Source organism: Streptomyces chlorus (genome assembly GCF_042655885.1).
Lineage (GTDB): Bacteria > Actinomycetota > Actinomycetes > Streptomycetales > Streptomycetaceae > Streptomyces > Streptomyces chlorus.
On sequence record NZ_JBHSOA010000001.1, the window covers coordinates 1 to 55,728 of the forward strand.

Sequence of the window (55,728 nt, forward strand, 5' to 3'; positions counted from 1 at the left end):
AACCGGTCGGTGATCATGCGCTGAGCCTTCACTAACGGGTGACCCGCGAAGTGCGGGCCTAGAGGGAAGCCCCGGACGGTGTCGTGATCTTGGCAGAGAGCACACCGCTCGGGGCTCTTGCGTAGTGGAGCAGCAACCCGAAGCTACTCGCAGTAAAACTGCGAGTCAACATAATCTCTGTGACTAGCAGGAAATCTCTGGCTCTGCGATGCTGGGAGACGACTTAGAGGAGGAAGTGATGAGTAATTTCGGGCTGTTTGTCCGCTTCACGCTCAAGGACGGCGCTGCCGAGGGCTTCGATGCACTGGTTCGCGAGACCACGGCCGGGATCAAGACCAAGGAGCCGGGCACTCTCGTCTACGCCTGCCACACGGTCGAAGGCGAGCCGAATCAGCGGATCTTCTTCGAGCTGTACGCCGATCACGCCGCGTTCGAGGAGCACGAGCGCCAGGAGCACACCCGGCACTTCCTGTCCGAGCGCGACAAGTACGTCGCGAAGACCGAGGTCGACCGCATGACCCCGTACACCGGGAAGTACCCCACCGGGGCCGACAGTGACTGACACGGACGAGCGCACCACCGGACAGCGCATCAAGGAGCTTCGCCGGGCCGCCGGCATGTCTCAGAGCGACTTGGCCATTGCCATGGAGCGCTCGGAGAGCTGGGTCTCTCAGGTCGAGCGCGGTGTACAGCCCGTGGAGCGGCTGTCCGTTCTCCAGGCTCTGGCGGATGCCCTCGGAGTCTCGGTCCGCGACGTGCGCCCAGACGCAGGAGCACCCGTCGAAGAGCCCCAGGAAGCGCAAGCTCCGGTGAGCAATGACCTTGACGCCCTACGTGTGGCCCTGACGGGACATCCCGCCCTCAGCAGCCTTTTCGACGAGCCCGACCTCAAAGCCACAGCGTCTGCAGACGAGCTGCGAACACAGGTCGATGAAGTGTGGGACCTCGCTCACGCATCGAAGTACGCGGCTCTGAGCGAGCGGCTGTCCGTCTTGCTCCCGAGCATCGAAGCGGCCGTTCGCCATGCGCCCGCCAGCAGCCGTGTGGAGCTCCACGGGATCAGGGCACGCGCCTATCAGGCAGTAGCAGCTGCATTCGTTCGTCAGGACGAGGCGGACGCGGCATGGATTGCCGCGGACCGGGCCCTCCAGGCGGCCGAGTTGGCGGGTAAGCCGCTGGAAGTCGTCGCCAGCCTCTTCCGAATGGCACACGCCTTCATCCGTCAGCAGCGAACCGAGCAGGCCGAGCACGCCGCTTCGTCGGCAGTAGCGGTACTGACCCCCCGTGCCGAGTCGCAGAGTTGCCCGCCGGAGGAACTGTCGCTCTTGGGTGCCATGCATCTCGTACTCGCCGTGATCAACGCGAGGGAGGGGCACCGTGCGGAGACCCACCGGCACATTGGCCAGGCTCGGGAGATCGCCGCGCGTCTCGGTGAGGACCGCAATGACTTCGACACCGAGTTCGGCCCGACCAACGTAGAGCTTCACGCAGTAGCGACGGCCGTCGACCTCGGAGACGCCGGTCTTGCCCTGGACGTCGCCAACGGCGTCGATGCGAGCGGGCTCTCCTCGGAGCGACAGTCCCGTTTCCTGCTTGATGTGGCGCGAGCCCACGCGCAGCGGCGACACGTCGGCGAGGCTGTAGCCGCACTCTTGGACGCTGAGAGGTTGGCACCGGAGCAGATCCACAGCCATCACTCCGCCCGCACGGTGGTCCGTGATCTCGTGCAGCTCTCCGGGAACCGGATTCCCAAGCCGTTGGCGCAGCTCGCAGAGCGTATGGCCATCAACTGAGGCCCAGCCTGTTACGGGTTTCTCTACCTCATCAAGCCCCGGCTGCGCTCCGCTCCGCCGGGCGCGCTCCCGGCTCCGCTCCGGGCGCCGCTCCTGCCTTCGGCCCGCTCCGCCCGCGCTGCGCCGACGCGCGCCCACATGTGGATAGGGCCGGAGGCCATGAGGCGATCACCGTACAGAGCGGTCCGGGGTTAAGACGATGCCTCCGGCGGGGGATCGGCCGGCACCGGGATGGAGGGGGCGCCGTTGCCGAGTGCGGGCACGTTGTGGCGTGCGCGGGGTGCTCCCATCCCGTCCACCGCCGACCCAGGCAGAGCCGAGCAGACGCGGCCCAGGGCGTCCAGGTCGTTCGTACAGTGGCGCGCTCCACCTGGACGCCCTGAACCACGCCCGCTCCACAGTGTGTGGGTCGACGGCGGACGGGATGAGAGCTGGGGCGAGTGGTGGGAATCTCTGGTTCGGCAGGCTCGCGCTATCCCATGGCAGAAGAGAACAGTGCTGCCCCGCCCCCGAGGACGACCAGCTGCACGACGCCAGGAATACGCCATCCCAGGGCGAGGAGGCCACCGCCTGTGAGCACTGCGCCGCCTCCCAGGAGCCACGATGCCTGCGACGCCACCTGTGACGCACTCGACGGACTGGCACTATCGCTTTCGTAGCTGTCGGCCCATCCCGCTATCCCATAGCCGTACACCATCCAAGCGATGACCATGAGGTCGATGACGAGTAGCGCCACGCTGGCCCCGATCTGTTGGCCGGTTGACGGCTCATTCGCCTGTCTCATACCCACTGCCGTCCCGTCTTCAGGTGAAGATCTCCTAAGTGCACGCGGCCAGCATGCTGTTATAACGGGCACTGCACATGAGCACAGGTACTCAGATGCACCGTTCTCACGGAGCACCGAGCCGGATCTGTCAAGGCTGCCACCCCGCGCTGACATCAGCGCCTGACACCAACAAACGCGAACAGCAGTGAACCAGGCCGGACCGCAGTGGACGATCAGGCGAGGCGCAGCGCGCGTTGACCGATGTTGCCAACACCCCATGATCGACCTGATAAGGATGAGGCCAGACTTCAAAGGATCATCCGTAGCACTAGGGCGCCGTCCATAGCATGTGGACGGCGCCTTGCTGATGGCCGAGCCGTTAAGGCTCAACCAGTTGTGCTGCCACAAGGCCGCAGGTCAAAGACCCGCCCCTTCACTTCTGAGCGGCACTTGAGCTCCACGGCCCCCTCGCGCGGGTAGGTTCTGCACACGCCGTCCGAGACCTGGGCGGCGTGTGGGGGGCGAATCGGGGGCAGTCATGGAGTTCATGTTCTATGCCGTACCAGCGTTCATCGCCGCGGTGGTGGTCGCGATGGCGGTCAAGGTGATCAGGCGCTTTCTGGAGCTGAGGCAGGCGTGGTCGAGCGGTCTGACAGCGGAGGCGCGCTGTCTGCGCACCTACACCACAACGAGACGCCACAGTGACAGCAGCCAGGCCACGACCACGCTGCACCATGTCTACGAGTTCACGCCCTCCGCGGGCCGTCCCGTCCGGTTCGAGGAGGAGAACGGCCCCGCGACGACCATCGAGGGGGACTTCGTCACCGTGCACTACTCGGCCGACCGGCCTCATAAGGCGACGGCCCACGTGCCGAGCCCCGTCAAGAGCGCAGCGAGCATGATCGCCCTGCTCTTCTTCTTCGGCATCGTGCTCGCTTTCTGTGTCTTCTTCGTGCTGACGGCGAATGACCTGTTCGGGTCGAACCTCCCCTAGCGGGGAGTCCCGGGCCGTCTCGGGGCCGTTTGAGGGTGCTCAACGACGACCAACGTTGACAACCACTGACAGCTAAATCGCAGGTCGCAGCGTTGATCGATTACACGGCCGCAGGTCAGAGACCGGACCCTTCACTTCTTCGGCTACTGATCGCGCTCGATGGAGCTTGACCCGGCCATTGAGGCTCCGCCGACCGCGTGCGCCCCTTAAGGTCGCAGCCATGACGAGCCCCCTGGCGCCTGACGATCACATTGGCGATCGCGAGGCCTTCAGCGCCTTCCTGGCGCGCCTTCGTGCAGACCACGCAATCAACAGCCAGCAGTGGGAGAACGCGACGCTGGACAGGTTCCTGGAAGCCCTGGAAGCCTGGGTCGCTGCATCTCCGGGGTGGCACCGGAACTTCGGGCACGACCTGCCACCCGAAGGTGACTGGACGTTCTTCGCCCGTGCCCTGGCTGCCGCTCGGATCTACGAATAGCCCTGGCGGACACCGTGCCCCTTGCATGCCCGACCGAGCAGCGACCAGCGGGGAACACCGGGGAACGGCGGTGAGCATCCCAGGAACGCGCAGCTCACCGTCTCTCCAGGTCAGCGCCCACCCGCGTACGCGATCTTCCAAACTAGCTACGCGGGTTCGATTCCCGTCGCCCGCTCCACACGGTTCAGGGCCGGCCGGAGGTTTCCTTCCTCCGCCCGGCCCTGAACGCGTTCTCAGAAGCTGATCGAGTTGACCATGTCCGCTATCGAGTCGAGGAAGCGGGTGATCGACGGGGCCATGCCGCTGGAGGCGAGGAAGAAGCCGAAGAGGATCGCGACGATCGCGGGTCCGGCCTTGATGGACCCGCCTCTGATCAGTACTACAAGGATGATCGCCAACAGCAGCACCACAGACAGTGAAATGGCCACAACTGATCACACCCTTGGTCGGTCCGCTCGTCCGGTCCGGGCGACGCATCCCCGCGCACCCCGCCAGAATCATCGTGCCACCAACAGGGCCACCCTATGCGGCTCATGACGCATCATCCGTCTCACATCGGCCACGTTTCGCGTGCGCGCGCTCGCCCGCGCGAGGGGACGGACGGGTGCCGGGCGGGCCCCGCGCGGAGCCAAAGATGCGACCTCGCACGGTAATTCGACTCGCCACCCACGGATGAAATACGAACGGGCCGGTGCCGTATCCACACAACACCTCCGCGACTATTTCCCATTGACGCCCCACATGTCCCAACGGGCCTCCCGGAGCGGCCTCGAAGAGGAAGGAAGCGGGCATCCCTTCAGGATTCAATGGCGAGGCATATGCCCTGTTCATGCGGGACGAATCGGTCCATAAACGGCGTACAGGATGCTTCGGAGTCGTGCCCGCGCGGTGCGTTGGGCGTGTGTCGGTCATCACGCCGGCATAGCCGTCGGCATTCATGGATCGCGGGTATCCGGAATGGACAGACGGAATAACGTGGGGGTTTTACGCCTCCCCACAGCGAGCGCTAGGGTGCCTCAAATGTTCTACGCTGCCTCGTCCCCCAGAAGCGCAGCGAGTGCGTCGCTCCCCTCCCCGAGTTCCTGGCGGGTGGCCCTGTGACGGACTCGCCGCGATCGAACGGCCATCACAGAACGCCGCTTCCCCCGGCCCCGTCGCCGGGAACCGACGCGTCGACGACCGATACGCCGAGGAGCGGGGCGTCGGGCTCCGGCAAGCGGCGGGACGCGTTCTTCGACAACGCCAAGTACCTGGCGATCGTGCTGGTGGCCGTAGGCCACTTCTGGGAGCCCATCAAGGGTGACAGCCGGTTCCTGGAGGCCGCGTACACCGTCGTGTACGCGTTCCACATGCCGGCCTTCATCATCATCTCCGGCTTCTTCTCGCGCAGCTTCGACATGCGCCCCGACCGGCTGCGGCGGCTGATCACCGGCATCGCCGTGCCGTACATCGTCTTCGAGACGGCCTACCCGCTCTTCAAGCGGGTCGTCGACAGCGACCCGCAGCAGGAGATCAGCCTTCTCGACCCCTGGTATCTGACCTGGTTCCTGTGCGCGCTGTTCGTCTGGCGGCTGACCACGCCGATCTGGAAGGCGGTGCGCCACCCGCTGCCGCTGGCGCTCGGCCTCGCCATGCTGGCGAGCGCTTCCCCGCAGATCGGCGACGACCTCGATCTGCAGCGTGTCCTGCAGTTCCTGCCGTACTTCGTGCTCGGTCTGTGCATGCGGCCCGAGCACTTCCACCTGGTGCGCCGCCGGTCGGTGCGGATCCTGTCGGTGCCCGTGTTCGTCTCCGCGTTCGCACTCGCCTGGTCGGCGGGACCGGGGGTGATCACCGGGTGGCTCTACCACCGTGACTCCGCGCAGGAGCTGGGCGCGCCGTGGTGGGCCGGCCCGGTAATGATGCTGGTGCTGTTCGGCTGCTCCCTGCTGCTGACGGCCTGCTTCTTCGCCTGGGTGCCGGGCCGCCACACGTGGTTCACGGCACTCGGCGCGGGCACGCTGTACGGCTATCTGCTGCACGGCTTCGTGATGAGGGCCGGTGACTACCGGGGCTGGTTCGAGCCCTCGGTGCTGCATGGGCCGGCCGGCGCGGTCGCCGTGACCCTGTTCGCGGCGGCCCTGGTGACGTTCCTGTGCTCCAGGCCGGTGCAGCGGCTCTTCCGGTTCGCGATGGAGCCGAGGATGGAGTGGGCCTTCAAGCGTGACGCGGCCGAACCGGCCCGCGAGCGCGAGCAACGGGAGAAGCGGGCGAGGCAGGAGGCCGGGGAGACGCGGGAGGCTCAGGAGGCCCGGGAGGTTCAGGAGCAGGTCTCCGCCTAGCCGGCCGCATCGCGACGCGGCCGGGTCGGCCAGGCCGGTCAGGCCGGGCGCTCGCCCGCCACGAGGCCGAGGAGCGTGCGCATCCGCGTGTACTTCTCGGTCAGTCGTGTGCGGGTCGCCTCGTCGAGTACCGCCAGCCGCGCCGGATCGGCGTTGTGCGCCAGGTCCGCCTCCTTCACCAGCAGCGCGCCCGGGGTCGCGAGGACGCGGGCCGCGTACGCCTCGGGCGGCTCCCCGGACCGCTTGGTGACCGCGAGGACGATGTCCCTGGTACGCCGGGTCAGTGCCGCTTCCCGGAGCCACTCCTGAGACAGCTTGCCGTCCTCGACGGCGTCGTGCAGCCAGGCCGCCGCGATCTGCTCCTCGTCGCCGCCGCGTGCCCGGACGCCCTCGGCGACGGCCCGGAGGTGCTCGGCGTACGGCACGCCCGCTTTGTCTCTCTGGCCTTCGTGCACGGCACGGGCGGTGGCCTCGACCTGGGCCGTTGTCAGTAGGTTGCATGGTGTCCCGGTCACCCTTCCAGTGTCCCCCCATCTGCGGGGCCGCACGGACCGGGAGGGGGCAGGAGAGTGGCGGCGGTCAGGAGAGTGGCGGCGAGCCGCTGGACCGGGCGCCGGGTACGGGTACGGCCACGGGCTCGGGCACGGCCACGGCCACAGGCACAGGCGCGGGCACGGCCACGGGCTCGGGCTCGGGTACGGCCACGGGCTCGGGCACGGCCACGGCCACGGCCACAGGCACAGGCACAGGCACAGGCACAGGCGCGGGCACGGCCACGGGCTCGGGCTCGGGTACGGCCACGGGCTCGGGCACGGCCACGGGCTCGGGCTCGGGTACGGCCACGGGCTCGGGCACGGCCACGGGCTCGGGCACAGGCACAGGCACAGGCACAGGCGCGGGCACGGCCACGGGCACGGGCTCGGGTACGGCCACGGGCACGGGCACAGGTGCGGGTGCGGGCGCGGGTGCGGGCACGGTCCCGTCCGGTCAGCGGGTCGCGGCGGCGGTGGGGCCCTCGCGGCAGATCAGCAGGAGCGCCCGGTCGTCGTTGACGTCCTTGGCGACCGCTTCGATGAGGTGCCAGGCCGCTCCGTGGAAGCCGCCGGCGACATAGCGGTCGGCCTCGCCGGTGAGGCGGTCGATGCCTTCGACGATGTCCCGGTCCGACGTCTCCACCAGGCCGTCGGTGAACAGCATCAGCACGTCGCCGGCGCGCAGCGAGCCTTTCACCGGGTCGAACTGGGCGCCGTCGTACACACCGAGGAGCGGGCCGTCGCCCGTCTTCTCCTCCCATTTGCCGCTGCCCGCCCTGAGTTGGAGGCCGGGCGGGTGCCCGGCGGAGTACAGCTCGTAGTCGCCGGAGTCCAGGTCGAGGACGAGGTGGATGGAGGTGGCGAAGCCCTCCTCCCATTCCTGGCGGAGCAGGTAGCCGTTGGCGGCCGGCAGGAAGGCGTGCGGCGGGAGGCTGCCGAGCAGGCCGCCGAAGGCGCCGGACAGCAGCAGGGCGCGCGATCCGGCGTCCATGCCCTTGCCGGACACGTCGGTCAGGACGACTTCCAGCGTGCGCCCGCCGTTGGTGCGGGCGGCGACCACGAAGTCGCCCGAGAAGGACTGGCCTCCCGCGGGGCGCAGGGACATCTCCCGGTGCCATCCGCTTGGCAGGGCCGGCAACTGGCTCTGGACGCGGATGCGTTCACGCAGGTCGAACAGCATGGTGCCGCCGCGCCGCCAGGGCACGCCCACCCGGCTGCGGAACTGGGCGACGACCAGGCCGAAGAAGCCTCCGGCGGCCACGACGAGGACGACGCCGGGGGTGACCCGGGAGGCGCCCTCGGTGTACGGGCCGAGTTGGACGGCCTCGACGATCAGCGCGGTCGCCGCCACCGCGTACAGGCCGAGCAGGCTCGCCGGGCGCAGCAGCAGCCCGCCGGCGACGATCGGCAGGACCAGCGCGGACGGCGCGAACCACACGGAGTTGGCGAGGGTCGCCACCGCGATGAGCGGGATCGTCAGCAGCAGTCCGGCGAGGGCTATCCAGTCGGAGCCGTCCCCGCGGAAGTAGTCGACGGCAGCCCGGCGCACGCCGACGCGGGCCCGGTGCCATTGCTTCTTCACCCGGGCCGTCAGCGTGTCGGCTTCTGCGCGCCTCTCTCGTCCTGCTGCCATTAGTTCGGGACCCTATCCATCGGACCGGCCACTTGGCACGGGAGGTCCTGGTTGTCCCTCATTGGGGAACCTACTTCACAGTCAACTTCACCGGGCGACGTCGCGGGGGCGTCCGGCGGAAATTCTCCAGGGTCTGTCCGGCGGATCAAGTCGGGGGTGACCGGCGGCGTCTTTCCGGCTGAGTCGAGCGGGGCTGGTGCGTGCAGCCGCGAGGCGAGGAGGGAGTCGACGCGATGGGGGTCCCTCCCGCTCGAGCTCGGTCGAGAGTGGGGGATCGGCGAGTGACGACAACCCCGTTGGGGGCACCCCCTGCTCGAAGATCCGGGGGAGGGCGTGCCGGCCCTCACGTCTCCGGCATGATCCGCCGGACAGGCCCTAGCGGTGTTGGCAGGCGGGGCACCAGAAGAGGTTGCGGGCGGCGAGATCGGCGGTGCGGATCTCGCCGCCGCAGATGTGGCAGGGCCGATGGGCCCGGCGGTAGACGTACACCTCGCCGCCGTGGTCGTCGACGCGCGGCGGGCGGCCCATCGCCTCCGGGGTGTGTTCCGGACGGACGGTGTCGATGCGGTTGTTGCGGACGCCCTCGCGCATCAGCCCGACCAGGTCGGTCCAGATCGCGTCCCACTCGGCGGGGGCGAGGTCCCGGCCCGCTCGGTAGGGGGCGATGCGGTGCCGGAAAAGAACCTCGGCGCGGTAGACGTTTCCGACGCCGGCGATGACCTTCTGGTCCATGAGGAGCGCGGCGATCGTCGTACGGCTTCGGCTGATCCTGCGGTACGCGGCGTCCGGTTCCGCGTCCGGGCGCAGGGGGTCGGGGCCGAGACGGTCGTGTATCGCCCGCTTCTCGGCGCCGGTGATCAGGGCGCAGGTGGTGGGTCCGCGGAGATCGGCGTACGCGGTGGGGTGCGCGAGGCGCAGGCGGACGGTGTCCGTGGGCGGGGGCGCGGGGGCCGGGCCCAGGGCGACCTTGCCGAAGAGGCCGAGGTGGATGTGGACCCAGTCGGTGTGCTCGGGGTCGGGGTCGCGGAAGCCGAGGAAGAGGTGCTTGCCGTGGGCGTCGGCGGTGTGCAGGGGGATGCGGTCCAGGAGGGCGGCGGCGTCACTGAACTTGCCCTGGGGGCTGGTGACTCGCAGGGGGCTGCCGTCGGCGAAGGCGGCGGCGTAGTCCTCGGCCAGCCGGTGGATGGTGTGTCCCTCCGGCATGGTTCCGGTCCCTTCCCTCTCTGCTCTCGCTGCCTTCCGAGTGCCCTGTGACTGCCGGAGCCGACCGCGTCCTTCGGCCCCGCCGTGGGAGCTGTCGCTCCCCGGCGGGTCGTGTACAGGCCGGTCGCCGGTTACTGCTGGGGGTGGTGGGGCGGGATCGGGGGGAGGTCGCCGGTGGTCTCGTAGTCCGCGAGCATGTCGATGCGGCGGCTGTGGCGCTCGTCGCCCGAGAACGGGGTGCCGAGGAAGATCTCGACGAACTTCGTCGCCTCGTCCGTGGTGTGCATGCGCGCACCCACCGCGACCACGTTGGCGTCGTTGTGCGTGCGGCCCAGCGCCGCGGTCTCCTCGCTCCACGCCAGGGCCGCCCGTACGCCCTTCACCTTGTTCGCGGCGATCTGCTCGCCGTTGCCGGAGCCGCCGATCACGATGCCGAGGCTGCCGGGGTCGGCGGCGGTCCGCTCGGCCGCGCGGAGGCAGAAGGGCGGGTAGTCGTCCTGGGCGTCGTAGATGTGGGGCCCGCAGTCGACGGGCTCGTGACCCGCGTCCTTGAGCCACGCGGCGAGGTGGTTCTTGAGTTCGTATCCGGCATGGTCGGAACCGAGGTACACGCGCATGCTCCGAGTGTGACACGGCGGATCGCGCGCAGGCGCGTCGGGGGCAGGGGGCACGGCAGCGCGGGGGCCCGGGAACGCGTCGGCACCACCAACCCGTCGCCGAACGCCCCGGCCACTCCTCTGCTCCTCGGTACCGACAACCAGCCGGTGAACCCGGGTGCGGACGAGTTACCCAGGACCGGCCCCGCGCGGGAGCTGCTGCCGCTGGGCACGACGGGGGCCGCGCCCCTCGCGGCCGGGACGGCCGGGCTGTGGTGGTCGTCGCGGCGGCCACGGTGGCAGGAGGGCTGACCGGACCCACCGGCGGGGCCGCCCGGTGAGCCCACCGGGCGGCCCCGAAAACGCGGAAGGAGGCCGGCCGGGCGCTGGAAACGCGCCCGTCCGGCCTCCTTCTTTCGCTACGAATCGGCGCGAAGGGACCCGATCGTCACCGCTTGTTGACGAACCGCCAGGCGGTGGGCAGTACACCCATGGCCAGCGCCGCCTTCAGGGCGTCACCGATGAGGAACGGGGTGAGGCCGGCCGCGATCGCGGCGGAGGCGGACATGCCGGTGGCCAGCGCCAGGTAGGGCACGCCGACGGCGTAGATGACCGCCGAGCCGAGCAGCATGGTGCCCGCCGTCCGCCAGACGGAGCGGTCGGCGCCGCGGCGGGCGAGGGAGCCCACGACGACCGCGGCCAGCAGCATGCCCAGGACGTAGCCGAACGACGGCATCCCGATGCCGGACGTGCCCTCGGCGAACCACGGCACACCGGCGGCGCCCGCCATCGCGTACAGCGCGAGGGCGAACAGACCGCGCCGGGCGCCGAGGGCGGTGCCGACGAGCAGCGCGGCGAAGGTCTGACCGGTCACCGGGACCGGGGAGCCCGGGACGGGGACGGCGAGCTGGGCGGCGATGCCGGTGAGCGCGGCACCTCCGACCACGAGGGCCACATCCCGTACGCGGGACGCCGGGACGAGGTCGGCGAGGACCAGACCGACTCGGGTCCCGCCTTGCCGGGGCAGAGCGGATGTGGCGGCTGCGGTGCTCATGGGGACTCCGCGGGGGTGAGGACGGTACGGGACACGGCGACGCTATCCCAGCGCCCTCGCGCCGATCACCGTCAGCGCTCGACAAAGGCTCCCCCGCGCTCATGGTGGACTCCGGACAAAGAACGCCCGCCAACCGGGGTACGGCGTGACGCCGGTCACTGCGGTGACGTGGCCTCTCCTACAAGGCCCGGCTCGACAGCGCCTGTAGGGTCCCTACAAAACGGTCGGTCGAGGCCCTCGCCGCCGACTCGTGTTGTACGCCGCTGCCGGCCCGCCGCGTACATCGTCCCCCGCCCCGCCTCGTACATCGTCCCCCGCCCCGCCTCGTACGCCGTGGCCGCCCCGCCTCGCCCGTCGGCCGCCGTCTCGCAGCTGCGGCTGCGCCGCGTCCTGGAGCGCGAGGCCCCCAGAAGCTGGTCGTCCGGATGTGGGCGTTCCCGGCACTGACGTGGATCGCGCCGGCCGGGATGGCCGCCGTCTTCGTCCTGATGGCCCGGGAACCGGACACGCGCGGACAGCTGTACTCGACCGGCGGCATGACCGTGGTCCTGGCGGCCGTCGGCTACGCCTGGCAGCGGCCCCGGGCACGCACGCGAACCGAGGACTGACATCCATAGGAGCATCCCCTTCGTCTCCTCCCGCCGCTCCCACAGCGAGGGCCCCCGCGCGGGCGACGAGTCCGCACGGCCCTTTTCCGTGCCGCTGTGCGCACCGGGCACGCAAAGAGGCCCTTCTGCTGCTAGCGTGCAGTTGCAAGTTACCCGCAATAGACATCCTGCCCCGTGATCGTCTTCTCACCGTTCACCCGGCAGGCGGAAAGACGGAAGCCCCCGCGAGGACTCGACTCGCAGGGGCTTCCGGTATGTGGTATTCCGGGTCAAAGTGCCCCATGACGACACTCAGGACCAAGAGGTACCCCTGCTCGACCTGCGACGCGGAGCAACTGCATCGTCAGCTGACCGGGGCGGAACAGGAACAGCTCAAGGAACGGCTGGGCCGCGCGGGGGTGAGCGAGTTCTGGATCTGCGAGAACGTGCTGGCCCCGGACACCGGCAGGCAGTGCCGCAACCTGCGCACGGGGTGGGTCATGAAGCCGTTCCCCAAGCCCATCCGCCTGCCCGAACCGGAGTGACAGGCACGAAGCGACGAGCCCGGAGTCACTCCGGGCCCCCGGAGCGGGCGGCCCCGGGGTGTCCCGTCACAAGTTGCTGAAGTCAGGGCTCTTCGTCCGCGTGCGCTTGAGCTCGTAGAAGCCGGGGACGGAGGCCACGGCGAGGGTGCCGTCCCAGAGGCGGGCGGCCTCCTCGCCCTTGGGGGTGGGGGTGACGACCGGGCCGAAGAAGGCGATCTGCTCGCCGTCGGCGCCGGGCACGGCGATGACCGGGGTGCCGACGTCCTGGCCGACCTTGTCGATGCCCTCCTTGTGGGAGGCGCGCAGCTGGGGCTCGTAGGGGGTGGAGTCCCAGTGCTCCATGAGGGAGTCGGGCAGACCGACCTCCTTCAGGGCGGCGGCGACGACCTCCTTCTCCGGACCCTCACCCTGGTTGTGGATGCGAGTGCCGAGCTCGGTGTAGAGGTCGCCGAGCACCTCGGCGCCGTGCTCCTCCTGGGCCGCGATGACGACGCGGACGGGGCCCCACGCCTTGGTCGCGAGCATCTCGCGGTACTTCTCGGGCAGCTCGTCGAGCCGGTTCTCGTTGAGGACCGCGAGGCTCATCAGATGCCAGTGGACCTTGATGTCCCGCACCTTCTCCACCTCCAGCACCCAGCGGGAGGTCATCCAGGCCCAGGGGCACAGCGGGTCGAACCAGAAGTCGACGGGAGTGGCGTTGGACGTGGGCGGCATGTCGCTCCTCGGGAGGGAAGTACGGGGGAAAGTACGAGCCAAGTGTTGCCTTGGGGCAACACCGGCACCCTTCCCGGTCATTCCCGCCGGGCCTTCCAGCCGGTCCTCCCGCCGCGCGATCCCGTCGCGCGATCCCGGCTGCCCGCGTCAGGGGCGCATGGCAGGATCGGTGCTGTACAGCACTGTCGATGTCGACCACGCATGAGGAGTCCGCCCGTGCCCGGTGAGAACCTGACCCGCGACGAGGCCCGGGAGCGGGCCGCACTGTTGTCGGTGGACGGGTACGAGGTGTCCCTCGACCTGCGCACCGCGACCGGCGCGACCGGCGGGGAGGGTGGGGGCGGCACTGAGGGGCCGCGTACCTTCCGCTCGGTGACGACCGTCCGGTTCCGCTGCACGGAGCCCGGCGCGAGCAGCTTCGCGGACCTGATCGCGCCGAGCGTGACGGCCGTCTCGCTCAACGGGCGGGACCTCGATCCCGGAGAGGTGTTCGACGGCTCCCGGCTGCTGCTGGAGGACCTGGCCGCCGACAACGAGCTGATCGTCGACGCCCGGTGCGCGTACTCCCGTACCGGCGAGGGCATGCACCGCTTCGTCGACCCCGAGGACGGCGAGGTGTACCTCTACACCCAGTACGAGCCGGCCGACGCCCGCCGGGTCTTCGCCAACTTCGAGCAGCCCGACCTCAAGGCGCCCTACCGCTTCGAGGTGCGGGCCCCCGAGGGCTGGACGGTGTGGAGCAACGGCGTCGGTGAACTCACCGACGGTGTGTGGCGGTTCGCGGAGACCAAGCCGATCTCGACCTACATCACCTGTGTGGTCGCCGGGCCGTACCACTACGTCACGGACACCTACAAGCGTGAACTGCCCGACGGCACACGGCTGGAGATCCCGCTCGGCGCGATGTGCCGCAAGGCTCTGGCGCCGCACTTCGACGCCGACGACGTGTTCCTGGTGACCAAGCAGGGCCTGGACTTCTTCCACGACCACGTCGACTACCCGTACCCCTTCGGGAAGTACGACCAGGCGTTCGTGCCCGAGTACAACCTGGGCGCGATGGAGAACCCCGGACTCGTCACCTTCCGCGAGGAGTTCATCTTCCGCGGCAAGGTCACCCAGGCGTCCTACGAGGGCCGGGCCAACGTCGTCCTGCACGAGATGGCGCACATGTGGTTCGGCGACCTGGTCACCATGGAGTGGTGGGACGACCTGTGGCTGAAGGAGTCCTTCGCCGACTTCATGGGCGCCTTCTCCCTCGTGGGCGCCACCCGGTTCACCGACGGCTGGATCACCTTCGCCAACCGCCGCAAGGCCTGGGCGTACCGCGCGGACCAGTTGCCGTCCACGCACCCCGTCACCGCGGACATCCGCGACCTCCAGGACGCCAAGCTGAACTTCGACGGCATCACCTACGCCAAGGGCGCCTCGGTGCTCAAGCAGCTGGTGGCGTACGTCGGTCAGGACGCCTTCCTGGAGGGCGCCCGGCGCTACTTCAAGCGGCACGCGTACGGCAACACGCGCCTCGGTGACCTGCTGTCGGTCCTCGAGGAGACCAGCGGACGCGACATGACGGCGTGGTCGCGGGCCTGGCTCCAGACGGCCGGAGTCAACTCCCTCACTCCCCAAGTACTGTTGGGCACGGACGGCAGGGTCGAGGAACTCGCGGTGCTGCAGGAGGCCGTCGAGGCCCACCCCGAACTGCGCCCGCACCGGGTCGCGGTGGGCCTGTACCGGCGTACGGCCGACGGCGCGCTGGAGCGGTACGCGCGGGCCGAGACGGACGTCGACGGGCCGCGTACGGTCGTCGCCGAGCTGGCGGGCGCCGAGGCGCCCGAGCTGGTGCTGGTCAACGACGACGACCTCACGTACTGCAAGATCCGCTTCGACGAGACCTCACTGGCCACACTCCGCGAGCACCTGGGCGCACTGACCGACCCCCTGGCCCGCGCCCTGTGCTGGTCGGCGCTGTGGAACCTCACCCGGGACGCGCTGCTGCCCGCGCGGGAGTTCGTGGACCTGGTGCTGCGGTTCGGCGGACGCGAGTCCGACATCGGCGTGCTGCAGATGCTGCACACCTGGGCCGAGTCGGCGCTCGTCCACTACGCGGCGCCCGCCTGGCGGGAGACCGGCGGCCGGCTGCTCGCCGAAGGCGCCCGGCGCGAGCTGGAGGCGGCCGCGCCGGGCGGCGAGCAGCAGCTCGCCTGGGCCCGCTGCTTCGCCCGGTCGGCCGTGGCGCCGGGCGACTTCCAGCTGCTCCAGGAGCTGCTGTCGGGCACGGTGACGGTCGACGGGCTCGATGTCGACCAGGAGCTGCGCTGGGTGTTCCTCGAGCCGCTGGCCGCGCACGGGCTCGCCGACGAGAAGGCGCTGGCCGAGGAGCTGGCCCGGGACGACACCGCCTCCGGCAAGCGCCACCAGGTCCGCTGCCTGGCCGCCCGCCCGTCGGCGGAGGTCAAGGCGGAGGGCTGGGCACGGGTCGTGGAGTCTCAGGAACTGTCCAACGCACTGGTGGAGGCGACGATCGCGGGCTTCGCCCAGCCCTCGCAGCGGGAGCTGCTCGCGCCGTACGCGGAGAAGTACTTCGCGGTGATCGAGCGGGTGTGGGAGGAGCGGTCCATCCAGATCGCCATGCACGTGGTGCGGGGCCTGTTCCCCGAGCTGCTGGACTCGCCCGGGACGCTGGACGCGACGGACGTGTGGCTCGCGGCCCGCGAGGACGCGCCCCCGGCGCTGCGCCGTCTGGTGCTGGAGGCCCGGGACGACCTGGCACGTGCGCTGCGCGGCCAGGCGTGCGACGCGGCGGCGGGGTGACCGCGGGCGCGTCCCCCAGGCGCGCACCGTGGGCGCGTCCCACAGGCGCGTCCCGAGGCGCACCGTGGGCGCGGCAGACCGACGGGGCACGGGTGCGCCCTCGATCCCACCGCTGGGATGCTCGCTCCGTGACCGTTACGAAATTCATTCAATAACAGCCGAAAACCCCTGGTCGCACCCGAATGGACCAGGGGTTTTCGGCATCCGAACACGCGTCCTTAAGTACAGACTTGTCCCTAATAGTCGACGGGTGTGTAACAGCGGTTCAGGGGCGGATCCGGCACGGGAGATTGCCGGACATGAACCACGACTCCCCGCTCCCCCCGCTCTCCCCCCGCCCTCTGCACCACCTCGCCGCCGGTCCGCGGCGCGTGCTCACGACCGCCCGGCTCCGCTCGCACGGCGTCTCGGTCGCGGAGACCGACGACCAGTGCCGCCCCGGCGGTCCCTGGCAGCAGCTCCTGCCCGGTGTCGTCCTGCTCCACCCGGGTCCGCCGACCAGCGAGGAGCGGCTGCACGCGGCCCTGCTGTACACGGCGCGGGAGCGGTCCGCGCGCGTTCCCGTCCAGCCCGGCCCGGCCGACTCGACGGCGCCCCACTACGAGGACGCGATGATCACCGGGCCGGCCGCGCTGACCCTGTACGGCTTCTCCTCCGCTCCCCCGCTGGCCTCCCTGGAGACCCTCGACGTACTCGTCCCGCGGCTGCGCCGGCTGCGCTCCACGGGCTGCGTGCGCATCGTCCGCACCCCGGTGCTGCCGGCCCCCGAGCGGGTGGCGGGCGTACCTGTGGCGCCGGTCCCGCGGGCGCTGGCCGACGCGGTGGCGGGCCTGGACGACGCGGGCACGGTGCGCAGGCTGCTCATGGAGGCGGTGGTCGGCGGCCACTGCGACGCGACCGCGCTGGTACGGGAGCTGACCGCCGCGAAGCTGCTGGGCCGGCCGCACGTGGTGCGCGCGGTGAACTCCCTGATGGCCGCGGGCCGCGCGCACGCGGAGGACGGCCTGTACCGGATGGTGCGCGCGTACGGTCTGCCCGACCCGCTGTGGAACGTCGACCTGCGCCTGCCGGGCGGCCCGCACCTCGGTGGCCTGGACGCGTACTGGCCGGAGCAGGCCGTGGCACTCGACCTGGACCCCCGGGCGCTCCGGCAGGAGAACCGCCGGGAGAACCTCCCGGACGACGACATCCTGCGGTCCGAGTACGCCCGCAAGCGGGAGCACCTGGAGCGGCTCGGCATCACGGTCGTGCGGGTCACCCCGCGGGGGCTGCGGGACGCCGCGGAGCAGCAGGCGGCGGTGATCCGTACCGCCCTGATGGCGGCGGACGACCGCGACCCCGCTGCCTACGTCGTGGTCCTGCCCCGCTGAACCGGGCGGGCACTCCCCGGGCCGTCGGCTCCGCCTACGCCTTGAGCAGGAGTTCCGTGTTGCGGTCCTGGGGGGTGCCGCCGAGGTCGGTGCGGGCGCCGGGGGCGTTGCAGGACAGCTCACGGTAGAGGGCGGCGAGGCCGGTCTGGGTGAGGTCGCCGTAGTCCGTGCGGGACGGGGCCGCGGACTCGACCAGGGTGGTGAACAGGGACAGGGTGCCGTCCTTGTTGTCCACCAGCTCAATGATGCGGGCGAGTTGGGGGAAGTCGACGTGGGATGCGGTGGAGATCTCCCAGAAGGAGCCGGCCGAACCGGTGTGCGGGGTGACCGCGTTGCGGTGGGTGTGGCCGTTGACCCAGGCCACCACGTTGCGGTGGGCGCCGAGGAGTTCGACGAGTTCCTTGCCGTCGTGGCGCCGCTCGTCGGGGCGGGCCGGGTCGCGGTGCGTGTTCGTCATCGACTCGCTGGTGTGGTGGCTGAAGACGATCGCGCGGGAGCCCTTGTGGGTGCGCAGTGTCCGCTCCAGCCACCGCAGTTGGGCCGTGCCGAGGGAGCCCGCGTAGTGGCCGCCCGGGTCGGTGGTGTCGAGGCTGACGCCGATGACGTCGTCGGAGACACGGAATGCGTAGTACTGGGTGCCCGCGTCGAGGTTGGCGGCGGAGTAGCCGTGCCCCACCGGGCCGAACCCGCGGTACGCGGGGTCCAGGTGGGCCTCGATGTATTCGGCGGGCGTGAAGGGGGCGCGCGCCTCGTCGGGGGTCACCGGGCGCATGGCGCGGGCGTGCGACTTCAGGAATTCGCCGTACTGGACGCCCCGCGGGTCGGCGGCCTTCCTGATGGTCTGCTGGAGCTTCTTCGCCTCGGCCGCCCCGAGCTCCATCAGTTTCCGTCCGCCGACGGCGAGTTCGGTGAGGTACGGGTCGCCGTGGGAGGCGTAGCAGCCGAGCGGCATCGCGTCGTGGTTGCCGACGGTGGAGTACCAGGGGAGGTTGAGGCCGGGGCTGTTCACCTCGCGGACGGCCGCGGCGAGGAAGCCGTCGAGGTGCGGGAAGCCGAGCTGCTTGTCGGCGTCGCGGGTGGTGGCGTCCGGCTGCCAGTACTGGCGCAGACCGCTGTTCTGGACACCTTCGTAGTGGCGCGGGTCCCCGCTGTTGGGGGCGATGCGGCCGCCGCTGAGCGCCGTCAGGAACCAGTCCAGTTCGGAGCGGGTGTTGTTGTCCGTGTTGTCGCCGGTGGTCATCGCGAAGTACAGCGGGGAGCCGGTGACGGGGGCGCCGCGCAGGGCGTTGATCCGCTCGACGAGGGAGACCACGCCGTGCACGGTGAGCGCCTCGTGCGGCCGCCAGGCGTGCACATCGGTGGAGCGCAGGTACTCCAGGCGCAGCGGGTGCTGCGCGTCGATCACATGCAGGTCGGTGAGCTGTACGAACGCGGCGAGCGTGGTGCGGCGGTCGTCCCGGCCGGAGCGGGCGCCGGCCAGTTCGCCGCGTACCACCCGCCCCCAGCCGGGCCCTTCGTCGAGGCGCCGGTAGCCGGCGGCATGGCCGCCGCGCGGTGCGGACACCCCGGCGACGGTGGTGCCGCGGGTGTACGGGGCGAGCGGGGCCGCCGGTGCCTGCCGGGAGGAGGCGGGTACGGCCTCGTTCGCGGCGACGTCGGCGCTGCCGGCGGCGACGGCCTGGTCGCCGCCGGGCCGCAGGGCGTAACCGACGCCGGCGGAGAGGGCCACCGCGCCGGTGGCGGCGAGGAGGGAACGGCGGTGGAGTGCGGTGGAGTCGGCGACTGAGCGTATGCGCGACATGGCGCTTGTCTCCCCGGGTGCGAACGCATCGGCAGTGACCGCGGGGCGCTCGCCGGTGGTTCGCCGGGTGAACATCCCGCTCGTACTGGATGCTTGGCAGCGGGAATGGCCTGCGTGTGAACGCGACGGCAACGCGTGACACCGATCGCCGTACGTGGATCTTGGGCCACCCGGCCGTCGGCGCCCGCTTCCGCATCGGCCCAGGACCGGTCACGCCGCGTTCACTTGACAGAAGACCCGGATAGTGTCATAGCTCTACATTTCCGGCATTTGGATCAATGGGCGCACGGGGTCATGAACTTCACATGCTCCATGCGTCGGCTCTTCGCCGACACCCCCGCGCGTCAGCCCTCCGCGCGTTCCACCCGTCCCGCCGCCGGGCGCTCCCGCCACAGCCGCAGGCCGATGTCGACCATGCGGATCCTGACCAGGTCCGGGACGGCGTCCAGGGGCTGCCAGGCGGCCAGTTCGGTGGAGCCGCCGATCTCGTCCCTCAGTTCGCCGCCGATGATCCGCCCCGCGTAGACCAGCCGTACGGCGTGATGGTCGGCCCTGCGGCCCAGGCGACGGGCGACGGTGTGCCGGACGGAGTTCACGCCGAGCAGTCCGGTGACCTCGACGCGGTACCCGGTCTCCTCCTCGACCTCCCGCCGCACGGTGTCGTACGGATCCTCGCCGTGCTCCATGCCACCGCCCGGCAGCACCCACTCCGGAGCGCCTCCGGGCACCGGGGACCGGGCCAGCAGGAGCTGTCCGTCGCGCACCACCACGGCGTAGGCCGCCACCCTGAGGGTCTGCCGCACCCCGGGACGTTAACCCGGCGGACACCCGCGATGCGCCCCGCGTGCGCGACTTGTCGGCTTCGGCACTCAACACCCCATACGCACATCGGGGGTTTTCCCCATACATCTGCTTCGTTTCGGCCAACCCTCCCCAAACAAGCGCCCCTTGCGAAAGGCTCAGCGATCGTCCGGGATCGCATTTCGGACGATCGCGGCCAGGGTCGATCGGCTCCGGTCGCTCCACGATGGTTCCTTTACTTACAAGGGATGCCGATGACCCATTCCTCCCCGCACGAGTCGATATCGGGTGCCAGACGCACGGCCCGTATCGCCCTGGCCGCCGGTCTCGTCGCCGCGCTCTGTGCGGTCGGCCCGATACCCCTGGCGGCCGCCGCCGACGCGCCGGCCGCCGCACCCGTCGACGGTGACGTCAAGTCCGCCCACGACAAGCTCGGTTCGAGCGACGCGGACCTCCTCGCCGAGGCCAAGGCCGACGGCGTCAAGAACGTCACGATGATGATCGCCACCGCCCCCGGCAAGACCGAGCAGGTCGCCGAGGAACTGAACGCGGTGAAGGGCGGTTCGGTCGGCCGGACCCACGACGAGCTGGGCTACGTCCGCGCCACCGTCCCCACCGCCAAGGCGGACGCGGCCATCGCCGCCGCCGCGAAGCTCTCCTCCGTGCACGGCATCGACCTGCGCGACGAGATCCCGCTGGACGACCCGACGCCGGCCGCGGACACCACCGCCAAGGCCGCCGGCGGCAAGAACAAGAGCTCCGCCACCTACCCGGGTCCCGACAAGCGGACCTCCGCGAAGAACCCGTACAACCCGTCCTTCGAGACGGGCGCCGTCGACTTCGTGAAGGACAACCCGAAGGCGGACGGCCGCGGCGTCACCATCGGCATCCTCGACTCGGGCGTGGACCTGGCCCACCCGGCCCTGCAGAAGACCACCACCGGCGAACGCAAGATCGTCGACTGGGTGACGGCGACCGACCCGCTCGTCGACGGCGACCGGACCTGGCGCCCGATGACCGAATCGGTGAGCGGGCCCACCTTCACCCACGACGGAAAGACCTGGACGGCGCCCTCGGGCTCGTACCGGATCAGCACGTTCAAGGAGTCGTACACCATCGGGGGCGACGCGGGCGGTGACGCCAACTTCGACGGCGACACCACCGACGCCTGGGGTGTGCTGTACGACGCCGCGGCGGGAACCGTCCGGGTCGACCTGAACGACAACCAGGACTTCTCCGACGACACCCCGATGAAGCCGTACAAGGACGGCTTCCAGATCGGGTACTTCGGCACCGACGACCCGTCCACCGACGTCTCCGAGCGCCAGCCGTTCGTCGTGGAGATCCGCAAGGACGTCGTCCGCAACGCGGCCGGCGACAAGGCCGACTTCGTCAACATCGGTCTCATCGAGGGCTCGCACGGTTCGCACGTCGCCGGCATCACCGCCGCCCACGGCCTGTTCGGCGGGAAGATGAACGGCGCCGCCCCCGGCGCGAAGATCGTCTCCTCCCGTGCCTGCACCTGGTCCGGCGGCTGCACCAGCGTGGCGCTCACCGAGGGCATGATCGACCTCGTCACCGAGCGCGGTGTCGACATCGTCAACATGTCCATCGGCGGTCTGCCCGCGCTCAACGACGGCAACAACGCCCGCGCCGAGCTGTACACCCGCCTCATCGACACCTACGGCGTCCAGCTGGTGATCTCCGCGGGCAACTCCGGCCCCGGCGCCAACACCATCGGCGACCCGTCGCTGGCCGACAAGGTGATCTCGGTCGGCGCGTCCATCTCCAAGGAGACCTGGGCCGCCAACTACGGCTCCGTCGTGAAGACGCAGTACGCCATGATGCCGTTCTCCTCGCGCGGTCCGCGTGAGGACGGCGGCTTCACGCCGACACTGATCGCGCCCGGCGCGGCGATCAACACCATCCAGACCTGGGCGCCGGGTGCCCCGGTCGCCGAGGCGGGCTACGGCCTCCCTGCCGGTTACGGCATGCTCCAGGGCACCTCGATGGCGTCCCCGCAGGCCGCCGGCTCCGCCGCGCTGCTGCTGTCGGCCGCGAAGCAGAAGCGCATCGACCTGACGCCCGCGAAGCTGCGCACCGCCCTCACCTCCACCGCCCAGCACGTCAAGGGCCTGCAGGCCTACGAGGAGGGCGCCGGCCTCATCGACGTCGAGGAGGCCTGGGACTCGATCCGTGACGGGGCCACCGCGCACGAGTACAGCGTGAAGGCGCCGGTCGACACCGCGATCGAGCAGTTCCTCAAGACCCCCGGCTTCGGCACCGGCATCTACGACCGCGAGGGCGGCCTGAAGGCGGGTCAGAAGAAGACGTACGACGTCACGATCACCCGTACGTCCGGTCCCGACCGCGCGATCCGGCACGAGCTCGACCTCGCGAACAACACCGACGGCGCCTTCCGCATCGTCGGCGACGGCAAGGTACAGCTGTCGCTGAACAAGCCGGTGACCGTCAAGGTCCAGGCCGCGCCCCGGTCCGCGGGCCTCAAGAGCGCCATCCTGGAGGTCGACGACCCGCGCACCGAGGGCGTCGACCGGCAGATCCTGAGCACCGTGGTCGTCTCGGCTCCGCTGGCGCACACCTTCTCCGCCTCCGGCACGGCCCAGCGCAACGCCACCACCTCCTACTTCGTCACCGTGCCCGAGGGCGCGAAGACGCTGGAGGTCGCGCTCGGCGGGCTGAAGGCCACGAGCCAGACCCGGTTCATCGCCATCCACCCCTACGGCGTCCCGGCCGACCCGACGTCGACGGTCAACTGCTACCCGAACTACAACAACCCGGCCAACACCTGCCGCCCCGACCTGCGTTCGTACGTGAACCCGCAGCCGGGCGTCTGGGAGATCGAGGTCGAGGCGCGCCGCACCTCGCCGCTGCTCGACAACCCGTACAAGCTGGACGTCGCCGTACTCGGCGCGGTCTTCGCCCCGGAGACCGTGACCGTGCCGGAAGCCAAGGTCGGTACTCCGGCCGGCGTCTCCTGGAAGGTGACCAACCAGGCCGCCGCCCTGGACGGCAAGCTGGTCGGCGGCCCGCTGGGCTCCGCCAAGACGGCCCGGCCCGCCATCGCCACGGGGGTCACGCACACCACCACCGTCACGGTGCCCGCGGGCGCCGCGTCGCTCGACGTCGCCATCGGCAACGTCTCCGACGCCGCCGCCGACCTGGACCTGGCGGTCTACAACGCGGCAGGCACCCTCGTCGCCCAGTCCGCCGACGGCGACTCGGAGGAGTCGGTGTCCATCGCCCGCCCGGCGGCCGGCACGTACACCGTCAGGGTCGTGGGCTACTCCGTCCCGGCCGGTTCCACCGGCTACGACTACCGGGACGTGTTCTTCTCCGCCACGCTCGGCGAGGTCACGGTCGACGGGGCCGCGCCGGTGAGGATCGGCACGGGCGAGTCGGCCACCGTCTCCGGTACCGTCACGGCCGCCGCGACGGCTCCCGAGGGACGTGAGTTCTTCGGCCGGGTCCAGCTGGTCAACGCGCGCGGCACGGTCGCGGGCACGGGCAGCGTCACGATCGAGAAGGTCGTGCCGTAACCGACGGCCACCAGCGGCAGGGGGCGGGCGTCCACCAGGGCGCCCGCCCCCTTCGTCATGCGCATCGCATGACCGTCCCTTGCCCGTCACTCGCAGGTCAGGGCGCTCGATTCGGGCAGAGCAGCGGTGATGCGCGCCCGCTCGGGGGCGATGTCCTCCTCGCCGACGATCACGGCGTCCGGGACGGTGCCCTCGCGGGGCAGGCCGACCATGACCTGATCGCCGGTGTGCAGCCGGGGCCGGCCGGTCGACCCGGTCAGGAAGGTGACCTCTTCCTGGTCCCCTGCCGCGGTGCCCGGCTCCGGCTCCGGCTTGTAGCTGCGGGTCACCTCCAGCGTGACGCGGTCCTGCCCGGCGCCCGGCATCGGCTCCACCTCCGACACCGTGCCCTCGGCCACGAGCCGGGCGCAGGCGAGGTAGCGAGGGCTGCCGAAGGCGGTACCGGCCGACCTCTCGGTGTCCCGTACTCCGTCGCTGCCCACTGCCTTTTCGTCGGCCTCGGCTCCCGACGACACGCTGTCGCCCTGCCCGGTCTGCGTCACGAGCCAGCCCGTACCGAGGACCACCGCGGCGGCCGCCGCCGCGGCGAGCGCGCCGAGGGCGACCCGCAGGGGCCGACGGGCGCGGCGGGGCGGCCGGGCGACAGAAGGCAGAGGCCGTACCGGCGCGGGGCCGGGCTCCGCTTCCCGGATCAGCGTGTCCCCGATGAGCCCCAACTGCTCCCGCAGCACGGCGACATCGGCGGCTGCCGCGTCCCGCGCGGCCAGGAACGCCGGGTCCCGCCGGGCCGCCGAGGGCAGCGGTTCGTCGAGGATCGCGGCCATGAGGGCGTCGATGCCCTCGTACTCAACGCCGTCGTACTCAACGGCGTCGTACTCAACACCGCCGTACTCGGTGCCGTGCTCGTCTCCGGTGTTGTTCCGGTCGTCCCCGGTGTTGTTCCGGCTGTCGTGGACGCTCACGTCTACACCACCTCGTCCTCGTGCAGGCGGGCGCGCAGAGCCCGGACCGCCGTGTGCAGCCTGCTCTTGACCGTGCCCTCCGGCACCCCGAGCTGCTCGGCTATCGAGCGCACCGGAAGGTCGGCGTAGAACCGCAGCACGACGACCTGGCGCTGGGCGTCGGGCAGTCCGTCCAGGCCGCGGGCGACGGCGAGGGAGAGCAGGCGGGTCTCCTCGTCGGCAGGAGCCTCGGCGGGGCGCAGCGCGGCGAGGCGTTCGCCGAGCCGCTCCTGGCGGCGTTTGGCCCGGTGCCAGTCCATGGCGAGGTGGGAGGCGACGACCGCCGCCCACGCCGAGACGTCCCGGGGCGCCTCCTGCCCGCTCGCGGCGCGTTCCAGCAGCCGCAGCCGGACCTGCTGCACTCCGTCCGGCAGGTCGGTCTGCGGCACCCCGCCGAGCGCGAGCACCGCCCGGACCCGGCGCTCCTGCGCCGCGTCCAGCGGGTCGTCCTCCGCTGCGCCGTACGCCTGCCGGCCACGCCGGATCCTTCCGCGCAGCACTGCCCACCCCCCTCACGCCGTTTCTCCTACGACGCCGACGGGGCCCGGAACGTTCGCCCGTCGCGCGAACCGGGCAGAGGCGTACGTCACACCTCCGTGTGGGTGGAGCGGGGCGGGGCAGGGAACCTTGCGGCCGCCGGCCCCCGTCGGCTGAATTTCTGCAGCTCAAAGGGGTGGCGACCGCAGGTCCGCAACCGGTGGCCCCCTGCCCGCCTGTCCCACTGTGCGGGCAGGGAGCGCAAAGAATTGGACAGGCGGGCCCTGGTCGGCCGCATGATGGAAATGCCCCGGCCGGCAGGCAAAGGGCACATGTACGCCGTATACGTCGTAGGACGCAGCAGGCAGTGAGGGAGACGCCGTGAGGGTCGGAATCGTCGGAGCCACCGGTCAGGTGGGCACGGTCATGCGCAGCATCCTCAAGGAGCGGAACTTCCCGGTCACAGAGCTGCGCCTGTTCGCCTCGGCCCGCTCGGCGGGGACGGAGCTGGACGGCGTGACGGTGGAGGACGCGTCCACCGCCGATTACACCGGCCTGGACATCGTGCTGTTCTCGGCGGGCGGCGCGACCTCGAAGGCGCTGGCCGAGAAGGTCGCCTCGCAGGGCGCGGTCGTGATCGACAACTCGTCCGCGTGGCGCAAGGACCCCGAGGTCCCGCTGGTCGTCTCCGAGGTGAACCCGGACGCGATCGCGAACCGCCCCAAGGGCATCATCGCCAACCCGAACTGCACGACGATGGCCGCGATGCCGGTGCTGCGTCCGCTGCACGACGAGGCGGGCCTGGAGGCTCTGGTCGTCGCCACCTACCAGGCGGTGTCCGGCTCCGGACTGGCGGGCGTGGCGGAGCTGCACGGCCAGACCCAGAAGGTCGTCGCCGACGCCGACAAGCTGACCCACGACGGAAGCGCGGTCGACTTCCCCGAACCGGCCGTCTACAAGCGCCCCATCGCCTTCAACGTGCTGCCCTTCGCCGGCAACCTCGTGGACGACGGTCTGAACGAGACCGACGAGGAGCAGAAGCTGCGCAACGAGTCCCGCAAGATCCTGGACATCCCCGGCCTCAAGGTCTCCGGCACCTGCGTGCGCGTCCCGGTCTTCTCCGGGCACTCCCTCCAGATCAACGCCCGCTTCGCCCGCCCGATCAGCCCGGAGCGCGCGGCCGAGCTGCTGGCCGACGCCCCCGGTGTCGTCCTCACCGACATCCCCACCCCGCTCCAGGCGGCGGGCCAGGACTCGTCCTACGTGGGCCGCATCCGCCGCGACGAGACGGTCGACCACGGCCTGGCCCTCTTCGTCTCCAACGACAACCTCCGCAAGGGCGCGGCCCTGAACACCGTCCAGATCGCCGAACTGGTGGCGGCCGAGTTCAAGGACTGACCCCCGTCCGGCTCCGAAAGGGGGCGTCCGCCGGTCAACCGGTGGACGCCCCCTTTCCGTGTGCTCACAACGCCAGATGCCGCCGCAGCGCCACGTCGATCTCGGCCATGCGCTGCCGCGGCACGGCGCCGACCTTGTGCAGCAGGCGGTCCTGCGCAACGGCACGGACCTGCTCGCACTGCACCTTGGAGTCCTTCGGCAGACGGCTCTCGTCGGAGCGCAGGAAGACCTGGAACGTCAGGATGCGAGAGGTGTTGGACGTCAACGGCGCCACCGTGACAACCCCCCGGTTGTGCCGCACGACAGACTCGTTGGCAGCGTTGTTGGAGACAACCACCGCCGGCCTGATCTTGTTGGCCTCGCCGCCCCGCACCGGTTCCAGGTCCACCATGTAAATGTCACCACGCCTCATCGGTGATCCCATCTCCGCTTGCCCGGTCCCACAGCCCGGCGTCCTCGCTCCCGTCCCATTCGGCGAAAGCCTGCGTGTATTCCTGCTCAAGCTGCGCCTGCCTGAGCAACTCGATGGCGGCGTGTATCACGGCCGACCGGGACTCGGCCTCTGTACGTGCGGCGTACTCGTCGACGAAGGCCAGGTCCTCCTGAGGCAGACTCACACTGATCTTCATACCCGCAATGCTACCCGAAGTAGGAATCCTTTAGCTACCGTTATGCGCCTCGGTCCTGGCCTGTGGTCGGACTGGATCCGGCCGCTCCCGGCGGGGTTCGCCCGGCCTCATGGCACTCTCGCCACTTTGCGCATGGAGCACCTCGGTCCGACAGAGAACGGCTGGGTCACCCTTCTGCTTTTCATGAACAGCGACACAGTTCTCTCGCAGCGGGTACCGCGCCGGGTGCACCGGCGCGCTCGCGGGTCACGGCGTGGGCGGTCAGGGCGGGTTCCTTCGGCTCGGTGGCCGGAGGCTGGTGACTGTCCTTGCGCGGCAGGAGGAACGGGGTGACCGCCCTCTCCTCACGGTGCCCGCCGGGAGGTGCGAAGCCGGCTTTGAGGTGCGGCCGCTTCGCCGACCGGACTACCGGGAACACATCGGGCACAGCGCCCCCATGAACGCGCGCCCCTGCGGATGCCCCTGCACACGCCCCTACGGAAACGAGCACCTGCCATGCCCACCACGAAGAAACTCCAGGCCAACCGCGCCGCCCTCACCCACCGCGTCTCCTACGCGCTGCGCCACCCCGGCCGGGTGCCCCGCCATCTGCGCCGCGCCGCCCGCGACACCTGGCTGCGGTACCGCTCGCCGGACCACGTCGCCTACTACCGGGCGGTCATGCGCTCCGACACCCGTCAGGACCCGGACGCCGCGGTGGGCAGCCGCAACCGGGAGCGCTGGCTGGCGCTGGGAGCCATGCAGTTCGACTACCTGTTGAAGCACGGGCTGCGCCCGGAGCACCGGATGCTGGAGATCGGCTGTGGCAACCTGCGGGCGGGGTGGCGTTTCATCGACTACCTCGAGCCGGGCCACTACCACGGCGTCGACATTTCTCCCGACATCCTGATCGCCGCGCAGGACACCCTGGTGACCCAGGGGCTTCAGGACCGGCTGCCCACCCTGACCCCGGTGCGTGACCTCACGCTGCGGTTCCTGCCCGAGGCCCACTTCGACGTGGTGCACGCGCACAGCGTCTTCTCGCACTCCCCGCCGCCGGTGATCGAGGAGTGCCTCGCCCATGTCGGCCGGGTGCTGGCGCCGGGCGGCTGGTTCGACTTCACCTTCGACCGGACGGAGGGCGAGGAACACCATGTGCTGCGCGAGGACTTCTACTACCGCACCGAAACGCTGACCGCCCTCGCCGCCCGGTACGGCCTGGCCGCCCGCTTCATGGACGACTGGGAGGAACTTCCGCACGGCCAGTCCAAGATCCGCGTCACGCACGGCTAGCCGCGTCGCACCTCGTACAGGAAGCAGCCGTACTCCACCGCGCGGACGTGGACGAGGGCGACGGCCGGGTCGGTGAAGGCCTCCGTGAGGGCGGGGGTGAAGGCGTCCGGGGTGTGCACCAGGCGGCCGCCCAGGATGGTGCCGTCGGAGGCGTAGCGGCGGAGGACGCGGTGGGCGGCGGTGAAGGGGAGGCCGTCGTCGCCCTGCGGTCCCGCGCAGTCCTCGGCGTGGAGGAAGACCGGCCCCTGTTCGTCGTACGGACCCGGGTCGGCACCCGTTTCCGCTGCCCAGCGGCGCAGGGGGGCGTAGGAGACCAGGGCGATCGGCCCCCAAGCTCTCAGCTTCGTTCGAGCAGGGGGGACCCCCAGCCCGGCTCGCTGTGGCGCAGGCAGCAGCGGAGCGGGGCGCCGCCCTCGTCGTCGGTGCGGGGAACCGGGGGACGGCCCGCGTCGTCCAGGGTGCGCAGTTCCTTCAGGACCACTCCCGGGATGGGGCGAGGGGTGTGGGTCGTCATGGTCTCCAGGTTCGCGCGCGGCGGGGCGCCTCACCGGCGGTAAACGGACATCGCGTTCCGCGCCGGTGGCGTGGAAGGATGGCGAGACCGACACATGACGAGGAGATGACCGCGTGCCTGGCACAAACCTGACTCGCGAAGAGGCGCAGCAGCGGGCGAAGCTGCTGACCGTTGACTCGTACGAGGTCGATCTCGACCTCTCCGGCGCGCAGGAGGGCGGCACCTACCGGTCCGTGACCACGGTGCGCTTCGACGTCTCTGCGGACGTCTCCGAGGGCGCGAACGGCGCGGGGTCGTTCATCGACCTGGTGGCTCCCACCGTGCACGAGGTGACTCTCAACGGGGACGCCCTCGACCCCGCCGAGGTGTTCGAGGACTCCCGGATCGCTCTGCCCGGCCTGCTCCCGGGCCGCAACGTCCTGCGGGTGAGCGCCGACTGCGCGTACACCAACACCGGTGAGGGCCTGCACCGGTTCGTCGACCCGGTCGACGACCAGGCCTACCTCTACACCCAGTTCGAGGTGCCGGACGCCCGCCGGGTGTTCGCGAGCTTCGAGCAGCCCGACCTCAAGGCGACCTTCCAGTTCACCGTGAAGGCACCGGACGGCTGGACCGTCGTCTCCAACTCCCCCACGCCCGAACCCCGGGACAACGTCTGGGAGTTCGAGCCGACGCCGCGGATCTCGACGTACATCACCGCGCTGATCGTCGGCCCGTACCACTCCGTGCACAGCGTGTACGAGAAGGACGGCCAGTCGGTGCCGCTCGGCATCTACTGCCGGCCCTCGCTCGCCGAGTACCTCGACGCGGACGCGATCTTCGACGTCACGCGGCAGGGCTTCGAGTGGTTCCAGGAGAAGTTCGACTACGCGTACCCCTTCGGGAAGTACGACCAGCTGTTCGTGCCGGAGTTCAACGCGGGCGCGATGGAGAACGCCGGCGCGGTCACCATCCGGGACCAGTACGTCTTCCGGTCGAAGGTGACGGACGCCGCCTACGAGGTGCGGGCCTCGACGATCCTGCACGAGCTGGCCCACATGTGGTTCGGCGACCTGGTCACCATGGAGTGGTGGAACGACCTGTGGCTGAACGAGTCGTTCGCCACCTACGCCGAGGCCGCCTGCCAGGCGGACGCGCCGGGTTCGAAGTGGCCGCACTCGTGGACGACGTTCGCGAACTCCATGAAGACCTGGGCGTACCGGCAGGACCAACTGCCGTCCACGCACCCGATCATGGCCGACATCCGTGACCTGGACGACGTGCTGGTCAACTTCGACGGCATCACGTACGCCAAGGGCGCCTCGGTGCTCAAGCAGCTGGTGGCCTACGTCGGCAAGGACGCCTTCTTCAGCGGCGTGCAGGCGTACTTCAAGCGGCACGCGTATGGCAACACGCGCCTGTCCGACCTGCTGGGCGCCCTGGAGGAGACCTCCGGCCGCGATCTGAGCGCCTGGTCGAAGAAGTGGCTCCAGACCGCCGGCATCAACGTCCTGCGCCCGGAGATCGAGACGGACGGCGCGGACGGCACGGGGACCATCACCTCCTTCGCCATCCGCCAGGAGGCGCCCGCGCTGCCCGCCGGCGCCAAGGGCGAGTCGACCCTGCGCCCGCACCGGATCGCGGTCGGCCTGTACGACCTGGACGAGGCGAGCGGCAAGCTGGTGCGCGTCGACCGGGTCGAGCTGGACGTCGACGGCGAGCTGACCGCCGTACCGCAGCTCGTCGGCAAGGTCCGCCCGGCCGTCGTGCTGCTCAACGACGACGACCTGTCGTACGCCAAGGTGCGTCTGGACGAGCGCTCCCTGGCCTTCGTCACCGAGCACCTGGGCGACTTCGAGGCCTCCCTGCCGCGCGCCCTGTGCTGGGCGTCGGCCTGGGACATGACCCGCGACGGCGAACTGGCCACCCGCGACTACCTGTCCCTGGTGCTCTCCGGCATCGGCAAGGAGTCCGACATCGGCGTCGTGCAGTCGCTGCACCGCCAGGTGAAGCTGGCGATCGACCTGTACGCCGCCCCGAACGCCCACGAGGCGCTGCTCACCCGCTGGACGGAGGCCACGCTGGCCCACCTGCGGGCCGCCGAGGCGGGCAGCGACCACCAGCTGGCGTGGGCCCGCGCCTTCGCCGCGACGGCGCGCAAGCCGGAGCAGCTGGACCTGCTGGACAGCCTGCTGGAGGGCACGCAGACGATCGAGGGCCTGGCCGTCGACACCGAGCTGCGCTGGGCGTTCGTGGAGCGGCTGGCGGCGGTGGGCCGGTACGACGAGACCGGGATCGCGGGCGAGTACGAGCGCGACAAGACCGCCGCGGGCGAGCGTCACGCGGCGACCGCTCGGGCCGCCCGGCCGACCGAGGAGGCCAAGGCGGAGGCGTGGGCGTCGGTCGTGGAGTCCGACAAGCTGCCGAACGCGGTCCAGGAGGCGGTCATCGCCGGCTTCGTCCAGACCGACCAGCGCGAGCTGCTGGCGCCGTACACGGACCGGTACTTCGAGGCGGTGGCCGACGTGTGGGAGTCCCGCTCGCACGAGATGGCCCAGCAGATCGCGGTCGGCCTCTACCCGTCGATCCAGGTCTCCGAGGAGACCCTGGAGAAGACGGACGCCTGGCTGACCTCCGCCGACCCGAACGCGGCCCTGCGCCGCCTCGTCTCGGAGTCCCGCGCAGGCGTGGAACGCGCCCTGCGCGCCCAGGCGGCGGACACGGCGGCGGAGTAGTCGGACAGCAGTACGCACAGAAGGGCGCCCGGCGGTACACCGCCGGGCGCCCTTGCCGTGAAGGCGATGCGGGCCTATGAAGGCCACCTACCTGGCCGCAGGGTCGACGGTGCTTCCTCGTGCCATCTCGTCGTCACACCTCAACCCACGGCTTGCCGGCCAGGTCGAACCAAGCCGTAGGGCGGTCCACTCCCTCTCGACACAAAGAAACACCCACGAGACCGGATGGGACCCTGTGTTCCATTTGCCGAAATCCGCGAAATCCTCCGGCCTCATACCACCGCAGCAGTAGAGTCGCAGCTCAGACAGTCTGCTCCCCGCACCCGCGGGGATGGCCCCAACGAACAGGGCTTCACCTTCCGCACCTACGACTGCTCCCCGCACACGCGGGGATCGAAATTCAGGGGGCGCCCCGCGTCATGCCAAGCGTCCTTGGCGTTCCTTGAGCGCGCCGACGAAAGCCGCGAAAGCGGGGGTGGGGACCGAGAGGGAGTCGCGGGAGAGGCGCTTCGAGTCCCGGATGGCTATGTGGCCGCCCAAGTCCGCGATCTCCACGCAGTCATTTCCCTCTCCGCCACCTGAGTAGGAAGACTTGCGCCATTGCATGGGGGCGGTCATCGGATACCTCACAGCTCCTTGGCCAGCTGATGAATGAGGTCACGCGACGGCTCCGGTGCGAGTGACCCGGCCCTTACCCTACGGAACAGGTCTTGGAAATGCGCTAGTTGGGCTTCACTGTCAAGGAAGGCCGTGCCGTGGGGAGCGTCGCGCACCACGGTGTCCAGGCGCGGGACCGGACCACCCAGGTGCACCATGGTGCTGCCCGCGCCCGCGAAGTCTTCCAGCGCGAAGGGGACGACCCTGACGGTGACATGGTCGGCGTCGAACATCTCCAGGATGCGCGCGAGTTGAGCTCGCATCACCGTGCGCCCGGCAACCCTTATACGTAGCGCCGCTTCGTGGATCACCGTCTCGTACGGGATCGGGTCAGGTCCTTCGATGATGACCTTCCGCTGCATCCTGTGCTCCACCCGGCGCTCCACCTCGGCACCTGGGAACTCCGGATTCATGTAAGCGAAGAGGGCGCGGGCGTAATCCTCCGTCTGGAAGAGCCCCGGCACATGGATGACCGCCACATCGCTCCGGAACGTCGCGTGATGCTCCAGCTCGGCAAGGTTCAGGTAGGCGGCAGGCAGGACGCCCCGGTGCTCCTCCCACCAGCCCCGGACGCGTCCTGTCGCCATGGCTGCCAAAGCGTCAATCAACTCGGCATCCGCGCAGGAGTAGTTGGCGGCAAGTCGACGCAGGCGCTCCTCACTCACGCCCGCGAGGGCGGACTCGATGTGACTGATCTGAACAGGGCTCACCCCGAGTAGCGCCGCAGCTTCCCGAGCGGCGAGACCTGCGGCGTCACGAAGCCGGCGCAGTTCGGTCGCCAGTCTCAGCTGACGGGCGGTGGGCTCACGCCTCAGGGCCATCGACGGCGCTCCGATCTCGTACACATGCGCATGACTCGTTCGGGCTCAGATTACGCGAACAACTTGCTCGACATGAAGATTTAGACCTACCTTCAGTCACGAAGCGATTGCCCTGCGCAGTATCCAGATCTTCGGAAGCGCACCGCTCCGCCATGCCACAACGCGGACGGCAGAGACACCGTCGACCACGACTGCCGCGTAACCCAACCACTCTCCACCTCAAAGGAGTTCGCATGCCCGAAACCGACCCGTGGGAGTACTCCCTCTCCATCCCGAACGATCCCAGAGCCGTCACCGTCTGCCGCCGTACCCTGCGTTTGATCCTCACGGTGCACGGCCTGATCGGGCAGGTCGACGTCGCGGAACTGCTCGCGACGGAGTTGATCGGCAACGCAGTGCGGCACACCAAGGGGCCCGCCGCGCTGCGGGTGCGCTGTTCGGCGTCGGATGTCCTGCGGATCGGGGCGTGGGACGCGGACCCGTCCCCGCCCGAGCCGCCGCAGCCCTTCGCGCCCGCGCTGGACCGGGAGGACGGAAGGGGTCTCGCCCTGGTGCGGGCCTGTGCCGATGTCTGGGGCTGGCAGCCGCTCGCACGGGAGGGCAACCGGGGCAAGTACGTGTGGTGCGAGCTGGACGGCGTGCGGGCGGGGCACCCGGGCTGAGCGGACCATATCGGCGCGGCGCGGTCACGCCCCCGCGAAGATCGCGAGGCGGCGTGCCGGGCCGCACAGGGCGAGGAAGCGGTCGGTGATCTCCGGCCATGGGTGGGTCCCGGTGGCGCTGTCCGCCGGGCTCCCGGGAGGCGTGGAAAAGTGGAAACGGACCGGGATGGACGCCTTCCGCGGGCCCAGCAGGTTGCGGTGCTGCCGGTCCTCGTGCGCGCGGACCGCCCGGGCCAGGGTGCTCTCCGCTTCGGCCCGGCGTTCCCGCTGGTACTGCCGTGCCGAAGCGACCAGGCCGGCGAGGGCGCCGAGCGCGCCCGTCAGTGCGCCGAAGGGGTCCACGTCCCCGGCGGGCAGAGACCGGAAGAGACCGTACCCGGCGACGCACACCAGGACGGCGCAGCCGACGGCCGCCACCCGCCACCGTCGTGCGGCCCGCCCCGACGTCCTCATGCAGTACAGCCCCCGCTGTCGACGACCACCCCGACTCGCCAGTACCGGTGCAGAGTACAAGGACCCGCGCGGATTCGGCAGATGGCGGGGGCCGTACACGCGTCACGGTCCGCCGTCCCGTTACTTGCAGGGGGCCGCCGCTGACGGACGGCAGTCCGTCGTCTCTCGGCGCCGCAAAGCCTTCCGCCGGGGCGCGGGTGCGAGCTGGCCCGCCACCGTCGCCCCGAACGTCAGCGCCATGCCGGCCAGTTGCCACGGCGTCAGCGCCTCGCCGAGCGCCGCCCAGCCGATGACGGCCGCGGTGAGCGGGGAGAGCGGGCCGAGGAAGGTGACCTGGGTGGCGGTGAGGCGGCCGATGCCGCGGAACCAGAGCCAGTACGCGACCGCCGTGTTCACCAGGGCGAGGTAGAGGTAACCGCCGACCGCCGGGCCGTCCAGCGCGGGCGGCGCACCCTCGACCAGGAGGGCGAGCGGGGCGATCAGCAGGCCGCCCGCGGTCAGTTGCCAGCCGGTGAGCGCGAGCGGGCCGACGCCCTCGGGGCGGCCCCACCGCTTGGTGAGCACGGTGCCGGTGGACATGGAGGCGATGGAGGTGAGCGCCGCGAGCACACCGAGCGGGTCCAACGCCCCGGCCGCCTTCAGGACGACCAGGCTCACGCCGAACGCGGCCACGGTCCCGGTGAGCAGGCTGCGTACCGTCGGCCGTTGCCCCAGCAGCAGCGCCGAGAGGCCGACCACGCACAGCGGTCCGATCGAACCGACGGCCGCGGCCGTCCCGCCGGGCAGCCGGTACGCGGCGAGGAACAGCAGGGGGAAGAAGGCGCCGATGTTGAGCGCGCCGAGCACGGTCGCCTTCCCCCACCAGGCGCCGCGCGGCAGCACCCGGGCGAGCGCGAGCAGCAGCAGTCCGGCAGGCAGGGCGCGCATCAGGCCGGTGAACAGGGGGCGGTCGGCCGGGAGGAACTCGGTGGTGACGGCGTAGGTGGTGCCCCAGGAGACGGGGGCGAGGGCGGTGAGCGCGATCAGGGTGGCGCGGTTCGGGGCCATGGGGGCGCACCTCTTCCCGGGGCAGCTTCGAGCAGACAGGGAATAGCTTAACGCTAAGCAACTTTCCATCAAGCTACTTTCTTGCGGGTGACCGGGAGGGGGCGGATACTCCTGGCCATGAGTGCACGCCCCGAGCAGCGCAAGGACCCCGTCGACGCGATCGTCGAGCAGTGGGCCCGGGAGCGGCCGGACCTCGACACGGTCGCGATGGAGGTCTTCGGCCGCGTCACCCGGCTCTCACGCGCCATGGGCGACCGGCTGGAGGAGGCGTACGCCAAGTACGGGATCTCGCGCGGGGAGTTCGACGTCCTCGCGACCCTGCGTCGCTCCGGCGAGCCCTACGCCCTGTCCCCCCGTCAGCTCTCGGCCACGCTGATGCTCACCACCGGCGGGATGACGGGCCGCCTCGACAAACTGGAGCGGGCGGGACTGCTGCGCCGCTCCCCCGACCCGCACGACCGCCGGGGACTCCAGGTCACGCTCACCGAGCAGGGCCTGCGCCTGGCCGAAGAGGCGGTCGGCGCGGGTCTCGCCCTCCAGACGGAGGCCCTGTCCGCCCTGGACGGGGGCCGGGCGGAACAACTGGCCGACCTGCTGAGGGAATTGCTGCTCGCCACAGAGAGGTAGCGAACCGGCCGGCGCCCGGGGGCGGGAACGCCGAACGCCGGGTCGGGTCACCACCGCGTACCGGGCGGGGCCCCCTCCCCCGCCCAGCACCCGGCAACGGCCCGGCGCCTGTGGCCTACCAGCGGTTCCGGTGCACGACCTCCGCGACCGGGCGGCGGCTCACCGGACCGAACTTGCCGCGCGGCCACCCCACCGGAATGGCCGCGAAGGTGTTCATGTCCTCGGGAATGCCGAGGGCCGCCTTCCACTCGTCCTCCAGCATCAGGTGCCAGATGGTGATGTTGGCGGCCAGGCCCAGGGCTCGCGCAGCGAGCAGCAGGTTCTGCACGCCCGGGTAGACGCAGGAGCCCTCCGCGAGGGCGGAGAAGCGCTCCTGGATCCGCCCCATGCGCGCCGTCCCCTCGGCGCCGAGCGCCTCGGCGTAGCGCTGCAGGCCCTCCTCCTCGATCCTCGGCTCCGGGAAGCGGTAACAGGGGATGATCAGCGCCGGGGTCTCGGCGAAGTGGTCGCGCTGGTACTCGATGGCGGCGACCATGCGCCCGTACGCGGCCTCGTCCATGCCGGCGGGGGCGTACTTGCCGGTCGTGGCGAGGTACGCGTCCACACACCGCTTCCACAGCGGCGCGAGCTCGGCCATGACCTCGGGGTCGGTGACGACGACGTACTCGTAGCGCTGCATGTTGCCGCCGCTGGGCCCCCAGACGGCCGCCTGTATCAGCCGGTCCAGGAGCTCGTCGGGCACCGGGTCGGGTTGGAGGCGCCGCATGGCCCGCATGGTGGACATGGTCGCGAAGAGGGCCGGTTCGGTGGCGTCGCCGGCCGGTGCCTCGGGCAGGGTGGCTTGAGTGTTCATGGACAGAGTCTAGAAACGACGCGTCCCGCCCTGACACCCGGTCACCTCTGCTTTATCCCAGGCACCCTTGACGCCCTTTCAGCCCTTCGACGAAGGCGGTGAAAGCGGGGGCGCGGACGGAGAGGGGGGCGCGGGAGGGGGTCTTCGAGTCGCGGACGGCTATGTCGCCGTCCAGCTCCGCGATCTCGACACAGTCGTTACCCTCGCCGCCGCCGGAGTAGGAAGACTTCCGCCACTGGGTGGGTGTGGTCATCGGGTTTCTCACAGCTCCTTGGTCAGCTCATGGATGAGGTCTCGTGACTGCTCCGGTGCGAGTGACATTTCCTTGCTCCGAACGCCGGGGCCGTCCCCGCGTGCCTCTGCACGCGCCCGCGCCCGCATCCGCAGCGAGAAGAGCATCCGATGGGGCGGACGCCCCCTCGCAGTCGCGGCCTGAACTCGAGTGGCCCTCGCGTCACCTTCGCCAGAACAGGTGGTGCGTCACGCCGCTCGGGCTGGGCACGACCTCCAGGTGGAACCGGTCGAGCAGCTCATCGGGGGACTCCCAGAGCCGTAGTCCGGACCCGAGCCTTATCGGCGAGACCGCCACATGCATGGTGTCGACGAGGTCCGCATCAAGGAACTGTCGGATGGTGGTGACCCCGCCGCCGAGTCGGACGTCCTTGCCCTGCGCCGCTTCCCGTGACCGTTCGAGGACCGTGGCCGGGTCGTCGTCGACGAAGTGGAACGTGGTGTCGGAGAGCGTGAACGACGGACGCTTGTGGTGGGTCAAGACGAACACCGGCGTGCGGAACGGGGGCTCCTCCCCCCACCAGCCGCGCCACTCATGGTCCTGCCAGGGCCCGCGCTGGGGCCCGAACTTGTTGCGGCCCATGATCTCGGCACCGATGTTGCGTGCAAAGTCTCGCGTGAAGTAGTCGTCGAGGCCCCGGCTCCCCCCGGGATCCGTGCGCATGGGCCAGCTCGCCGTGGCTCCGGCCCAGGCGAACAGCATCTCGGGATGGTCGTAGCCGAACGGTCGCTCGAGACTCTGGTGCTCACCGGCACCGATTCCGTCACTCGAGACGTTGAAGTTCATGACTCTCAGCAGTTGATCCACGTGTTTCCTCGTCAGGTCCTGTCGCGTCATCGTGTGGCGAGGCGCCGCACATCACGATGTCGAACGGGACGTGGCCGGATCGACAGCGGCCCGCAACTTTTTTTCCAAGGCGCGTCAGGAAGCGGCCCCGTTGACGGTGCGGCCGTGGCGGACGCGGACGGCATCGAGGTGGTCGCGGTGGCCCCCGCGACCACTCACATGCGTCGCAACGGACGTCACCGCCCATCCAACCGTTCCCACCACCACCCCTGCGAACCTTCCCGGTCAGAGCACTTGGTCACCGTCGCTGGTGGGCCGGTTCAGGCCCCGGCGACGGTTCTTCTCGGAGCGGCGCAGCAATTCCCCCGCACCGAGCGTCACGGCCGCCACGACGCGGGCCCAGCGGGGGCCGCCGCGCTCCGCCCACACCACACACGCGCACCCGCCGCCGACGAGCGCCAAAACGCCGAGCAGCACTAGAGCAATCATGTTCCCGCCTCTGCATTCGTTCCTACGGTCCCGGCGATCGCCTCAGACCGGAAAGAGCGGAGCAGCAGCCCGCACAGAGGGCGCCGACCCCACCCCCGTACGGCGATTCGCGCGTACGAGGGCGAGGTCGGCGCCCTCGGAAAGCTGCGGGGACGACCGGCCGGAGTCCGGGACCGGGGTCAGGCCTTGACGTCCGGCTTGATCGCGATGTTGGAGCTGGTCGTGTCCTTCTTCTTGTGCGACTTGTCGCCGACCATCACCAGACCGGCGATGACCAGGTAGAGCACGATCGGGGCCACGACGTACAGACCCAGCGTCTCGATCACGCTCAGGCCCGTGCCGGGGTCGTCCCCGTGGTCGCGGGTGAGCGCGAGCGCGGGGGACGTCATGAGCAGCATCATCAGCGTCGTACCGGCTGCCAGGGCGCCGGCGCGCAGGGCGTTCGTCTTGTCCACGGTGCCAACGTAGCGAACAGCCGTGGGGCCCGCGCGTCCGGGGGTGCGTACGGAACCCCGGTCGCACCGGGTATGTCCCGGTTCGAACCGGTTTGCCCTCAGGCCCCTCCCGGGGCGTCCGCGCTGCTCGTGCCGCCCTGCCGGTGGGTGTGGGTGCGCACCACGTCGAGCAGGGCGCGCAGTCTCGGGGACGTCGTCAGGTCCTCCAGGGGGATCGGGCGGCCCTGGGCGTCGGCGATGGGCAGGCGCCAGTTCGGGTACTGGTCCCAGGTGCCGGGGAGGTTCTGCGGGCGGCGGTCGCCGACGCCGTCGGGGAGCCAGACGCCGATCATCCGGGCGGGGGTCCGCAGCAGGTAGCGGTGGACGGCCTGGACGCGTGCCTCCTCCTCCGTGTGAGCGGCGCCGTCCGTGCCGTGCAGCAGGCCGAGCCGGGTCAGCAGGTCCAGCCATTCCACGGTGTCGGCTACGGCCTCCGCGTGTTCCTCGGCGAGGGGGCGGGTGAGCAGGCCGAGGCTGTCGCGGAGCTCGACGTGTTCGCCGGTGAGGCGGGACGCGGTGGGCGGCAGGTCGTGGGTGGTGAGGGTGGCCAGGCAGCCGGCGCGCCAGGTCTCCGGCGGCAGCGGCCTGCGATCGCCCTCCCAGTCCCGTTCGAACCAGAGCACCGACGTCCCGTACACCCCGCGTTCGCGCAGTGCCTCGCGCACGCCGGGCTCGACCGTGCCCAGATCCTCGCCGATCACCACCGCCCCGGCGCGGGAGGCCTCCAGGACGAGGACGGCGAGCATCGCCTCGGCGTCGTAGCGGACGTACGTGCCCTCGGTGGGCGGCTGCCCCTGGGGCACCCACCAGAGCCGGAACAGGCCCATGACGTGGTCGATGCGCAGGGCGCCCGCGTACCGGAACAGGGCCTGGAGCAGGGCGCGGAACGGCGCGTAGCCGCAGGCGGCGAGCCGGTCGGGGCGCCAGGGCGGCAGGCTCCAGTCCTGGCCGCGCGCGTTGAAGGCGTCGGGGGGTGCGCCGACCGACATGCCGGCGGCGAGGGTGTCCTGCTGCGCCCAGGCGTCGGAGCCGCCGGGGTGCACGCCGACCGCGAGGTCGTGGACGATCCCGATCGGCATCCCGGCCTCGCGCGCGGCCCGCTGGGCGGCGGTGAGCTGGGTGTCGGTGAGCCAGGCCAGCCGGGAGTGGAAGTCGACCCGGGCCGCCAGTTCGCGGCGGGCCCGCGCGGTCCCGGGCGAGCGCGGGTCGCGCAGGGGGGCGGGCCAGGTGTGCCAGTCGGGGCCGTGCACCTCGGTGAGCGCGCACCAGGTGGCGTGGTCCTCCAGGGCCTGCCCCTGCTCGGCGAGGAAGTCGCAGTAGGCGGCGAGGCGGCCGGGACCGAGCGGTACGGCGTTCACCATTTCGAGTGCGGCCTTCTTGGTCGCCCAGACGGCGTCCCGGTCGATGAGGGCGCCCTTGTCCAGCACCGCCTCGCGCAGCTCCGCGGCCCGCCGGAGCAGGTCCTCCAGCCGGTCCCGCAGCGGGCCCTCCCGCCGCTCCCGCCGCTCCCGCCGCCGTTCGCGGTCGTTCTCGGCTCCCGCGACGCCCGCGGCTCCCGCGGCTCCCGCGGCTCCCGCGGCTCCCGCGACACCCTCGCCCTCCCCCACGTACGCGAACTCCGGAACGTCCTCGATCCGCAAGTGGACCGGGTCCGGGAAACGGCGGGAGGACGGCCGGTAGGGCGAGGGGTCGGTCGGAGTGCCGGGGACGGCCGCGTGCAACGGGTTGATCTGGACGAATCCGGCGCCGAGGGCGCGACCGGCCCAGGCGGCGAGTTCGCCGAGGTCGGCGAGGTCTCCCATGCCCCAGGAGCGGCGGGAGAGGAGCGAGTAGAGCTGGACGAGGAGCCCGTAGGAGCGGGCCGGGGGCGCGGGCAGCCGGGGCGGGGCGACGATCAGGTGGGCCTCGCCGGTGCGGCCGTCGGGCGCGGTGGCGGTCACCCGGTGCACGCCGGGCGGGAGGTTCTCGGCCGAGGCGCGGGTCTCGCCCTGCTCGGTGCGGACGAGCAGCCGGGTTCCCTCGGGGAGCGCGGCCAGGGCGGGCGGCGCGCCGGTGCCCCAGCCGACCAGGGTGGGCGGCAGCAGTCGCTCGGCCCGCTCCCGCTCGCCGGCGGTGAGCGCGTCACGGACGGCCTCGGGGGTCCCCGCGTCCACGCCGAGGGCGGCCAGGGCGAGGGTGACGGCGGTGGCAGGGGCGGCGACCGTACGGTCCGGGGAGGGGTTGTAGGAGGTGGCGACGCCATGGAGGGCCGCGAGCCGGGACAGGTCCGCGGAAGGCTCGGGAGGCTCGGGAGCCGGCCCGGAGGGCGGCGGGGAAAGCCCGGACGGCGGCGGGGAAGGGTCGGAGGGCGACTCGGAGAACGACGGGGAAGGTGACTCGGAGGACGACTCCGAAGGCGGCTCGGCCGGTCCGGCACCGGCCATCTAGGGCTCCGGGACGTACTGCGCCGGGAAGGAGTCGAGTCCGCCGGCGTCCATGGCTGCGTCGGACTCGCTGGTCAGGGGGGCGGCGTCGGAGAGCGGGGGCTCGCTGGTGAGGGGTTCGGCGTCGGGCAGCGGGGGCTCGCTGGTGAGCGGCACTCCCGCGCAGGGGCCCTCCGCGCTGAAGACGCAGGCGTGCATGCCTTCGGCTTCGGCGCTGTGCAGGCCGTCGAGGTCGGCGGACAGTTCCGCCTCGGGTTTGGACATGGGCGGGGACAGAACGAACGCCGGTGCAGCAGCCACTGAGGGCCTCCTCGTCGAAATCAATCAGATTCAATCGGAGTCAATCGAACGGAATCGCATGGAGCTTCGTGCACGGATGCGCCTGGCGGCGGGGTTCCTCGCAGCCCCTACCCAGCGGGCGCGGAGGCAGGCACCCCAATCCGTGGAACGTGCTCCTGCTCACATTGTGTTCCCGTTCCCTCATCTCACATGCGGGCAAACCCGCCACAACGGCCACTCCCGTTGACACGTCCGGAGCACAATGGTGGGCTCCTGGTCTGTCACGGGTTGGTTCTGTCTCCTCTGGAGGGGCCTTGCAGCTACGGCATGGGAAGAGAGCGGCCGCCCTCGCGTTCGCGGTGGTCGCCGGAACCCTGGGCGCCGCGCCCGTCTCCGTGGCGGCCCCCTCCGTTCCCGGGACGACCACGTCCCCCGTTCCCGACCGGGCCGAGGCGGACCTGGCCGTCTGGCCCCGTCCGCAGTCCCTGCGGGCGAACGGGGCCCCGGTCGCGGTGACCGACGAGGTAGTCCTGAACACCGACGCGTCGGCCGACCCTCATGCCGTCGACGCCCTGCGCACGCTGCTGCGGGAGGCCGGCGCGCGCCGGTTCACCGCCCCCGGCGACAAGGCGCCCAAGGGGGCGCTCGTGGTGCGGATGGGCGCGGACCGGTCTGCGGGCTCCCCCCAGCCGGACCTCCACGCCCTCCCCTCCGGCGGCTACACCCTGACCGTCGGCAAGGAGACCGTCGCGCTCACCGGTGCGGGCGAGGACGGCCTGTTCCACGCCGTCCAGACGCTGCGTCAGCTCCTTCGTCCCGACGGCACCTTCACGGCCGCCGTCGTACGCGACTGGCCGGGTACCGCCGTGCGCGGGGTCACCGAAGGCTTCTACGGCACCCCGTGGACGCACCGACAGCGCCTGGGTCAGCTGGACTTCATGGGCCGCACCAAGCAGAACCGGTTCCTGTACGCACCCGGCGACGACCTCCACCGGCAGGCCCGCTGGCGCGAGCCGTACCCGGACCGCCGGCGCGCGGAGTTCCGGGAGCTGGCGGAGCGGGCCCGGAGCAACCACGTCACGCTCGGCTGGGCGGTGGCCCCGGGCCAGGCGATGTGCTTCGCCTCGGACAAGGACCTGCGCGCGCTGACCCGCAAGCTGGACGCGATGTGGGCGCTGGGTTTCCGCGCCTTCCAGTTGCAGTTCCAGGACGTCAGCTACAGCGAGTGGCACTGCGACGCGGACGCGGACCGCTTCGGCTCCGGCCCCGACGCCGCCGCCCGCGCCCAGGCGTACGTGGCGAACGCGGTGGCCCGCCACCTGGCGGACCGTCATCCTCACGCCGCAGCACTCTCCTTGATGCCGACGGAGTACTACGAGGACGGGTCGACCGCGTACCGGCGGGCCCTCTCGGACGCCCTGGACTCCGGGGTGGAGGTGGCGTGGACCGGGGTCGGGGTGGTGCCGAGCACCATCACGGGCGGTGACCTGGCCGAGGCGCGGAGGGTGTTCGCGCGCCCGCTGGTGACCATGGACAACTACCCGGTCAACGACTTCGCCCCGGGCCGGATCTTCCTCGGCCCCTACCAGGGCCGCGAGCCCGCCGTGGCCGCCGGTTCGGCCGCCCTGCTCGCGAACGCGATGGAGCAGCCCGAGGCGTCCCGCATCCCCCTGTTCACGGCCGCCGACTTCGCCTGGAACCCGCGCGACTACCGCCCCCAGGAGTCCTGGCGGGCCGCGATCAAGGACCTCGCGGGCGGTGACCCCGGGCTGGACGAGGCCCTGTCCGCGCTGGCGGGCAACGACGCGTCCTCGGTCCTCGGCGCCGAGGAGTCGGCGTATCTGCGGCCGCTGCTGAAGGAGTTCTGGCGGACCCGCGCGGACGCGGACGGCGAGGACGGGCGGGCGGCGGAGAGGCGACTGCGCGCCGCCTTCACGGTGCTGCGCGAGCTGCCCGAAACCCTGGCCGGCGACCCGCGCACCGCCTCGCTCGCCGACGAGGTCGCCCCCTGGTCCGGGCAGCTGGCCCGCTACGGCGAGGCCGGCCTCACCGTGCTGGACATGCTGCGCGCGCAGGAGTCCGACGACGCGGGCGCCGCCTGGACCGCGTACCGGGAGCTGGCCGAGCGGCGGGGGCTGCTGAAGCCGACCCGGGTGACGGTCGGCAAGGGTGTCCTGGACCCGTTCCTGAACCGGGCCCGGGACGCGTACGAGACCTGGGCGGGCATCGGCCGCGAGGCGACCGCCGGGTCCGGCGGCCGGACGGACGACGGCGTGCTCCAGTTGCCGCGGGTCCGGGACCTGAGCACGGTGACGGTCCTGGCCGAGCCCGGCACCACGGGGACGGTCGAGATCCACGCGCCGGGCGCGGGCTGGCGCCGCCTGGGCGCGCTGACCGCGTCCGGCGCCACCGAGCTGCGGGTGGACGGCCCGGCCGGCGCCGTCCGCGTCACCGGCGCGGACACCTCCCGGGTACGGCATGTCGTGCCGTGGTTCACGGACGAGCCCTGCGTCTCGCTGACGCTGCCGGACGGCCCCGCGGACACCGACATCGGCGGCACCCGGCGGCTGACGGCCACGCTCGGTTCGCTGCTCCCCGAGCAGGTGCGCGGCAAGGTGACCGTCGAGGCGCCGAAGGGCGTGAAGGTACGGGTTCCGAAGGGCGCCCTGACCGTCCCGCGCGGCACGCCCGTGGAGGTGCCCGTCGAGGTGACGGTGGAGCCGGGGACGCCGGTCCGGTCGTACGAGGTGCGGCTCGGCTTCGGCGGGGTGACACAAACGCTGCCGGTCAACGCCGTCCCGCGCACCGCCGGGCCCGACCTGGCCCGCACCGGCACGGCGAGCTCCTCGGCCGACGAGACGCCCGACTTCCCCGCCTCGGCGGCGAACGACGGTGACCCGGCGACGCGCTGGTCGTCCCCCGTCGAGGACGACTCCTGGTGGCAGGTCGATCTGGAACGCCCGGTGCGGCTCGGGAAGGTCGCGCTGCACTGGCAGGACGCTCACCCGTCGGCGTACCGCGTCGAGGTCTCGGCGGACGGCCACAGCTGGCGTACGGCTGCGGAGGTGGCGGACAGCGCCGGCGGCCGGGAGACGGTCCGCATGGACGAACCCGACGTCCGCCACGTCCGCGTCCAGGGCGAGACCCGCGCCACCCAGTACGGCTATTCGCTGTGGTCGGCGGAGGCGTACGCGGTCGCGGACTGACAGTCGGGGGCGTCGCGCGCCGCGCCTCCGGCCGGACCCTCGCGTTCCACCGGCTGACGGGGAACACGCCTGGAGGGTGCTGCTCGGCGGGCCATGGGCAGTGGGCAGTGAGGTGCCGCATCAGGCCGAACGGGCGCCGTTCGGCCTGATGCATACCGGCTTTCGGGGTGCTCGTTCAGGCGGCGTTGCCGTGAGGAGTGAGGTTGATGTTCAGGTCGGCGTCGAGGGCACGGGCCAGCCGTCGGAGAAGGGGGATGGTGGGGACGGTGCCGCCGCCTTCGATGCGGGAGATCTGAGGTTGCTTCATTCCGCAGCGTTCGGCGAGTTCGGTCTGGGACAGGCCGAGGGCGGTGCGCCGGTCGTAGACCATCTGGCCGAGGTCGTGGGCCAGTTCGGCCTCTTCGTAGAGGCGGTCGTACTCGGGGTTGTCCTCAGCCGCCTCGCTCAGGAGCTTGCGGTGGCGGCGGGTCTTCCACTCGGCGTGGTTCATCGCAGTTCCTCCTTGATGTTGCGGTGGTAGACGGCGTGTTCGGCGGCCGGTTCGTGGCGGGCCTCGCAGGCGGCCTGGGCGGCGTGGGCACGTTCCACTTCCGCCGTCTCGCGCATCTTGGTCTTGCGGAACACCGTCAGGAGCACGATGCGGCGGTGGGACGCGATCCAGTAGGTGATGCGCTGGGCGTTGCCATCGAGGTCGAAGCGCAGCTCACGGAGCTTGCCGCCGAGATGACGTGTGTAGGGCTCGCCGAGCGTGGTGGCGTTCTCGGCGAGCCGGTCGACCTTCTGCTCGGCGGTGATGTACTGGCGGGCCGGGATGTTCTCCAGCCAGAGGCGCACCTCGGGCTCGATCTCGACCGTGTACCGCTCACCGTTCATCATCTCGATGATATATGGCACGTGTGTTATGGGCCAGTGGTTGCGAGCACGGTCAGCGGGCTGCCCGGGCGGAGCTTGAGAAACGCTGAACCCGGCACCCACCACCTCCGCGTCCAGGGCGAGACCCGCGCCACCCAGTACGGCTACTCGCTGGGGCCGGCAGAGGCGTACGCGGTCGCGAACTGGGCGGGGGGGTGGGGCAAGCGTCGGAAATCTCTTCGGCGGCAACTATTCACTCAGTACATGTACTCAGTGCATAATGCTCGTTATGAGCACCCGTCACATCCTGCTGGGCCTGCTCGCCTCGGGGCCGAGCCATGGCTACGACCTCAAGCGACGCCACGACGAACAATTCCCCGAAGCCCGCCCGTTGGCCTACGGGCAGGTCTACACGACCCTGCAACGCCTGGTCCGCGACGGCCTCGCCGAGGTCGACGGCACCGAGTCCGACGGCGGCCCGGAGCGGACCGCGTACCGCGTGACGGAGGAGGGGACGCGTGAACTCTCCCGCTGGGCCGGGGAGATCGCCCCGCCCGCCCCCTTCGTGACGAACGAGATCTTCGCCAAGGTCGTGGTGTCGATCCTGTCCGGCGGCGACCCGGCCGCGTATCTGAGCGCCCAACGCGCCGCCCACATGGGGCGGATGCGGGAGCTCACCGCGGTGAAGTCCGCGGCGGGGGCCGGGCTGGCGACCGTGCTCTCGGCGGACTACGCCCTCAACCACCTGGATGCCGACCTCCGTTGGATGACCACCACGGCGGACCGGCTCACCACTCTGACCGCGGAGGTCGACGCAGCATGAGCAACCGGAGCAAGGGGAGCGGCGGGAGCCCGACGGGCGACAGCGCCGGCAACGGTGCCGACAACGACGACGGCGCCGCACAGCCGCTGCTCGCGGCCCGCGGCCTGGTCAAGGCGCACGGAAAAACGCTCGCCCTGCGCGACGCCTCCTTGGAGCTGCGCGCCGGGGAGATCCTCGCGGTGACCGGCCCCAGCGGCAGCGGCAAGTCGACGCTGCTGCACTGCCTGGCCGGGATCGTCCGCCCCGACGCCGGCTCGGTGACGTACGACGGACAGCGGCTGGAGGAACTGCCGGAGAAGCGGCTGAGCGAGCTGCGCCGCACCGACTTCGGGGTGGTGTTCCAGTTCGGGCAGCTCGTTCCGGAGCTGACCACGCTCGACAACGTGGCGCTGCCGCTGATGCTGGCCGGTACCGGGCGGGCGCAGGCGCGGGAGCGGGCCGGGGAGTGGCTGGAGCGGTTCGGGGTGCGCGGGCAGGCGGAGTCGCGGCCGGGCGAGATGAGCGGCGGGCAGGCGCAGCGGGCGGCGCTGGCGCGGGCTCTGGTCACCGGCCCGAGGGTGGTCTTCGCGGACGAGCCGACCGGCGCCCTGGACTCGCTGGCCGGCGAGCAGGTGATGACGGCGCTGGCGCACACGGCCCGGGAGGCCGGCACGGCGGTGCTGCTGATCACGCACGACGCCCGGGTGGCCGCGTACGCCGACCGCGAGGCGCAGTTGCGCGACGGGACGCTCGCACCGCTGGAGGTGACCGCGTGAACGCCGCCGGCTCTCCAGGTACGCACTCCTCCCCCACCCTGCGTTCCGATCTGCGGCTGGCCTGGCTGCTCACGCACGGTTCGGACCGGCGGGAGTGGTGGCGGGTCACGCTCACCGCGACCGGCGCGGCGCTGGCGACCGGGTGCGCGCTCGCCGCCGGCGTCCTGCTGTCGCTGGGTGGCCGCAGCACCAGCACGTCCGTCGCCGAGGGACTGGTCGACGAGCCGGGGACGCGCGCCGGAGTGATCCTCGCTCTGCTGCTCCTGCTGGTCCCGGTGCTCGGGTTCCTCGGGCAGTGCGCCCGCGTCGGCGCCGTGCACCGGGACCGGCGGCTGGCCGGACTGCGGCTGGCTGGGGCGACGCCCTGGCAGGTACGGCGGATCGCCGCGCTGGAGACCGGACTGGCCTGCCTGCTCGGTTCGGCGGTCGCGACCGTCTTCTCGGTGCTGCTCCTGCTGCGCCTGGAGGCACGGCCGGACGCCCTCGCCTGGGTCGTGGTCGCGCTGGTCGCCCTTGCGGTACCGGGGCTGGGCGCGGCGGCGGGCGCGCTGGCACTGCGCCGGGTGGTGGCCTCGCCGCTGGGCCCGGTGCGCCGGGTGACGGAGATCCGTTCGGCACGTGGTCCCGGCCGGCTGTTCGCGGGCGGGGCGGCGCTGGTGGTGGCGGCGGGCGTGGTGACCGCGATGGACGGCCGCGGTCCGTCCGGCAAGATCGCCTGGCAGTTCCCGGTGACGGTGTTCGCCGCGCTGCTCGCGGTCGGCGCGGGCGCGGTGTGGCTGGCCGGAGCCTCCTCCCGGCTGATGGGGCGGGTGCTCGCGGACCGGGCCGGGTCGGCGGCGGTGCTGATCGCGGCGGAACGGCTGCGCGCCGACCCGTGGGCGGCGGCCCGTACGCATGCGGCCATGCTGCTGGTGACGGTCGTCGGCACCGGGTTCATGGGCGTGCGCCACGCGTTCCTCGCGGTACTGCACCGCGACCGGGAGACCTTGGGCGCCTCCACGGCGTACTACACGACAGGCCTGAACCTGACCGCCGCGGCGATCACGGTGGCGGTACTGATCACCCTGAGCGGCCTCGCCGTCGGCACCGCCGAGTCGCTGGCCACCCGCCGGCGGGGACTGGCCGCGCAGACCGCCGCCGGTGTGCCGCGCTCGGTGCTGAACCGGGCGCTGCACCTGGAGACCGCACTGCCCCTGGCACCGGCCCTACTGCTCGCAGGCGTCGGCGGCATGGCGGTCGGCACCGGCTACGGCACGCTGACGAACGCACCGTCCCTGCCCTGGGCCGCCCTGCTGGTCCCCCCGGCGGCCTACGCGGCCTGCCTCCTGGCCTCGGCCACGGCACTCCCCCTGCTGCGCCGCTCGGCCGACCCGTCCCAACTGCGGTACGCCTGACCGGCCGGCGCGGCGGCCATGCCCGGCGCCCGGGGGAACGGGGGTTCACCGGGGCCGGGGTATGGCCGTCGTGCCGTCGTGCTCAATGCGGGCCGGGGCCGGGCAGGCCCGGGTCGGGCAGCTCGGCCGGTCAGGCGGATATGCCGTCCACCCGGGAGAGGCCGTCGATGCGGGCCATCGCGTCGTCCGCGCCGTAGGGCTGGAGGTACGGGAGCCAGCACGGGTCGCGGTGGCCGGTGCCGATGATGCGCCAGGCCAGGCCGGTGGGCGGGGCCGGTTTGTGGCGCAGCCGCCAGCCCAGCTCGAACAGGTGACGGTCGGCCTTCACGTGGTTGCAGCGGCGGCAGGACGCCACCACGTTGTCCCAGACGTGCTTGCCCCCGCGGCTGCGCGGGATGACGTGGTCGACGCTGGTTGCGACACCACCGCAGTACATGCACCGGCCCCCGTCGCGGGCGAAGAGCGCGCGGCGGGTGAGTGGAACGGGCCCCCGGTAGGGGACCCGCACGAATCGCTTGAGCCGGACCACGCTGGGTGCGGGGACTGTGACGGTCGCGCTGTGCAGGTAGGCGCCGGACTCCTCGAGGCATACGGCCTTGCTCTCAAGGACGAGGACGAGCGCGCGGCGGAGCGGTACGACGCCGAGCGGCTCGTACGACGCGTTGAGAACCAGGACATGCGGCACGGATGCCTCCTTGTACGCCGGCGGCGCGTGGCTCGCGCCGGGACGATCCGTAGTCAGTCTCTCCTCATGCCTGGTCGTAGCGCCACCATGTACCGGTAACGGGCTGGGAGTGTTTTCGACCACACGCGGTCCGGACGCGGTACGGAGGCGGCCCTGACGCGGCCTGACGCGGTCCGGCTTCCGAGGCCACGGCCCGTCCGGGCCGGGTGACGGCCGGGGCGGGCCCGGGTGAGGGCCGGGGCGGGCCCGGGTGAGGGCCGTCTCTTCTCCACTCCTCGTGCGGGTCCACCCGCAATGCCCCGTTAGTGTGGTGGTTCTGCCCGCACCGGTGACCTTTTTGTGACCTCGAAGACCTTGACCGCGCACCGGGGGCAGACCGTGCCACCTGGAGGTACCCGCCGTGTCCCTGTCCGCCGTCCCCCTGGCCGAGGAGCCGTCCCCGACCCCCTCGGATTCCGGGACCCCGATGGTGCCCACGCTCAAGGATGCCCACGAGAGCGCCACCAACGCCGCCGGCTGGGTGGAGGAGAACTGGTCCACCTGGCTCGCGATCGGGCTCAGGGTCCTGCTCATCGTGGTGATAGCCACCATCCTGAGAGTGGTCGTGCGGCGGGCGATCACCAAGCTCATCGACCGGATGTCCCGGACCGGCCAGGCCGTGGACGGCACCGGGATCGGCGGGCTCCTGGTCAACTCCGAGCGGCGGCGCCAGCGCTCGCAGGCGATCGGCTCGGTGCTGCGCTCGGTGGCGTCGTTCCTGATCCTGGGCACGGCCGCGCTGATGGTCCTGGGCACCTTCCAGATCAACCTGGCCCCGCTGCTGGCCTCGGCCGGTGTCGCCGGTGTCGCGATCGGTTTCGGTGCCCGCAACCTGGTGACGGACTTCCTCTCCGGCGTGTTCATGATCCTCGAGGACCAGTACGGCGTGGGCGACACCATCGACGCGGGCGTCGCCACCGGCGAGGTCATCGAGGTCGGCCTGCGGGTGACCAAGCTGCGCGGCGCCGACGGCGAGATCTGGTACGTGCGCAACGGCGAGGTCAAGCGCATCGGGAACCTCTCCCAGGGCTGGGCGACCGCCAACGTCGACGTCACGGTCCGCGCGGACGAGGACCTGGACCACGTGAAGGCCACCCTCGTCGCCGTCACCGAGAGGATGAGCAAGGAGGAGCCCTGGAACGAGCTCCTGTGGAGCTCCATCGAGATCCTCGGCCTCGACTCCGTCCTGCTGGACTCGATGGTGGTCCGCGTCTCGGCGAAGACCATGCCCGGCAAGTCCCTGACCGTGGAGCGCGAGCTGCGCTGGCGCATCAAGCGCGCCTTCGACGCGGCCGGCATCCGCATCGTCGGAGGCGCCACCGCCCCGGTGGAGATGGAGGGCCCCGACCCGGCGGCGTCCGTCGCGCCCCCGTCCGCGTACGCGAGCAGCGTTTCGCCGCAGTCCCTCGCGGCGTCCCCGCTGACCCTGCCGCCGAACACGAAGAAGTAAGCAGCCGGCGGCACGACGGAGGGCCGGGGCGAAGAGCCACGGCAAAGGACACGGCGCGCCAAGTAGTGCTCCAAGAGGGCGGTACCCGGGAGTCCCGGGTACCGCCCTCTTCCGCGTCCCGGCCGCTCCCCCTCTTGACGCTCCCTCCGCCTTGATCTACTTTCCTCGCTTCCTCTCCGTCGTCCAACAGGAAACTTTCCTGATGGAAAGCCCTCGTCCAGCCGGGACGGGCCTGCGTCCGCCCGCCCCGGGGCCCCGCTCCGCACGCCCCCTGAAAGGGTTGAAAGGGTTGACTTCATGAAACTCACCGTGGTCGGCGGGGGTTCGACCTACACGCCGGAACTCGTCGACGGCTTCGCCCGGTTGCGGGACACCCTGCCGGTCGAGGAGCTGGTGCTGGTCGATCCGGCGGCGGACCGGCTGGAGTTGGTGGGCGGTCTGGCCCGCCGGATCTTCGCCCGTCAGGGGCACGGCGGGCGGATCGTCACCACGTCGGACCTGGACGCGGCCGTGGACGGCGCCGACGCGGTGCTGCTCCAGCTGCGGGTGGGCGGGCAGGCGGCCAGGCAGCAGGACGAGACCTGGCCGCTGGAGTGCGGCTGCGTCGGCCAGGAGACCACCGGTGCCGGCGGCCTCGCCAAGGCGCTGCGCACGGTCCCGGTGGTGCTCGACATCGCCGAGCGGGTCCAGCGCACCAACCCGGACGCCTGGATCATCGACTTCACCAACCCCGTCGGCATCGTCACCCGGGCGCTGCTGGAGGCCGGGCACCGGGCGGTGGGGCTGTGCAACGTCGCCATCGGGCTCCAGCGGAAGTTCGCCGCCCGCCTCGGCGTCGACCCCGCCGGGCTGCACCTCGACCACGTGGGCCTGAACCACCTCACCTGGGAGACCGCGGTGCGCCGGGGCGGCCCCGGGGGCGAGGACGTGCTGCCCGCCCTGCTGCGGGAGCACGGCGACGCGATCGCCGCCGACCTCCGGCTGCCCCGCGCCGTCCTGGACCGCCTCGGCGTGGTCCCCTCGTACTACCTGCGGTACTACTACGCCCACGACGAGGTCGTACGGGAGCTGCGCACCAAGCCGTCCCGGGCCGCCGAGGTGGCCGGCATGGAGCGCCGGCTGCTCGCCCTCTACGCCGACCCCGCCCTCGACGAGAAACCGGCGCTGCTGGCCGAGCGGGGCGGCGCCTACTACTCCGAGGCGGCCGTGGACCTGGCGGCGGCCCTGCTGCGCGGGGCCGGCAGCCCGTACCAGGTGGTGAACGCGCGCAACGGCTCCACACTGCCGTTCCTCCCCGAGGACGCGGTGATCGAGGTGCAGGCGGCCGTGGGCCCCAAGGGCGCGAGCCCGCTGCCCGTCCCGCGCGTGGACCCGCTCTTCGCGGGCCTGATGGCGAACGTCACCGCCTACGAGGACCTGGCGCTCGACGCGGCCCTGCGCGGCGGCCGTGAACGGGTCTTCCGCGCCCTGCTCGCCCACCCGCTGATCGGCCAGTACGAGTACGCCGAGAAGCTCACCGACCGGCTCGTCGCACACAACCGGGAGCACCTCACGTGGGCCTGACCGCGGGCGTCCTCGCCGTCGACGCCGGCAACAGCAAGACGGACGTCGCCGTGGTCGCCCACGACGGCGAGGTCCTGGCCACCGCCCGGGGCGGGGGGTTCCGGCCGCCGGCCGTGGGTGTGCCGGCGGCCGTGGACGCCCTCGCCGAGACCGTCGCCGCCGCCCTCGACTCCGCCGGCGCCTCCGGCGTCGCGCACGTCTCGGCCTGCCTGGCCAACGCCGACCTCCCCGTCGAGGAGGAGCGGCTGACGGCGGCCCTGGCGGCACGCGGCTGGGGCGACACCGTGGAGGTCCGCAACGACACCTTCGCCGTCCTGCGCGCCGGGGTCACCGAACCCCGCGGGGTGGCCGTCGTGTGCGGGGCGGGCATCAACTGCGTCGGCATGCGCCCGGACGGCCGCACCGCGCGCTTCCCGGCGCTCGGCCGCATCTCCGGCGACTGGGGCGGCGGTTGGGCCCTGGCGGAGGAGGCCCTGTGGCACGCGGCCCGTGCCGAGGACGGCCGTGGTCCCGCCACCGCCCTCGCCACCGCCCTCCCAGCGCACTTCGGCCTCCCGGACATGTCGGCCCTCATCGAGGCCCTGCACCTGGAACGCCTCGCGCCCCGGCGCCGGCACGAACTGGCGCCGGTGCTCTTCGCCACGGCGGCCGACGGCGATCCGGTCGCGGGTGCGATCGTCGACCGCCAGGCCGACGAGGTGGCGTCGATGGCGGTCGTGGCGCTGACCCGCCTGGACCTGCTCGCCGAGGAGACACCCGTCCTGCTGGGCGGCAGCGTCCTGGCCGCCCGGCATCCCCGGCTGGACGACCGCGTCCGCGCCCTGCTCGCCGAGCGCGCCCCCAAGGCCGTCCCCCGGGTCGTCACCGCCGCCCCGGTGCTGGGCGCGGCCCTCCTTGGCCTGGACCGCCTGACGGCCCCGCCGAGCGCCCAGGACCGGCTGCGGGCCCATTACGAACGGGGGTAGGAAAACCTGCCGGGGCGGGGCGGGGCGAGCGGGGCACGGGGAGCGGGTGCTCGCTCCCCCGAGGGGCACGTGCTGCCGTCCACTCCTGCCCTCATCCGCCTCACCTCCTCACCCGCAGAACGGCCCAGGAACCGGGTGGGCGGTCGAGTCGGCGGGCGGGTGGATGGTCGGACAGGTGATCGGGCGGATGTCAGGGCGGGTGGTCGGAGGCGGGCCCGGGGCTCCGGTGAACCCGCCGGGCAGCTCTCGGCCCCGGCCCTCCCAAAACCCGCGAACTCCGCCCGGAACCAACCGGATTCCCCCGGCGTGTTCGTGGGCAGGGGTGGTACGGGGAGGGTCGTCCGGGGCTCGCTCGTGGGCCGGAATTCCCGGTGACCGTACGGCCGTCGGATCAAGATCGCGCCAAGGCCGGTGCATATGTCGCCTCCTGCGGCGATACTTGCGGGGACGAATGACCACGGGGGAGGTCAATTGACCCACACGCCGAACGGCGGCGCGGCACCGCCGGGCGCGGCCGCGCCCGCGACGCCCGCGACGCCCGCCATGCCCGCCGTACCGCCGCAGTCCGGGCCGGGCGGCGCCCCGGCCCCCCGGCAGGCACCCGGCGGCTCCCGGCTCCCCGCGTCCCGGCAGCCGGAGGCGCCCCTGCGCACGGCGTTCGCCGAGGGGGCCGTCCGGCTGCGCGAGGCCGCCGCCACCGAACCCGGCCGCCTCAGGATCATCGGCGCGGTCCTCGCCGCCCTCGTCGTCGCCTTCGGCGCGGTCGCCGCCTGGCAGATGGCCGATCGTGCCGCGGCGGCGGACGACGTCCTCACCAGCAGCCAGCCGCTCGCCTCGGACGCCGCCGACATCTACCGCTCCCTCGCGGACGCCAACACCGCGGCCTCCAGCGGCTTCCTGGCCGGGGGCCAGGAGACCGCCGCCTCCCGGGACCGGTACGAGAAGGGCATCCGCACCGCCGCCGCCAAACTCGTCAACGCCGCGGCCAACTCCGACCCGGGCTCCTCGTCGGCGGCGAAGATCACCGAGCTCAACCAGCTGCTGCCCGAGTACAAGGGCCTGGTGGAGCGCGCCCGTACCTACAACCGTCAGGGCTACCCGGTGGGCGGCGCCTATCTGCGGTACGCGAACGAGAAGATGCAGGAGGAGATGCTTCCCGCGGCGGAGAAGCTCTACCAGAAGGAGACCGAGCGCCTCGACGCCGACTACGCGGACGCGACCCCCTACCCGTGGGCCGCGATCGCGCTCGGTGCGGTCGCCCTCGCCGCGCTCGCCTGGGCCCAGCGCCGTACGTACCTGCGGACCCACCGGGTGCTCAACCACGGCCTGGTCGCGGCCACCGCCGCGGCGGCGGTCGTGCTGCTCTGGCTGGTCGTCGGCCACAGCCTCGCCCGCTCGGGGCTGAACGGCTCCTACGACCACGGCGTCCGCTCGCTCGGTGTGCTGCACGAGGCCCGTATCGCCTCCCTGAAGGCACGCGGCAACGAGAACCTGACGCTGGTGGCCCGCGGCGCCGAGACGACGAAGGTCGGCGACAAGGCGTACGACGCCTATGACTACGACTTCCAGCACGACATGGAAGCCCTCGGCAAGGGCCTCGCCCGGGCCGGCGAACTCGCGGACGACAGCAGCGGCGAGAAGCCGGTGGCCGCCGCCGTGAGCAACATGACGGAGTGGAAGAAGCGGCACGCCGCCGCCCGCGAGCAGGACGAGAACGGCAACTACCAGGAGGCCCTGGACCTGGTGATCGGCGGCGAGGGCGCGACCGGCGAGTGCTTCGACGGCGTCGACGAGAGCCTGGCCTCGGCGCTGACGCACGAGAGGCGCGAGTTCAGGGAGGCGGCCACCGGCGGCCGGGACGCGCTGACGGGCCTCCCGCAGGGCGCCGCGGGCCTCGCCGTGCTGGGTGCGGCGGGCGCGGTGCTGGGTATCGGCCGCAGGCTGTCGGAGTACCGGTGACCGGAGAACCGGTGAAGAGTGAAGCGGGAGGGGCGTGATGAGGAGCGTACGACGTCTGCGGGCCGGCCTGCGGGGCTGGGGCGGGGTGGGCGCGATGGCCACCCTCTGCGCGCTCGCGCTGGTCTTCGCGCTGCTGCTGACCAGCACCGGGTCCTCCTCCCGGCCCGACGAGGAGCCGAGGACCGCCGGCCAGGGCCTGACGGACGCCGTGGGCGCGAAGGCGGCCGAGGAGTGCGACGATCCCGAGAAGCAGACCCTGCCCCCCTCCGACGCCGACGGCCGGGTCATCGACGCGATCAAGGCCCGCCCGGGCGAGAGGCGGAAGCTGGTCGTCGGCATCGACCAGAACAGCTACGGCTGGGGCTACCGCGACCCCAACAGCGGGGACAGCGGCCGGCTCGAGGGCTTCGACATCGACCTGGCGCATCGCATCGCCGAGGACATACTCGGCGACCGGGACGCGGTCCAGTTCAAGGCGATCCCCACCGACCAGCGCATCCCGGCGATCCAGGACGGCCGGGTCGACATGATCGTCCGCACCATGACGATCAACTGCGAGCGCCTGAAGGACGTGGCGTTCTCCGCCCCG

At 71.5% G+C, this 55,728-nt stretch carries 50 protein-coding genes and 3 pseudogenes (1 of these 53 only partly in view); 25 read left to right on the forward strand and 28 right to left on the reverse strand.

Annotated elements, in window-relative coordinates:
- Nucleotides 1–238 precede the first annotated feature (238 nt).
- From ACFPZI_RS00005 to ACFPZI_RS00020, 4 genes are all read left to right on the forward strand, one after another.
- Nucleotides 239–562 (forward strand): putative quinol monooxygenase, encoded by a 324-nt coding sequence (locus ACFPZI_RS00005; RefSeq protein ID WP_381356334.1) that lies wholly within the window; start codon nt 239–241, stop codon nt 560–562.
- Nucleotides 555–1,793, forward strand: coding sequence for a helix-turn-helix domain-containing protein (locus ACFPZI_RS00010; protein WP_381356336.1), 1,239 nt, complete (start codon nt 555–557; stop codon nt 1,791–1,793). Before ACFPZI_RS00005 ends, ACFPZI_RS00010 begins: the two co-directional genes overlap by 8 nt.
- 1,313 nt (nt 1,794–3,106) lie before the next feature.
- Nucleotides 3,107–3,553 carry a DUF3592 domain-containing protein gene (locus ACFPZI_RS00015; RefSeq protein ID WP_381356339.1) on the forward strand — a complete coding sequence of 149 codons (447 nt, stop codon included), beginning with the start codon at nt 3,107–3,109 and terminating at the stop codon, nt 3,551–3,553.
- 220 nt (nt 3,554–3,773) lie between these two features.
- Nucleotides 3,774–4,031, forward strand: coding sequence for a DUF7660 family protein (locus ACFPZI_RS00020; RefSeq protein WP_381356342.1), 258 nt, complete (start codon nt 3,774–3,776; stop codon nt 4,029–4,031).
- Nucleotides 4,032–4,264: 233 nt separating this feature from the next.
- On the opposite strand, the gene ACFPZI_RS00025 is transcribed toward ACFPZI_RS00020, so the two are convergent.
- Entirely contained in the window at nt 4,265–4,459 is a 195-nt protein-coding gene (locus ACFPZI_RS00025; protein ID WP_381356345.1) for a hypothetical protein, read from the reverse strand.
- 669 nt (nt 4,460–5,128) lie between these two features.
- Between ACFPZI_RS00025 and ACFPZI_RS00030 the strand changes: the two genes are divergently transcribed.
- The gene (locus ACFPZI_RS00030) at nt 5,129–6,352 is read left to right on the forward strand and encodes an acyltransferase family protein (RefSeq protein ID WP_381356347.1); all 1,224 of its coding nucleotides are present in this window, start codon (nt 5,129–5,131) and stop codon (nt 6,350–6,352) included.
- Nucleotides 6,353–6,390: 38 nt separating this feature from the next.
- On the opposite strand, the gene ACFPZI_RS00035 is transcribed toward ACFPZI_RS00030, so the two are convergent.
- From ACFPZI_RS00035 to ACFPZI_RS00050, 4 genes are all read right to left on the reverse strand, one after another.
- Nucleotides 6,391–6,867, reverse strand: coding sequence for an HD domain-containing protein (locus ACFPZI_RS00035; RefSeq protein ID WP_381356350.1), 477 nt, complete (start codon nt 6,865–6,867; stop codon nt 6,391–6,393).
- 472 nt (nt 6,868–7,339) lie between these two features.
- Nucleotides 7,340–8,518, reverse strand: coding sequence for a PP2C family protein-serine/threonine phosphatase (locus ACFPZI_RS00040; protein WP_381356353.1), 1,179 nt, complete (start codon nt 8,516–8,518; stop codon nt 7,340–7,342).
- Nucleotides 8,519–8,893: 375 nt separating this feature from the next.
- Nucleotides 8,894–9,721 carry an Fpg/Nei family DNA glycosylase gene (locus ACFPZI_RS00045; RefSeq protein WP_381356356.1) on the reverse strand — a complete coding sequence of 276 codons (828 nt, stop codon included), beginning with the start codon at nt 9,719–9,721 and terminating at the stop codon, nt 8,894–8,896.
- Nucleotides 9,722–9,852: 131 nt separating this feature from the next.
- Nucleotides 9,853–10,338, reverse strand: coding sequence for a ribose-5-phosphate isomerase (locus ACFPZI_RS00050; RefSeq protein ID WP_381356359.1), 486 nt, complete (start codon nt 10,336–10,338; stop codon nt 9,853–9,855).
- A gap of 81 nt (nt 10,339–10,419) precedes the next feature.
- Between ACFPZI_RS00050 and ACFPZI_RS00055 the strand changes: the two are divergent.
- Nucleotides 10,420–10,629, forward strand: a pseudogene (locus tag ACFPZI_RS00055) (hypothetical protein); the annotation flags it as partial.
- A gap of 136 nt (nt 10,630–10,765) precedes the next feature.
- Here ACFPZI_RS00055 and ACFPZI_RS00060 read toward each other — a convergent pair.
- Nucleotides 10,766–11,371, reverse strand: coding sequence for a biotin transporter BioY (locus tag ACFPZI_RS00060; RefSeq protein WP_381356362.1), 606 nt, complete (start codon nt 11,369–11,371; stop codon nt 10,766–10,768).
- 360 nt (nt 11,372–11,731) lie between these two features.
- Between ACFPZI_RS00060 and ACFPZI_RS00065 the strand changes: the two are divergent.
- Both ACFPZI_RS00065 and ACFPZI_RS00070 read left to right on the forward strand, forming a co-directional pair.
- Nucleotides 11,732–11,979, forward strand: a pseudogene (locus ACFPZI_RS00065) (amino acid transporter); the annotation flags it as partial.
- Between the two features lie 281 nt (nt 11,980–12,260).
- Nucleotides 12,261–12,503 (forward strand): hypothetical protein, encoded by a 243-nt coding sequence (locus tag ACFPZI_RS00070; protein WP_381356363.1) that lies wholly within the window; start codon nt 12,261–12,263, stop codon nt 12,501–12,503.
- Between the two features lie 66 nt (nt 12,504–12,569).
- Here ACFPZI_RS00070 and ACFPZI_RS00075 read toward each other — a convergent pair whose 3' ends face one another.
- Entirely contained in the window at nt 12,570–13,217 is a 648-nt protein-coding gene (locus tag ACFPZI_RS00075) for a mycothiol-dependent nitroreductase Rv2466c family protein (protein ID WP_381356366.1), read from the reverse strand.
- Between the two features lie 216 nt (nt 13,218–13,433).
- On the opposite strand from ACFPZI_RS00075, the gene pepN (ACFPZI_RS00080) reads away from it, so the two are divergent.
- Nucleotides 13,434–16,028, forward strand: coding sequence for an aminopeptidase N (gene pepN / locus ACFPZI_RS00080; protein ID WP_381356369.1), 2,595 nt, complete (start codon nt 13,434–13,436; stop codon nt 16,026–16,028).
- Between the two features lie 299 nt (nt 16,029–16,327).
- Nucleotides 16,328–17,398 carry a hypothetical protein gene (locus tag ACFPZI_RS00085; protein WP_381356372.1) on the forward strand — a complete coding sequence of 357 codons (1,071 nt, stop codon included), beginning with the start codon at nt 16,328–16,330 and terminating at the stop codon, nt 17,396–17,398.
- 34 nt (nt 17,399–17,432) lie between these two features.
- Here the strand turns inward: ACFPZI_RS00085 and ACFPZI_RS00090 are convergent, their stop codons facing one another.
- Nucleotides 17,433–19,199 carry a TIGR03767 family metallophosphoesterase gene (locus ACFPZI_RS00090; protein WP_381356374.1) on the reverse strand — a complete coding sequence of 589 codons (1,767 nt, stop codon included), beginning with the start codon at nt 19,197–19,199 and terminating at the stop codon, nt 17,433–17,435.
- Between the two features lie 344 nt (nt 19,200–19,543).
- Nucleotides 19,544–20,002 (reverse strand): NUDIX hydrolase, encoded by a 459-nt coding sequence (locus ACFPZI_RS00095; protein ID WP_381356376.1) that lies wholly within the window; start codon nt 20,000–20,002, stop codon nt 19,544–19,546.
- 252 nt (nt 20,003–20,254) lie between these two features.
- On the opposite strand from ACFPZI_RS00095, the gene ACFPZI_RS00100 reads away from it, so the two are divergent.
- Complete coding sequence (locus ACFPZI_RS00100) at nt 20,255–23,560, forward strand: S8 family serine peptidase (protein ID WP_381356378.1); 3,306 nt, start codon at nt 20,255–20,257, stop codon at nt 23,558–23,560.
- Nucleotides 23,561–23,646: 86 nt separating this feature from the next.
- Here the strand turns inward: ACFPZI_RS00100 and ACFPZI_RS00105 are convergent, their stop codons facing one another.
- Together ACFPZI_RS00105 and ACFPZI_RS00110 are read right to left on the reverse strand one after the other, a co-directional pair.
- Nucleotides 23,647–24,522 (reverse strand): hypothetical protein, encoded by an 876-nt coding sequence (locus tag ACFPZI_RS00105; RefSeq protein WP_381356381.1) that lies wholly within the window; start codon nt 24,520–24,522, stop codon nt 23,647–23,649.
- Between the two features lie 2 nt (nt 24,523–24,524).
- Nucleotides 24,525–25,061, reverse strand: coding sequence for an RNA polymerase sigma factor (locus ACFPZI_RS00110; protein WP_381356383.1), 537 nt, complete (start codon nt 25,059–25,061; stop codon nt 24,525–24,527).
- 358 nt (nt 25,062–25,419) lie between these two features.
- Here ACFPZI_RS00110 and ACFPZI_RS00115 point away from each other — a divergent pair, with 358 nt between their 5' ends.
- A complete protein-coding gene (locus ACFPZI_RS00115) occupies nt 25,420–26,436 on the forward strand; it encodes an aspartate-semialdehyde dehydrogenase (protein WP_381356386.1) in 1,017 nt (338 codons plus the stop codon).
- A 64-nt stretch (nt 26,437–26,500) separates the two neighbouring features.
- On the opposite strand, the gene ACFPZI_RS00120 is transcribed toward ACFPZI_RS00115, so the two are convergent.
- Entirely contained in the window at nt 26,501–26,827 is a 327-nt protein-coding gene (locus ACFPZI_RS00120) for a type II toxin-antitoxin system PemK/MazF family toxin (protein WP_381356388.1), read from the reverse strand.
- A gap of 7 nt (nt 26,828–26,834) precedes the next feature.
- Nucleotides 26,835–27,065: a ribbon-helix-helix domain-containing protein gene (locus ACFPZI_RS00125; RefSeq protein WP_381356390.1), complete on the reverse strand. Its 231-nt coding sequence runs from the start codon at nt 27,063–27,065 to the stop codon at nt 26,835–26,837.
- Between the two features lie 495 nt (nt 27,066–27,560).
- On the opposite strand from ACFPZI_RS00125, the gene ACFPZI_RS00130 reads away from it, so the two are divergent.
- On the forward strand, nt 27,561–28,337 hold the full coding sequence (locus tag ACFPZI_RS00130; RefSeq protein ID WP_381356393.1) for a class I SAM-dependent methyltransferase: 777 nt from the start codon (nt 27,561–27,563) through the stop codon (nt 28,335–28,337).
- On the opposite strand, the pseudogene ACFPZI_RS00135 reads toward ACFPZI_RS00130, so the two are convergent.
- Nucleotides 28,334–28,851, reverse strand: a pseudogene (locus ACFPZI_RS00135) (DUF1203 domain-containing protein). The gene ACFPZI_RS00130 and the pseudogene ACFPZI_RS00135 sit on opposite strands and share 4 nt — an antisense overlap.
- Before the next feature lie 113 nt (nt 28,852–28,964).
- Here ACFPZI_RS00135 and pepN (ACFPZI_RS00140) point away from each other — a divergent pair.
- Complete coding sequence (gene pepN / locus ACFPZI_RS00140; protein WP_381356396.1) at nt 28,965–31,565, forward strand: aminopeptidase N; 2,601 nt, start codon at nt 28,965–28,967, stop codon at nt 31,563–31,565.
- A gap of 417 nt (nt 31,566–31,982) precedes the next feature.
- Here pepN (ACFPZI_RS00140) and ACFPZI_RS00145 read toward each other — a convergent pair whose 3' ends face one another.
- Nucleotides 31,983–32,183, reverse strand: coding sequence for a DUF397 domain-containing protein (locus ACFPZI_RS00145; protein ID WP_381356491.1), 201 nt, complete (start codon nt 32,181–32,183; stop codon nt 31,983–31,985).
- 8 nt (nt 32,184–32,191) lie between these two features.
- Nucleotides 32,192–33,043 (reverse strand): DUF5753 domain-containing protein, encoded by an 852-nt coding sequence (locus ACFPZI_RS00150; RefSeq protein WP_381356494.1) that lies wholly within the window; start codon nt 33,041–33,043, stop codon nt 32,192–32,194.
- Nucleotides 33,044–33,276: 233 nt separating this feature from the next.
- On the opposite strand from ACFPZI_RS00150, the gene ACFPZI_RS00155 reads away from it, so the two are divergent.
- Nucleotides 33,277–33,705 carry an ATP-binding protein gene (locus ACFPZI_RS00155; protein WP_381356399.1) on the forward strand — a complete coding sequence of 143 codons (429 nt, stop codon included), beginning with the start codon at nt 33,277–33,279 and terminating at the stop codon, nt 33,703–33,705.
- Between the two features lie 24 nt (nt 33,706–33,729).
- Here the strand turns inward: ACFPZI_RS00155 and ACFPZI_RS00160 are convergent, their stop codons facing one another.
- Both ACFPZI_RS00160 and ACFPZI_RS00165 read right to left on the reverse strand, forming a co-directional pair.
- Complete coding sequence (locus tag ACFPZI_RS00160) at nt 33,730–34,158, reverse strand: hypothetical protein (RefSeq protein WP_381356402.1); 429 nt, start codon at nt 34,156–34,158, stop codon at nt 33,730–33,732.
- 120 nt (nt 34,159–34,278) lie between these two features.
- Nucleotides 34,279–35,205 (reverse strand): EamA family transporter, encoded by a 927-nt coding sequence (locus tag ACFPZI_RS00165; RefSeq protein WP_381356403.1) that lies wholly within the window; start codon nt 35,203–35,205, stop codon nt 34,279–34,281.
- A 117-nt stretch (nt 35,206–35,322) separates the two neighbouring features.
- On the opposite strand from ACFPZI_RS00165, the gene ACFPZI_RS00170 reads away from it, so the two are divergent.
- On the forward strand, nt 35,323–35,832 hold the full coding sequence (locus tag ACFPZI_RS00170) for a MarR family winged helix-turn-helix transcriptional regulator (RefSeq protein WP_381356406.1): 510 nt from the start codon (nt 35,323–35,325) through the stop codon (nt 35,830–35,832).
- Between the two features lie 115 nt (nt 35,833–35,947).
- On the opposite strand, the gene ACFPZI_RS00175 is transcribed toward ACFPZI_RS00170, so the two are convergent.
- The 7 genes from ACFPZI_RS00175 to ACFPZI_RS00205 form a co-directional block, all read right to left on the reverse strand.
- A complete protein-coding gene (locus ACFPZI_RS00175; protein ID WP_381356409.1) occupies nt 35,948–36,685 on the reverse strand; it encodes a nitroreductase family protein in 738 nt (245 codons plus the stop codon).
- 52 nt (nt 36,686–36,737) lie between these two features.
- Nucleotides 36,738–36,938 carry a DUF397 domain-containing protein gene (locus ACFPZI_RS00180; protein WP_381356412.1) on the reverse strand — a complete coding sequence of 67 codons (201 nt, stop codon included), beginning with the start codon at nt 36,936–36,938 and terminating at the stop codon, nt 36,738–36,740.
- A 201-nt stretch (nt 36,939–37,139) separates the two neighbouring features.
- Nucleotides 37,140–37,784: a dihydrofolate reductase family protein gene (locus ACFPZI_RS00185; RefSeq protein WP_381356415.1), complete on the reverse strand. Its 645-nt coding sequence runs from the start codon at nt 37,782–37,784 to the stop codon at nt 37,140–37,142.
- A 264-nt stretch (nt 37,785–38,048) separates the two neighbouring features.
- Nucleotides 38,049–38,252, reverse strand: coding sequence for a hypothetical protein (locus tag ACFPZI_RS00190; RefSeq protein WP_381356418.1), 204 nt, complete (start codon nt 38,250–38,252; stop codon nt 38,049–38,051).
- 179 nt (nt 38,253–38,431) lie between these two features.
- The gene (locus tag ACFPZI_RS00195; RefSeq protein WP_381356419.1) at nt 38,432–38,707 is read right to left on the reverse strand and encodes a hypothetical protein; all 276 of its coding nucleotides are present in this window, start codon (nt 38,705–38,707) and stop codon (nt 38,432–38,434) included.
- A gap of 98 nt (nt 38,708–38,805) precedes the next feature.
- Nucleotides 38,806–41,169: a 4-alpha-glucanotransferase gene (gene malQ, locus ACFPZI_RS00200; protein WP_381356422.1), complete on the reverse strand. Its 2,364-nt coding sequence runs from the start codon at nt 41,167–41,169 to the stop codon at nt 38,806–38,808.
- The gene (locus tag ACFPZI_RS00205) at nt 41,170–41,433 is read right to left on the reverse strand and encodes a hypothetical protein (protein ID WP_381356497.1); all 264 of its coding nucleotides are present in this window, start codon (nt 41,431–41,433) and stop codon (nt 41,170–41,172) included.
- Nucleotides 41,434–41,762: 329 nt separating this feature from the next.
- Between ACFPZI_RS00205 and ACFPZI_RS00210 the strand changes: the two genes are divergently transcribed.
- Nucleotides 41,763–44,654 (forward strand): beta-N-acetylglucosaminidase domain-containing protein, encoded by a 2,892-nt coding sequence (locus tag ACFPZI_RS00210; protein ID WP_381356425.1) that lies wholly within the window; start codon nt 41,763–41,765, stop codon nt 44,652–44,654.
- A 175-nt stretch (nt 44,655–44,829) separates the two neighbouring features.
- On the opposite strand, the gene ACFPZI_RS00215 is transcribed toward ACFPZI_RS00210, so the two are convergent.
- Together ACFPZI_RS00215 and ACFPZI_RS00220 are read right to left on the reverse strand one after the other, a co-directional pair.
- A complete protein-coding gene (locus ACFPZI_RS00215; RefSeq protein WP_381356427.1) occupies nt 44,830–45,144 on the reverse strand; it encodes a helix-turn-helix domain-containing protein in 315 nt (104 codons plus the stop codon).
- Nucleotides 45,141–45,527, reverse strand: coding sequence for a type II toxin-antitoxin system RelE/ParE family toxin (locus tag ACFPZI_RS00220; RefSeq protein ID WP_381356430.1), 387 nt, complete (start codon nt 45,525–45,527; stop codon nt 45,141–45,143). The genes ACFPZI_RS00215 and ACFPZI_RS00220 overlap by 4 nt, the downstream gene beginning before the upstream one ends.
- 268 nt (nt 45,528–45,795) lie before the next feature.
- Between ACFPZI_RS00220 and ACFPZI_RS00225 the strand changes: the two genes are divergently transcribed.
- The 3 genes from ACFPZI_RS00225 to ACFPZI_RS00235 are packed head-to-tail and all read left to right on the forward strand — an operon-like array spanning nt 45,796 to nt 48,478.
- A complete protein-coding gene (locus ACFPZI_RS00225; protein ID WP_381356433.1) occupies nt 45,796–46,329 on the forward strand; it encodes a PadR family transcriptional regulator in 534 nt (177 codons plus the stop codon).
- Complete coding sequence (locus ACFPZI_RS00230; protein ID WP_381356436.1) at nt 46,326–47,084, forward strand: ABC transporter ATP-binding protein; 759 nt, start codon at nt 46,326–46,328, stop codon at nt 47,082–47,084. Before ACFPZI_RS00225 ends, ACFPZI_RS00230 begins: the two co-directional genes overlap by 4 nt.
- A complete protein-coding gene (locus ACFPZI_RS00235; protein WP_381356439.1) occupies nt 47,081–48,478 on the forward strand; it encodes an FtsX-like permease family protein in 1,398 nt (465 codons plus the stop codon). The genes ACFPZI_RS00230 and ACFPZI_RS00235 overlap by 4 nt, the downstream gene beginning before the upstream one ends.
- A gap of 130 nt (nt 48,479–48,608) precedes the next feature.
- Here ACFPZI_RS00235 and ACFPZI_RS00240 read toward each other — a convergent pair whose 3' ends face one another.
- Nucleotides 48,609–49,163, reverse strand: coding sequence for an HNH endonuclease (locus tag ACFPZI_RS00240; protein ID WP_055594740.1), 555 nt, complete (start codon nt 49,161–49,163; stop codon nt 48,609–48,611).
- Between the two features lie 400 nt (nt 49,164–49,563).
- On the opposite strand from ACFPZI_RS00240, the gene ACFPZI_RS00245 reads away from it, so the two are divergent.
- The 5 genes from ACFPZI_RS00245 to ACFPZI_RS00265 form a co-directional block, all read left to right on the forward strand.
- Nucleotides 49,564–50,652 carry a mechanosensitive ion channel family protein gene (locus ACFPZI_RS00245; protein WP_381356442.1) on the forward strand — a complete coding sequence of 363 codons (1,089 nt, stop codon included), beginning with the start codon at nt 49,564–49,566 and terminating at the stop codon, nt 50,650–50,652.
- 297 nt (nt 50,653–50,949) lie between these two features.
- A complete protein-coding gene (locus ACFPZI_RS00250) occupies nt 50,950–52,215 on the forward strand; it encodes a 6-phospho-beta-glucosidase (RefSeq protein WP_381356445.1) in 1,266 nt (421 codons plus the stop codon).
- Entirely contained in the window at nt 52,206–53,180 is a 975-nt protein-coding gene (locus ACFPZI_RS00255) for an N-acetylglucosamine kinase (protein ID WP_381356446.1), read from the forward strand. The genes ACFPZI_RS00250 and ACFPZI_RS00255 overlap by 10 nt, the downstream gene beginning before the upstream one ends.
- Before the next feature lie 471 nt (nt 53,181–53,651).
- Nucleotides 53,652–55,139, forward strand: coding sequence for a hypothetical protein (locus ACFPZI_RS00260; RefSeq protein ID WP_381356449.1), 1,488 nt, complete (start codon nt 53,652–53,654; stop codon nt 55,137–55,139).
- 37 nt (nt 55,140–55,176) lie between these two features.
- Nucleotides 55,177–55,728: the 5' portion of a glutamate ABC transporter substrate-binding protein gene (locus ACFPZI_RS00265; RefSeq protein ID WP_381356452.1), read on the forward strand. Its footprint extends 501 nt past the window's final position; the window shows 552 of its 1,053 coding nt (coding positions 1–552); the start codon lies at nt 55,177–55,179; its stop codon lies off the right edge, out of view.

What these genes read in the sequence shown, in the direction of transcription:
- ACFPZI_RS00005 (WP_381356334.1), top strand. Translation starts at nt 239, where the DNA reads ATGAGTAATTTCGGGCTGTTTGTCCGCTTCACGCTCAAGGACGGCGCT.
- ACFPZI_RS00015 (WP_381356339.1), top strand. Translation starts at nt 3,107, where the DNA reads ATGTTCTATGCCGTACCAGCGTTCATCGCCGCGGTGGTGGTCGCGATG.
- ACFPZI_RS00020 (WP_381356342.1), top strand. Translation starts at nt 3,774, where the DNA reads ATGACGAGCCCCCTGGCGCCTGACGATCACATTGGCGATCGCGAGGCC.
- ACFPZI_RS00040 (WP_381356353.1), bottom strand. Translation starts at nt 8,518, where the DNA reads ATGGCAGCAGGACGAGAGAGGCGCGCAGAAGCCGACACGCTGACGGCC.
- ACFPZI_RS00045 (WP_381356356.1), bottom strand. Translation starts at nt 9,721, where the DNA reads ATGCCGGAGGGACACACCATCCACCGGCTGGCCGAGGACTACGCCGCC.
- ACFPZI_RS00050 (WP_381356359.1), bottom strand. Translation starts at nt 10,338, where the DNA reads ATGCGCGTGTACCTCGGTTCCGACCATGCCGGATACGAACTCAAGAAC.
- ACFPZI_RS00060 (WP_381356362.1), bottom strand. Translation starts at nt 11,371, where the DNA reads ATGAGCACCGCAGCCGCCACATCCGCTCTGCCCCGGCAAGGCGGGACC.
- ACFPZI_RS00070 (WP_381356363.1), top strand. Translation starts at nt 12,261, where the DNA reads ATGACGACACTCAGGACCAAGAGGTACCCCTGCTCGACCTGCGACGCG.
- ACFPZI_RS00075 (WP_381356366.1), bottom strand. Translation starts at nt 13,217, where the DNA reads ATGCCGCCCACGTCCAACGCCACTCCCGTCGACTTCTGGTTCGACCCG.
- ACFPZI_RS00085 (WP_381356372.1), top strand. Translation starts at nt 16,328, where the DNA reads ATGAACCACGACTCCCCGCTCCCCCCGCTCTCCCCCCGCCCTCTGCAC.
- ACFPZI_RS00090 (WP_381356374.1), bottom strand. Translation starts at nt 19,199, where the DNA reads ATGTCGCGCATACGCTCAGTCGCCGACTCCACCGCACTCCACCGCCGT.
- ACFPZI_RS00100 (WP_381356378.1), top strand. Translation starts at nt 20,255, where the DNA reads ATGACCCATTCCTCCCCGCACGAGTCGATATCGGGTGCCAGACGCACG.
- ACFPZI_RS00120 (WP_381356388.1), bottom strand. Translation starts at nt 26,827, where the DNA reads ATGGTGGACCTGGAACCGGTGCGGGGCGGCGAGGCCAACAAGATCAGG.
- ACFPZI_RS00125 (WP_381356390.1), bottom strand. Translation starts at nt 27,065, where the DNA reads ATGAAGATCAGTGTGAGTCTGCCTCAGGAGGACCTGGCCTTCGTCGAC.
- ACFPZI_RS00130 (WP_381356393.1), top strand. Translation starts at nt 27,561, where the DNA reads ATGCCCACCACGAAGAAACTCCAGGCCAACCGCGCCGCCCTCACCCAC.
- ACFPZI_RS00145 (WP_381356491.1), bottom strand. Translation starts at nt 32,183, where the DNA reads ATGACCGCCCCCATGCAATGGCGCAAGTCTTCCTACTCAGGTGGCGGA.
- ACFPZI_RS00150 (WP_381356494.1), bottom strand. Translation starts at nt 33,043, where the DNA reads ATGGCCCTGAGGCGTGAGCCCACCGCCCGTCAGCTGAGACTGGCGACC.
- ACFPZI_RS00155 (WP_381356399.1), top strand. Translation starts at nt 33,277, where the DNA reads ATGCCCGAAACCGACCCGTGGGAGTACTCCCTCTCCATCCCGAACGAT.
- ACFPZI_RS00160 (WP_381356402.1), bottom strand. Translation starts at nt 34,158, where the DNA reads ATGAGGACGTCGGGGCGGGCCGCACGACGGTGGCGGGTGGCGGCCGTC.
- ACFPZI_RS00165 (WP_381356403.1), bottom strand. Translation starts at nt 35,205, where the DNA reads ATGGCCCCGAACCGCGCCACCCTGATCGCGCTCACCGCCCTCGCCCCC.
- ACFPZI_RS00170 (WP_381356406.1), top strand. Translation starts at nt 35,323, where the DNA reads ATGAGTGCACGCCCCGAGCAGCGCAAGGACCCCGTCGACGCGATCGTC.
- ACFPZI_RS00175 (WP_381356409.1), bottom strand. Translation starts at nt 36,685, where the DNA reads ATGAACACTCAAGCCACCCTGCCCGAGGCACCGGCCGGCGACGCCACC.
- ACFPZI_RS00180 (WP_381356412.1), bottom strand. Translation starts at nt 36,938, where the DNA reads ATGACCACACCCACCCAGTGGCGGAAGTCTTCCTACTCCGGCGGCGGC.
- ACFPZI_RS00190 (WP_381356418.1), bottom strand. Translation starts at nt 38,252, where the DNA reads ATGATTGCTCTAGTGCTGCTCGGCGTTTTGGCGCTCGTCGGCGGCGGG.
- malQ (WP_381356422.1), bottom strand. Translation starts at nt 41,169, where the DNA reads ATGGCCGGTGCCGGACCGGCCGAGCCGCCTTCGGAGTCGTCCTCCGAG.
- ACFPZI_RS00205 (WP_381356497.1), bottom strand. Translation starts at nt 41,433, where the DNA reads ATGTCCAAACCCGAGGCGGAACTGTCCGCCGACCTCGACGGCCTGCAC.
- ACFPZI_RS00215 (WP_381356427.1), bottom strand. Translation starts at nt 45,144, where the DNA reads ATGAACCACGCCGAGTGGAAGACCCGCCGCCACCGCAAGCTCCTGAGC.
- ACFPZI_RS00220 (WP_381356430.1), bottom strand. Translation starts at nt 45,527, where the DNA reads ATGAACGGTGAGCGGTACACGGTCGAGATCGAGCCCGAGGTGCGCCTC.
- ACFPZI_RS00225 (WP_381356433.1), top strand. Translation starts at nt 45,796, where the DNA reads ATGAGCACCCGTCACATCCTGCTGGGCCTGCTCGCCTCGGGGCCGAGC.
- ACFPZI_RS00230 (WP_381356436.1), top strand. Translation starts at nt 46,326, where the DNA reads ATGAGCAACCGGAGCAAGGGGAGCGGCGGGAGCCCGACGGGCGACAGC.
- ACFPZI_RS00250 (WP_381356445.1), top strand. Translation starts at nt 50,950, where the DNA reads ATGAAACTCACCGTGGTCGGCGGGGGTTCGACCTACACGCCGGAACTC.